Here is a 57,671-nt window from a genome sequence, read left to right as displayed (position 1 = left end):
GGACGTGTTTTCGTCACCGTCACCCATTGTCCGCGCCAATGTATCAACAACAATCAATGTAGGTTTTTCGTCAAGCTCCGAGATCGCGTTGCCAAGCGCCTCAGCATCAAGCTGGCCGTGAAGGTCCATGCCGATTTTCATCAGGGTGAAGCTGCCATTTGCTGCGTGCGCGGCAATATCTGGGCGCTCCAGTTTCATCGCTTCGACCCGGTTATCAACGCCTGTTCCACCCTCACAAGCAATATAGATAACGCGGCATTTGCGATTGATGACACCTTGTCCATCCACCTGGACGCCGTGCCAAGGCAGCCGCGCAGCGATGTGAAACGCTAGATCCAGCGCAAAGAAAGTCTTGCCCGAATTAGGCTCACCATAGACGACAGACGCGCCACCACGATCAAGCCAGCCTTTGACGAGGTAACGGCTTGTTAGGTGCGGCCTGATGTCAGATAGAGATTGCATCGCCTCTCTTAGCTTTGCTGCACGACCCGCTAAGGCAGGCGCGATAATGTTGCTAGGTCGGCCAACTTTCGCCATATGCTCGCGGTCCTGACGATCTAATCCATCAAAACTCGTAGGTGGGTCGCAATATGTTGCTGGGTCATTCTGTGGCATATCTGGTCGTGGGTCGCTGCATGATTGGGTTGCTGCAATACCATTTGAAACAGCAGTCATGCTGCAGCCCTCTCGCGCACAAAGTGCAGGAAAGCTGACTGGCGTTGTGGTGCCATACGGTTGAACGCTGCCAAGCAATAAGCGTCGAGTTCGTCTGCCTCGGCCATATCGGCCCAAAATACAGCCTGATCCATACGGTTGAACAAAGGTGCTTGAGGTATACCCGCGCCAGAGCGGCAGAGAGCCGCCTCCCGCGTGTCTTCTACATGGTCGGGATGAAGCGACTGCAAAGTGGCGTAAGTCATCCGTATGCGCTCTGCATCGTCAAGGCGAAGTAATACGATTGCAGTAAACATACCCCAACCTTCGCTATCGCCAGTGGTAAGGGCGTAGCCAATAGACCGCGCGACTGCTTTGTGGGCGGGTTTGATGAATTCTGAGATTGCAGTCATACTATCGCCTCCCCAAGTCTCGCCCTTAGCGGCTCGACACTGTGACTGGCGTGGTTCCAAAAGTATATTGCGCCAGAGCACTGTTTGGTAGTAGGTCTTACTGAAAGTTTAGTCGCTTCGATTGCTAATTTAGCGCCGTTCCCCATTGCAGTGGGGGCGGCGTTTTCTTTTTTCTGATGGTTCATGATACCACCACTTGGCTAGCTTCCCAAGATACCAGATCAGCCATGCGCCAATAGTTCAGGCGGTTAATTTGGATCGGCTTGGGAAAGTTCAGATCAGCGTCTTTGACCCAGCGCCAGATCGTAACGTGCGATTTCTGGTAGCGGGCTTGGACCTGCGGTCCTGTAACGAATTCAGTTTGGGTGGTCATCAGCCAAGGCTCCTTTCGGGTTATGCTATGGCTGAACTATTATAGGGTCTTCTTTGTAGCGTCGTAGGTATAGAAAAACGAATAACTACCTACGAAAGAGCGCGCTGAGTTCCTCCCTTAACGTCTTGTCCTTCCAGACGTTAAGAATTGTGTCGTATGTTATCATTCTGTAGCCACATTTATGAAATGCAACTGCGAGTATATCTGCAGCACTATTGTGCCCAGAAGTGGGGTTCCGTTGAGGTGTATATTCATACGTATCTATGAGAAATTTCATATATCGGACGAAAATTTCGTTTCGCATCCAATTTTTGTCGTTACCTTTACCCAAAATTCTCCCTTTTGGTTTTGTTGTGTTTCCTGCCACGATTTCAGCACAAAGGTATCGTAACGCAGTGGGCAACCCCAAGTTTTTGTGAAGGTGCCATCTGCAAATTTTTCTCGCAATATCATATGCGCCAGCATATTTCTGTGCATATTCAACTACTATTTTCGCTCTTGCCTCCCAGTGCGAATAGCTACCATCATTAACCAACTCAAAACCGTCTTTAAGTTCAAATAGCGTGTAAAAAAATGCGCGTCAGCGCCTAAGTGTTCCCCAGAATCATCTGTGAATACGATTTCCAATCTTTCCTTCTGCAAAAGCATTTCAGAGAGCAAATGGATCATCGGTTTATGATCCGTCATTGCAGCGCCCCCTGAAAGGTAACAACCTTTTCAGGCTCTATCCCCTGCACAAAGTTACCCCACGCAGCCATCATGTGACGCCGCTTTTCAACCTGATCTGCGCGGTTGTATGCTTGCGTCACTTTGCTTCCGACCTTGTGAAACAATGCAACCTCGGCCAAGTCGCCATCAAAGCTGGTGCGGTCTGCAACCCATGTTCGGAACGCGCTACGCAACCCATGTGGAACTGCCTGCTCGGCTGTCTTTGCATCAACAAAGCCCTTCGCACCGCTTGCAAAGTCCGCCTCATGTATCACGCGCATTATCTTGCCCATCGCCGCATCAGACAAAGCTCCGCCACGTGGTGACCAGAAAACAAGATCGGACCCCTGTAGCCTTGGCAGGTTTTCCAGCAGTGCTACCATGCTATTCGTCAATGGAATGCGCTTTGCGGTGTCGCTGGCAGCTATCTTTGACGATTGCCGACCCGGCTGGATCGTCCAAAGGCGAGTATTGAGATCGATTTCTTCCCACGTAGCAAATCGAATTGCCCCGGATCTTGTCGCTGTCATGGCTTGGAACGCTAACGCCTTGGCCCCCATGCCTTCACGGCCCTGTAGCGCCTGCCACCAACGCGCCATGTCATCCAGTTGCAACGCGGCATAATTCTCGGCACCGGATACCTTACCGGGCGCGGCAAGCACCATGTCGAGATTGCCCTTCCATCGTGCAGGATTGTCACCCGTCCGATAGCCCTGCACCGTTGCGTAGGCCAGCACCTTTTCCAGCCGTTCCCGAACTTTAACGGCAGTCACTGTCTTATCATCCCAGATCGGTGTCAGAACGCGCAGCACGTCCTGCAATCCGATATCCTGCACCGCCATCTTGCCGAGATCTGGCAACGCGTAAATCTCAACAGTGCGCTGCCATTGCTCGCGGTACTTGTCGGTTGAAAATTCCTTGATCTTTTCAGCTGCGAATTTTTCCCACGCCTCGGCAAAGGTCCTACCTCTACGTGCAGCGGCTATAAGCGCGGCGTGTGTGGCCTTCTTCTCTGCTATGGGGTCGATGCCTGCTTCAAGCTTGGCTTTGGCCTCTCTGGCCTTGTCACGCGCTGTACCTAGTAAAACATCAGGATACGCCCCAAGGCCAAGTTCGCGCTTTTTGCGGCCCCGCTGAATCGTACCATTCGAAAGCTTAGTCTCGACCCAATCGCCATATCGTGTCCGCAGCACCCATGACTTAGCTCCGCTCGGCCATATTTGGATGTGAAGGCCAGCTACGCCACCCACGGCGACCCTGACAGGCTTTGTGCCGCCGGGATGCTTTAAGCCCTTGATCTGTGTCGGTGTAAGTTCTTTTGCACGTGGTGGCATATTTAACCGCCCTTAATTCTGCCCTTAAATATGTTCTGCAACGTAAGGGGATGAAAGGCTATGAACAAGTGTAAAGCAAAAATACCTATAAAGTATGGGTAAAATATGCCATTTTGAAATGTAATGAAAGGCTAGTTGGGTTCCCTCCGCCCGCTCCATAAACCCCCGTTTCCTTTGCCACCTGCGACAGAGCGGCGCTTGACCCCGACGTGCCGGCGCGCCAAAAAGCCTAGCACAAATAGATAAAGGAAAGCGCATGGCGGATAGCCCCACGCCCCCACCGTCCACCACCGAAGAACGTGAGCGGTCCCGCCGTATCGGCGCGCTGGGTGCCTTGGTACCTTTCCTTCGGCCTTACCGTTTGTTGATGGCAGGGGCGTTGATCGCACTGATCTCAACGGCGATGATTTCGCTCACCTTGCCCTTGGCTGTGCGCCGCGTGGTGGATAGCTTCAATTCGGGTGAAGCAGCGCTTCTAGACCAGTATTTCATTGCCGCTCTTGCCATTGCAGGGCTGCTCGCCGTCGGATCAGCGCTGCGCTACGCGCTGGTTACCCGTTTGGGAGAGCGTGTGGTGGCCGACATTCGCAAGGCAACCTTCGACCGCGTGATCTCGATGAGTCCTGTCTTTTATGAACGAATCATGACCGGCGAGGTTCTGAGCCGCATCACCACTGACACCACGCTGATCCTCAGCGTTATCGGCTCGTCTATCTCCATCGCTTTGCGCAACTTTCTGACCTTCATTGGTGGGCTTGCACTGATGCTGCTTACCTCGGCCAAGCTGGCGGGGCTGGTATTGCTGATCGTGCCGGCGGTGATCATCCCTATTCTTGTGCTCGGACGCCGTCTGCGGGTCATCAGCCGCGAAAATCAGGACTGGATCGCGGCATCCTCCGGCAATGCCTCAGAAAGTCTCAGTGCAGTGCAAACGGTACAAGCATTTACCCATGAAGCAGCCAGCCGCGCGCAGTTCGCGCAGATGACCGAAAGCTCGTTTGATGCGGCGCGCCGCCGTATCCGCACACGGGCTTTTCTGACGACAATCGTGATTTTTCTGGTGTTTTCCGGCGTGGTCGGCGTGCTTTGGATCGGCGCACGCGATGTGCGTGCCGAAGTCATGACCGTGGGCGCGTTGGTGCAGTTCGTCATCTATGCGGTGATGGTCGCAGGCGCTGTCGCAGCCCTGTCCGAGATATGGTCAGAGCTTCAGCGTGCTGCGGGTGCGACTGAGCGTCTGGTGGATTTGCTAGAGACCGAGGATCCCGTGAACGATCCTGCGTCCGCCCAAACACTGCCTGTGCCCGTACAAGGGCATATCCGCTTTGAGAACGTGAGTTTTCGCTACCCCGTGCGTCCGGAAACAGCGGCGCTTGACAGTGTCACGCTTGAGATCAAGCCGGGTGAGACCGTCGCCTTTGTCGGGCCTTCCGGTGCGGGTAAGACGACGATCATCCAGATGATCCTGCGGTTTTATGATCCGCAGTCCGGGCGTATCACTTTTGACGGCGTTGATCTGCGCGATCTAAACCGCGATGCCTTCCGCCGCGAAATTGCCCTTGTTCCGCAAGACCCGGTGATTTTTGCCGCTTCCGCGCGCGAGAATATCCGCTTTGGCCGCCCCGGTGCGACCGATGCCGAGATTGAAAGCGCAGCCCGCGCCGCTGCAGCGCATGATTTCATTACAGCACTGCCAGAAGGCTATGACAGCTATCTGGGCGAACGCGGTGTGATGTTGTCAGGTGGCCAAAAGCAGCGCATCGCCATCGCTCGGGCCATTTTGCGCGCAGCGCCCGTACTGCTGCTGGATGAAGCCACCAGCGCGCTGGATGCCGAAAGCGAACGCGCGGTGCAGGCCGCGGTGGAAGAGCTGAGCGCGGACCGCACCACACTTATCGTTGCGCACCGTCTAGCCACAGTGAAGAAGGCCGACCGGATTGTCGTGCTTGAGGCAGGGCAGATTGTGGACACTGGTACGCATGATGCGCTGGTGGCCAAGGGCGGCCTGTATGCACGTCTGGCGCGTCTACAGTTCACGGACGGCATCGCGGCCGAGTAATTCCCCTTGCGTATATAGGTCGCAAGGTGAGACAATTTGATGGTAATTAAATCCATTAAGGGAGTATTTAAACGGGTCTATGGAGCTTTGTAAAAGGTGCCGGCAAAAAAGTATTTGGCGGAGAAGATGATGCGGAAGTATCCGGCGCGGCCCTTCAGGACGAGCTGAAATAGCTTGGTCTTGATGCCGAAGGTCTGGATATCACGGTTGAAGGCGACAAAGTCAAAGTGACCGGTAAAGCGGCCAACCAGGAAATGCGCGAAAAAGTCATTCTGGCCGTCGGCAACGTCAAAGGCGTGTCCTCTGTCGAGGACGACGTGCAGGGCGGCGAAGGCGAGCCTACTTTCTACACCGTGGAAAAGGGCGATACCCTTTGGGCGATCTCCGCCAAGACGCTTGGCAATGGCGCGCACTACGAAAAGATTTTCGAGGCAAACAAGCCGATGCTGTCGCATCCCGACAAAATCTACCCCGGTCAGGTACTGCGCATCCCGACACTCTAGAAATTTGTAGCAACCCGATGATGTATTCGGGGTGCTGCCTCTTCCGAATTGCGCGGACCATCCCCATATATCCAAAACAAAAATGACGTTTGGGCAACCAAGCCTATAACGCTACGTCTCGGGGTACCCTTTGCTTGAATTATTTCGGCGGGGACGTCATCGTGCTGTGACAAATGACGCAAGCCGCACAAAGTGGCCGCGCAGGGGAGGACGAAAATGGGATATTCTGGAATCATCGATCGTGATGCCATTGAGGCAGAGAGCGCGTGGGAAGACCGCGACGTACACAAGACGCTCTATAGCCTGCTTGCTGACACAACAGCCAAATTTCCAAATCGCAATGCTATCAGCTATCAATTGTTCTCGGGTCCCAAGGACGCGGCAGAGACGCTGACGTGGCAAGAATTTCATGACAAGACCGTTCAGGCGGCCAACCTGTTCCGTTCACTGGGGGTCGGGCCGGATGATGTGGTGGCCTACGTGCTGCCCAACACGAACGAAACCGCAATCACGTTTCTGGCCGGATCGATTGCAGGGATTGTAAACCCGATCAACCCGCTGCTGGACGCGGAACAGATCGGCGCGATCCTGCGCGAAACCAACGCAAAAGTTGTGGTGACCCTGCGGTCCTTCCCGAAAACGGACGTGGCCGACAAAACCGCAGAGGCTGTGGCGCTGGCGCCCAACGTAAAAACCGTTCTGGAAGTGGACCTGCACCGCTATCTGACTGGTCTGAAGAAGGTCATCGTGCCGCTGATCCGCCCGAAGCGCAGCGTGCACAATCAGGCAACCTACAAGAACCTGAACGATGAAATGGCGAAGCAGCCCAAAACGCTGCAATTCGCGGACCCGCAAGAAGATCGCGTGGCCTGCTATTTCCATACTGGCGGCACCACCGGCATGCCAAAGGTCGCCCAACACAAATATTCCGGCATGATTTATAACGGCTGGATCGGTGAAACGATGTTGCTGGACGAGACGGATAATATCCTTTGCCCACTGCCGCTATTCCACGTTTTTGCTTGCCATGTGATCGTCATGGGCGCTGTAACAGCCGGTGCGCATGTCGTTTTCCCGACCCCTCAAGGTTACCGCGGCGACGGTGTGTTCGACAACATCTGGAAACTGGTGGAGCGTTGGAAAATCAGTTTTATCATCGGTGTCCCGACAGCGATTTCCGCGATGATGCAACGCCCAGTGGATGCGGATATCAGCACGGTGAAAAGCACGTTTAGCGGCTCTGCTCCGTTGCCGATGGAGCTGTTCCGCCGCTTCGAGAAAGCCACTGGCGTTGAGATCCTCGAGGGCTATGGTCTGACCGAAGCAACGGTGATGGTGTCGGGCAACCCGTCTGACGGTATAAAGAAAGTTGGCTCTGTCGGGGTGGAGTTTCCCTATTCCCGTGTGCGCATTATCAAGGGCACGCCGGATGGTCCCATTGATGCGGCAGTGGATGAAGTGGGCGAAATCTGCGTCTCCAACCCTGGCGTGTTCCCGGGCAACACCTACACCGAAGCCGACAAGAACAAAGACCTCTATTATGATGATAAATTTCTGCGTACAGGCGATTTGGGTCGCAAGGACGAGGATGGCTATATCTGGATCACAGGCCGCGCGAAGGATCTGATCATCCGCGGTGGTCACAACATCGACCCCGCCGAAATCGAAGAGGCGCTGTTGGGCCATGAGGCGGTGGCATTTGCCGGTGCGATTGGTCAGCCCGATGCCCACGCTGGCGAAGTCCCATGCGCCTTTGTTGAACTGATTGCAGGGGCGACCGTCACTACCGAAGAACTGTTGGAGTTCTGTACAGCGAAGGTGCACGAGCGTGCAGCGCAGCCCAAACATATCGAAATCATGGCCGAATTGCCGAAAACTGCCGTTGGCAAGATTTTCAAACCTGACCTGCGCCGCATGGCCATCACCCGCGTCTTTGATGCCGCACTCGACAAGGCGGGCGTAGCTGCGCGTGTGGATCATGTGATGGATGACAAAAAGCGGGACCTTGTTGCTGTGATTGCAATGAATGGTGCGGATGCGCAGGCCGTTGGTGGTGTCTTGGGTGACTTCGTCACGCAGTGGGACGCCGCGGCTTGAGCAAGCCAGACTATAGCGCGCTCCTCGATGACGAGGTGCGCGCCTATATTGCGCGCGGGGCGGAGTTCTATCCTCCCGATGCTGTCGATCTGACAATCACCCAGCAACGCGCCGTCTATGACGACATGTGCGCGGCGTTTCATGCGCCCTATCCCGAAGGGGTGCGCACTTGGGACGAAGATTATGGGGGCGTACCTTGCCGCCGGTATGAAGCGGGCACTCATCAAGTCACGTTGATCTACTACCACGGCGGCGGCTTTGTTGTCGGGGGCTTGCACAGCCATGATGATGTCTGCGCCGAGCTTTGCGTACGGGCAGGGGTGCGAGTGATATCGGTCGATTATGGCCTCGCGCCAGAGGTGGTGTTCCCCGGTTGCTACAATGATGCCTTTTCCGCATTAGCGGCGATATCCGAAGAATTTGCAGGGCCATTGCTGATGGCGGGGGACAGTGCAGGTGGCAATCTGGCCGCTGCTGTGACTCATCATGCACGTGCGCACGTGGCGGGGCTGGTACTCATCTATCCTGGCCTTGGCGGAGACCCGACCAAGGGCAGCTATATCGAGCATGCAGACGCGCCAGAGCTTACCACCCGCGATATGCTGTTCTATCAGACGATCCGCACAGGCGGTGCGGTGCCGCCGAAAGACGATCCGCGCTATGCGCCGCTACAAGATACGAATTTTACAGGGCTCCCACCGACGGTGATTGTTACCGCCGAATGTGATCCGCTGGCCAGCGATGGCGAAAGCTACCGCGATGAAATCCTTGCGGCAGGTGGCCGTGCGGTGTGGTTCAATGAGGCAGGGCTGGTACACGGCTGCCTGCGCGCGCGCCATGTGAGCGCGCGGGGGGCTGCGTTCTTTGACCGTGTGGCAGATGCCGTGAGTACCTTGGCCAAGGGTGATTGGCCCTACTGACGGCTACCGCGTCAGGTCAAAAAGCTTTTTGCTTTCATTGTGTCGGGGATGGGCGCGCCGAGGCGGCTCAGAATCGTTGGCGCAAGTTGGAGCTGGTCGATCACCGTGTCTTCGTCTGGCCCTTCGGCGTCCCCGAAATAATAGATGGCGGCCTCTTGCTGCAGTGGATCGCGGCCACCGTGATGGCCACGCGCGTCTTGCCCGTGATCGGCGGTGACCATCACTTCATACCCTGCTGCGCGCCATTTGGGGATGAATGGTGCAAGCATCTCGTCCATGACAAAGCAGGCGTGGTCCATCTCCTCACATTCGTGGAAAAACCGGTGGCCCATACTGTCGAGCGTGCAGGTGTGTAGCATCCCATAATTCAAGCCGAAGCGCAGGCACATGTTGGTCAGCGTGGCGAACAGATCGACGTCCGAAGGTGTCATTTGGTTGGCCGAGCCGTAACCCGTCATTGTGTGGAACCGGCCGTGGTTGATGGTGCTGCTTTCAGGCTCATCATATTCGATGTCGCGTACGTAATCGAAGGGATGGCGGTTAAAGAACTCGGACCAGAAGCTGTGTGCGACAGCACCGGTCACGCCGCCAGCCTTGCGAATCTGCGCAAAGACGTCGGGTTCTTTCAACCGAAACACGTTGCCGTTTCCGGTACAGCCGTGCACGGCAGGCGCCACGCCAGTATGGATGGACGCATAGCAGGAGGCCGAGATCGACGGCAGGACCGAACGGATCTTCCACACCCGTGCATCACCGCTGTCCACCCAGCCTTCAAGATTGCCGAAAAGACGCCGCCAGTTGCGGTAGGGGACCCCGTCAAGGATGATGAGAAGCAGCTTTTTGTCCATGGGATCCTCCTGTGGATGCAAGCTTATCTAATCGCAGCTAAGTTGCGCGCGCAACGCTAAAGGGCCCAGCACGCGCGCACATTTATTGCATGGAGTTAAAGCCGATCAGGTTGCCTTCGGTGTCCATGCACAGGTTGATCCAACCAAAGTCCCCGATGGAGAGCTTGGGGCGGGCGACCTGACCGCCCGCCTGCGCCACGCGCGCCTCGTTCACCGCGCAATCCGAGACCAAAAAGTAGATGGTCGTGCCGCCGACGCCGGGCTGTGCATGCGGTGATTTGGTGATGGCCCCGCCCGCGCCATAGCTGCCCATATCGGTTGGAAAGCTCTTCATCTCGGTCTCACCGGTGGGATCGCCCATGTCTTCCAGTGTGATGTCCAAAACGGACTCGTAGAAAGATACGGCGCGGGGCAGGTCGTTTACGTAGATGTCAAACCATCCAACTGCGTTCATCTGTGTCATCGTTTCGCTCCTTGTGTCGATGTGATGAGACATGCGTACCGCAGGGGAGGGGCTCCGTATTGTAGATTTCAGACATCGAACTTTCGCGCGTATTTTCCCGGCGTGTATCCCGTGGCGCGGCGGAAGGAGTGGATGAAATGCGACTGATCGGCATAGTCCCACGTGTCATTCCCGGTTAGCGATTGTTGCAGGCGTAGTATCTTAAGAAAATCATGCGGGGCAAAGCCGGTTGTGGCTTTGAGTACGCGCTGCAGCTGCCGCGCCGAGAGATCGCAGGCCACGGCCATATCCGCGACAGAGGTGATATCCTCAAGGTTCTGGAATATCCGGTCTGTAACGGGGTTGGGCGCAATGATGCCATCTCTGGCCAGTTGCTCCACCAACGTGGTGAGAACACCTTTTTGCGCGGCAAAGCTCTCCCCTGCAAGGTCTTGATTGATGGTGTGCAGCGGTAGGGCGCCAGAGTAGGGCTGGTCGATGATGCCTTCGGTCAGCGGCATGCGGGCGGTCTGCCATACACCGGGAAGAAAGCGGATGTTGACGAAGTGAAACTGACGGCCAAGATTGAACTCTTGCGCGGTGGCGCGCAGCTTGGACACGCCGGTGATGCGGGGATCGCGCTGGTCAAAGACGACGTAAGCGCAGGCATCGGGCAGGGCGTGAAAGCGGTAGTCTTGTGCCAACGGCGCTTCTGTCCGCAGCTCGATATAGTGGTGTACGAGGCCTCGCAGATGCTTGGGGGGCAGGCTCTCGGTGAATTGCACCGATTGCACCGCCTTGTCTTTGCCGTTGCCTTTGGGGTCGTACATGCCGCGGCTCAGTTCCCTGCGCTCTCCATCTTGCGGTTGGCGATCGTCTCTTCGAGCCAGCCAATTCTCATCTCAGGCACAGAGCTGAGCAGCAGATCGGTGTAGTCGTCAAAGGGCGGCGAGAGGACATGAGATTTGGGGCCATACCGCACGACTTCGCCTTGGAACATTACTGCAATGCTGTCGGCAATGGCTTTTACCGTTGCCAGATCATGCGTGATGAACAGGTAAGCTACATCTTCGATCTTTTGCAGGCGCAAAAGCAGCTTTAGGATGCCGTCCGCCACCAGCGGGTCAAGCGCGCTGGTTACCTCATCACAGATGATAAGCTTTGGCTTGGCTGCCAGTGCGCGGGCGATGCAGACACGCTGCTTTTGTCCGCCCGATAGCTCCGCAGGATAGCGGTCTTGAAAACCTTCACCGAGCTCGATCTCGTCCAGCAGTTGCTGAAGGCGCTCCTGCTTTGCTTTGCCCTTGAGGCCGAAATAGAACTCAAGCGGGCGACCGATAATGGTGCCAACCGTCTGGCGCGGGTTCATGGCTGTGTCAGCCATTTGGTAGATCATTTGCAATTCGCGCAGGTCGTCGCGGGGGCGCGTGGCCAGATCAGGTGTCAAAGTGCGCCCGTCAAAGATGATCTCTCCTTCAGAGGGGGGCAGCAGGCCGGTGATAACACGCGCTAGTGTGGATTTACCCGAACCGCTTTCGCCCACAACGGCCAGCGTTTGACCGGGGTGAATGTCCACGTTGATGTCTTTGAGCACGTCAAAATTCGTGCCCTTGTAGCGCGCTGTGATGCCTTTGACCTGTAGGATCGGTGTGTCTGTCGGCTCTTTCTCAATATGTTTGATCGAACGGACCGAGACGAGCGCTTGCGTGTATTCTTCGCGTGGGTTGTTAATGATCTGGTCGGCTGTGCCGTATTCTACCATCGCGCCCTGTTGCAGCACCATGATGTGATCAGCGACCTGTGCCACCACGGCAAGATCGTGCGTGATATAGAGCGCGGCAACGCCAGTGTCGCGGATCGCGTTTTTGATCGCTACCAGCACGTCGATTTGCGTGGTGACGTCCAGCGCGGTCGTCGGTTCATCAAAGACCACCAGATCTGGCTGGGGGCACAGCGCGAGCGCAGTCATGCACCGTTGCAACTGGCCGCCCGAAACTTGGTGCGGATAGCGTGAGCCGATGTTTTCCGGATCGGGCAGGCCAAGCTTATCAAACAGCGCGACTGCGCGTTCTTCGGCTTCCTTGCGGGAAAACTTGCCTTGGATGATAGCGGCTTCTGTCACCTGCTCCATGATCCGTTTCGCTGGATTGAAAGAGGCGGCTGCGGATTGGGACACGTAAGTAACCTCGGCTCCGCGCAAGCGACGCTTGTCGCCCATCCTGGATTGCAGCACGTCTCGGCCGTTGACCCAGACTTCACCGCCCGTCAGCTCAACACCGCCACGCCCGTAGGCCATAGTGGCCAGACCGATTGTGGATTTACCGGCACCGGATTCACCAATTAGGCCCAGCACCTTGCCGGCTTCCAGTTCAAAATCGACGCCGTGTACAATTTCGATGTCACGGGATTTCTCACCGGGCGGATAGATCGTTGCACCGATTTTAAGGCCGCGAACTTTCAGAAGTGGTTCGGTCATCCCCGGCCCCCTTTCAGCGAGGTGGTGCGGCTGAGGATCCAGTCCGCCACGAGGTTGATTGAGATGCACAGCGCCGCGATGGCGTAGGCGGGATAAAGGGCGGCCTGAATGCCGTAGTTGATACCCTCTTTATTCTCTTTCACGATCCCGCCCCAATCGGCCAGCGGAGGCTGTACGCCGAGCCCGAGGAACGACAGCGTCGAGATGAATAGCACTGCGAAGATAAAGCGCAGGCCCATTTCTGCCACCAGCGGCGAAAGCGCGTTGGGTAGAGTTTCACGAAAGATGATCCAAGCAGTGCCTTCACCGCGCAGACGTGCAGCCTCGACATAGTCCATGACTGTGATGTCCACCGCAACAGCGCGGGCAAGGCGATAGACGCGTGTGCTATCTAGCAGACCCATCAGCACAATCAAAACTGTGACGGTCGTCGGCATTACCGAAAGCACCACTAGCGCGAAGATGAGCGAGGGGATCGACATGATCAGATCGACAAAGCGGCTGATGCTCTGGTCAATCCAGCCTCCCGAAACAGCTGCGAAAAAGCCAAGGACGGAGCCCAGCGTAAAGCTGAGGAGGGTCGCGGCCGTGGCGATGAAGATTGTTGTGCGTCCACCATAGATCAGACGCGTCAGCAGGTCGCGGCCGATGCTGTCCGTGCCCAAGAGGAATTCGGAAGAGGAAGGCTCCCACACATCGCCCGCAACTTCGGCCATGCCGTAGGGAGCGATGTAGGGTGCAAAGATAGCGATCAGGAAGAACATTACAGTAAAGAACAGGCCGATCATTGCGGCGATTGGCATACGGATCATTTGGGATGCCTCAGTCTGGGGTTCGCAAGGATCGATACGATATCAGCCACTAGGTTCAGACCGATATAGACCGCGGCAAAGATCAAGCCACAGGCCTGCACAACTGGCACATCCCGTTTGGCAACATGGTCAACCAGATACTGGCCCATACCGGGATAGGCAAAGACCACTTCGACCACGACCACGCCAACCACAAGGTAGGCAAGGTTCAGCATCACGACGTTTACGATAGGAGCGATGGCATTCGGAAAGGCATGCTTGCGGATGATCTTGAGCATGCCCATGCCCTTAAGCTCGGCTGTCTCGATATAGGCGGACTGCATCACATTCAGGATGGCGGCGCGGGTCATGCGCATCATGTGCGCCAGCACAACAAGGGTCAGCACCATGACGGGAATTGCAATGGCGTTAAGCTTTTGCAGGATCGACATGCTGTCATTGATGATCGCAACAGAAGGGAACCAGCCCCATTGAATGGCAACGAAATAGATCAGGACATAGCCGATCATGAATTCGGGAATGGAGATGGTTGTCAGCGTTACCGCCGAGATTAGCTTGTCCGGCCAACGGTCTTTATAGCGCACAGCCAGCAGACCAAGGAAGATCGCCAGCGGCACCGATATCAGCGCGGCCCAGAAAGCTAGAAAGAGCGTATTTTTCAGACGTCCGCCAAGGCTCTCGGCGATGTCGCGGCCATTGGTGAGCGCGGTGCCCAGATCACCCTGAAGCATACCGCCCAGCCAAGCGAAATAGCGCGCGACGGGTGGTTCGTTCAGGCCCAGTTCCGCACGCAGGTTCGCAAGAGCTTGCGGCGTTGCGGATTGACCAAGGATTTGTTGCGCCACGTCCCCCGGAAGGATCATCGTTCCGGCAAAGATCAGGATGGACGCGGCGAACAAGAGCAGGAGGCCCAGCGTTAAACGCTGGGCCACCAATTTTACGACCGGGTGCATCAGGCGTCCTTCACCCAGCACTTAATTGCGGCTTGGTTGCCCATCATCTCGCCGTATGGATCATCGATCCAGCCACCCAGATTGTTGGACACACCATTCACGAAGTCGTTGAACATCGGCAGGATCAGGCCGCCTTCTTCGCGCAGCATTTGACCCATCTTGGAGTACATCTCCTTGCGCTTGACAGGGTCAAGCTCGGCCTTTGCTTCCTGAAGCATGGCGTCGAATTCAGGACGCTTCCAACGTGTATCGTTCCAGTCAGCAGTGGAGAGATACGCGGTGGAGTACATCTGGTCCTGAACAGGACGACCGCCCCAGTAGGAGGCACAGAAAGGCTGCACGTTCCAGACTTCTGACCAGTAGCCATCGTTTGGCTCACGCTTGATTTCCAGCGGGATGCCTGCGGCTTGCGCGGACTGCTGGAACAGCGCTGCTGCGTCTACAGCACCAGGGAAGGCACCGTCGGCAACGCGCAGGATGATCGGGCTGCCATCATGGCCGGATTTCGCATAGTGCTCTTTGGCTTTTTCGATGGAGTGCTCACGCTGCGGGATGCTTTCGTCGAACAACGGGTAGGATGCGTTGATCGGGAAATCGTTACCGATGGAGCCGTAGCCGCGCAGGATTTTCTCAACCAGTTCTTCGCGGTTGATGGCATATTTCAGAGCAAGCCGCAGATCAAGGTTGTCGAACGGCGCTGTGTCGATGTGTGCGATGAACACATAGTGGCCGGGGCCGGAAGAGCTGCGCACAGCAAGGTTTGGCGCACGGTCCAGCAGGGCCGCGACTTTTGGATCAACGCGGTTGATGGCGTGAACCTGACCCGATTGCAGGGCAGCAGTACGTGCTGTCGCATCGTTTAGCACAAGGATTTCAACTTCATCCGCGAAACCACGGTTCTCAGAGTCCCAGTAATCTTCGCGACGCTTATACAGGTGACGCACGCCGGGCTCGTTGACTTCCAGCGTGTAAGGGCCGGTGCCGATGGCTGCTGTCGGATCGTCCATGCCGCCGTTTGGCTGGATGATCAGGTGATAGTCGGACATCAGGTAGGGCAGGTCAGCGTTTGGAGCATTAAGTGTCATAACAACACTGTTGCCGTCCACTTTCATGTCCGCGATGCCTTTGACAATACCAAGCGCACCGGACTGGCTTTCTTCGTTGGAGTGACGCTGAAGTGTTTTCAGTACGTCATCGGGCGTCATTTCTGCGCCGTTCGAAAATTTTACGCCCTTGCGGATGTTAAAGGTCCAGACAGTTGCGTCTGCGGAAGCTTCAAAGCTTTCGGCAAGGCGTGGCGCCAGTTGGCCCGAAGGATCAACTTCCACCAGCACTTCGCCCCAGCAATAGAGGTTGTTGACCGGTACTTCGGAAGCGGAAAGTGCGGGGTCTTGTGTGTTTGTGGATTCGCCACCGGACGAGCCGATAGTGATTTTGCCTCCGCGCTTTGGCGTCTCTTGCGCTTGGGCAGGGCTTGTCAGCATGGCATTGGCAGCTGCGGCGGTTACGCCCAGTGCGGCAGCGCGGGACACAAATTCGCGGCGTGTCATCAGACCTTTGGTAACCTGTGTGCTAAGCTGTTTGAGTGTATCGTTCATCTTGGTCGTCTCCCATTTGGAATCGCGCGTCTGTTGCGCGCGCTTTTATTGATTGATGAAACAAGGTTGCGCATTTGGGGCCGTGTCGCAAGCGTTAATCCCCCGACATTGCGTCAACCCCATTAAAGGAAATCACGTGGAATGGCGTCACTTTCTTCGCGGGTATAGATCAGCTTGCCATTCTCCCACGCCTCCATTTTCGCGCTTAGGTAGAAGGTGGCTGCGTCCGACCACATTTCGCAGCGTGCGCGGGTGCGCAACTGGATACCGTCACGCTCTAGCTCGTCCTCCCAGTCACATTCCCCGCGTGCAGAGAGCGGATCATCGGGGTGGATGTCCCAACGCTCGCGCGCAATAGAGCCCGAAATCAAGCCGTGGTCTGCATCGCGCAGCTTGCCAAAATCATCTTCGATCACCAGCGAATGCACGCCTGTCACCATATCGACTTCCTGTCGACGGACATGGTTTTCGGGGCGGATTTCGATTGTTTCCCACGGGGCTGCTGCCTCGGGTTGCAGAAAGGCGACCTCATCCCCGCCTTGCGTTGGGCGTTGGGGCAGAGCGATGCTGCCTTGGGTGAGGGTGAGTTGCGTGGCCTCGGGTGAAGGCCAAAGCAGCGGCCAGTAGGCGTTGGAAATTGACACCCGGATGCGGTGGCCTGCGGGCACGCGGTAGGCGATGTGATCTAGATCGAGGGTGATTTCCTCAGGCCTGCCCGGTGTCATGGCCCGCGGGTGCGCGGCAGAGTTGCGGTGGGTAAGATTGAGCACGCCGTAAGTGATCCGGGTGGACGCACCGTCAGGGTGGATATGATTGAGACGCACAGCAATTTGTCCCTGCGGTTTATCACATGCCAGCGTCAAGGTCATGCGCGCGGCGCCCACAATATCCATGTCCGCCGTCAGTGGTGCAGAGGTGAAAGTACCCGAAAAAGCATCGTCGCCGCGCTGGTCGCCCGGCATTTCGGGGCCAAGCCAGATCGCGCAATACTCACCCGATGCCGCCCCGCAATGGGCAGGGGAGGTGATGTCTGTTTCCATTGTTTGGGGGGCATCCGACAGGGTTCCGTCCGTAGACAGGTGCAGCGTTTGTACCGGCAAGTGGGTCGTCGCGCCGGTGTCTTCGGCAATCCACCGACCCGGCCGTTCAGTATACCACGCAGCGGGCCGCACACCGTCCATGAGATACGCACGGTAGTCCGGATCATCCGGCACACCTGTATCAAGCCCCTTCAGCCAGTGATCCCACCAGCGCACGGCCTCTTGCAAAAAGCCGATGCGTGGTTCTGGTGCAGCAAAATGCGGGTATTTGTGGACCCAAGGGCCAACGATGCCTTTGGCTCCGTCCAGCGCCTCAACCAGTTGTGGCACGGCGTTTTTGTATGCATCGCCCCAGCCGCCAACCGCCATTACCTTTGCTTTGATCGCGCTAAAGTCCTCGCAGACAGAACCGTGCTGCCAATATTCATCGCGGCGTTGGTGGCGCAGCCAAGTAGAAGGGAGGAAGGGCTCGTTTTCTAAGCGCTCCAACCACATTTCACGCCAGTTCTCGCGTAGGGCAGGGTCGGGGGCGTGGCTTGTGAAGCTCCACATGGTGGCACCCCAGCCGAAGTTTTCGTTAAGCAGGCAACCGCCCTTATAATGGATGTCGTCGGCAAAACGGTCCACGGTTGAGCATAGGGTGATGATTGCCTTCAATGGCTCGGGCGCCAAGGCGGCAACTTGCAGTGCGTTAAAACCGCCCCAACTGATGCCCATCATGCCCACGTTGCCATTGCACCACGGCTGCGACGCGGCCCAATTGATCACTTCGACCGCATCGGCAAGCTCTTGGGAGCTGTATTCATCTTCCATCAGCCCTTCGCTGTCGCCATTGCCGCGCATGTCGACCCGCGCACAGGCATATCCGCGCTCTGCAAAGTACGGATGCGTGAGCGCGTCGCGCGCGCAGGTACCGTCGCGTTTACGGTAGGGCAGAAATTCAAGGATCAGAGGCACCGGATCGGCGTCCGCGTCCGCGGGTCGCCACAGGCGTGCAGACAGTCTTGTGCCATCTGAAAGAACGATAGCGTGGTCGGGATCTTCGGTGATGGCGCGTAAAGCGTTGATTTTATGTGTCATACGCGCAACGTCTGATTAGCGCGCAGATAAGTCAACGGTATAAGTAATGACATAAGTTAACACATTGAAACGGTTCGTATACTGACGTTTTCTTGCTTTACGTAAGCCCTCTCAGCGGTAGCGTGCGTTTCTGGCAACAGACGTGCTGATACGGGTCTAGGGGGGAATTTTGGCGATAAAAAACTGGATTTCGCCAGAATCTGCGAATACTGTGACGAAATAATGGTGAAATCACGGCGCGCTCGAACGGGCCGGGTAGCAGTAACTTAAAACAAAAAAAATGTAGCGACCTGCATAAAGCAGGCGTTTTTGAGGTAGAGTGGGTATAACGATGAAGGCGATTGATTTCGTCGTTCGCGGTAGTGCGGGCGGTTTGCAGCGTGGAACGGTTTCAGCGGATGCAACAAATCAGGTAATTGTGGCCGGTGCTGGTCAGGAAATTTCCATTAATGCACGTCAATCTGATTTCGCGAGCCAGGTGCGCTCGGGCGATCAACTTTTGATTACGCTGACGGACGGTCGCACAATCACAATTGACAATTTTTTCAATGACAACGGCACGGCGAACCGGCTCTTTGTCTCTTCGGATGGCTATCTCAACGAAGTCAGCTTTGTTGATGCGGGGCAGGGCAACCTTTACGCACAGTATGGCCCAACATCCGAGTGGGGCAAATGGAGCCCGTCGGACGAGCTAATCTTCCTAGGTAACAACGATGTGGCGGGTGTCCCGCTGGCGGATGGCATTGAAGAAGTCTCCATGCTGGGCGGCGCCCTTCTGGGCGGCGGTAGCCTTCTGGGCGGCGGTGCAGCGATTGCAGCGGGCCTTGGTGGCGTGGCTTTGCTTGGCGGTGGCGGCGGCAGTGCTTCTGGACCAGCAGCGCCTTATGTAGATAATAGCGACGCGAACGTTGCCATTGGTGGCGACGGCGAGGAAAAGACGCTGGCCATCACGGGCGGCGGCGAGCCGGGCGATGAAGTAACTGTCATTGTTGGCGACAAGGAAATTGACACCGTGATTGATGAGGACGGCAAATTCGAAGCTGTTTTCGAGGGTGATAACTTCCCGGCTGACGGTGTCTATGACTCTGAAGTCATCGTAAAAAACGGTGACGGTGGGACAACCGATCTGGAAGGGCCTTCCTTCGAGATTGACACAATCGCTCCAGAGATTTCCTTCAACGAAGGTACTGAATCGGCTGGCGATTTCTTTAACGAAGTTTCCTTTGCTGACGGCGTGACGCTGTCCGGCACAGGCGAGGCCGGTGCGTCACTTACGGTGACAATCGCAGAAGTGTCCCGCACTGTTGTTATTTCTGAAGCGGGGACATGGTCCTTGTCATGGGAAAGCGGTGTTCTAGAAGCGGGCGAATACACCACTGCAATCACGGCCGTCGTAAGCGACAGCTTTGGCAACACAGGCAGCTATTCCGAGACACTTGTTGTAGATACGGTTCACAGTGTGACCATCGACGGCAATGTCTCTACAACAGTAGACGGTGTGGCGGTTGTTGGTGACAACGTCATCAACGGCGTAGAGCATCAGTCAGGCGCAGTCTTTAACGGCTCGGCAGCAGCAGGTTCGACTGTAGAAGTCACCATCGGCACCGTGACCATCCCTGTAACCGCTGGCAGCAACGGCACGTGGAGCGCGACATTCTCCTCCGCACAACTGGCAGAGGGCGATTACACCGGGACGGTAACCGTTGTTTCCACAGACAACCACGGCAATGTGCGCAATGCCACCGGTTCCTTCGAGGTCGATACGTTTGTTAGCGATCTGGCAATCACCTCGTCCACAGGTGGCGCAGACGGCGTTATCTTTGAAGGCGAAGTCGGTAGTGCGCTGACCGTGACCGGTACAACCGAAGTCGGTTCTACATCCGTGATGGTTGAACTGGGCGGCGTGTCCGTCCCTGCAATAGTCAACGCTGACGGCAGTTGGTCTGCTACATTCGCCGCGGGCAGCATTGCTTCGGGTGACTACACCGCGACAATGACGGCCACAGCTACAGACGCAGCTGGCAACGTTGACACCGCGACCACATCGATCCGCGTTGACACCGTCGCAGGCACGTTGACCATCGACGGCCCCGTTGAGGGCAACGACATCGTCAACAGCGACGAAGCCAGCGATGGCGTCATCCTGACCGGTACAGCCGATGCAGGCACGATCGTGACTGTGACGCTCGAAGGTGTAAGCCATGATGTAGCCGCAGCGGCTGACGGCACATGGGAAGCCTACTTCTCGGCGAGCGAAGTGGCGCCGGGCGATTACACGGCGGCAATCACTGCTACCATTACAGACCCATACGGCAACACACGCACCGAAACGGACAGTGTCCGCGTCGACACCCGCGTGGATAATCTGAGCGTCGCTACAGACGATATTGCCACAGACAGCATCATCAGCTCACTTGAGCATGACGGTATGGTCACTGTGACAGGGACAACCGAAGTCGGTTCCACGTCCGTCATGGTTACAATGGGCACCTTGACCCAAGCGGCAACAATCGACGCAGCCGGCAACTGGTCGGCTGTGTTTGACGCAAGTGGTCTGGCTGAGGGCACCTACGAAGCTGACGTGAGCATCCTTGCGACAGACGGCAACGGCAACGTACAGAACTTTGACGGTGGCACTGTCCAGATCGACACCGAAGTGAAACCGATCGACATGACCAGAAACTCTGCTGACGCCGATCAGGTTGTGAACGCAGCCGAAGCGGCAGCGGGTATTGATCTGGGTGGTACCGTCGAAGCAGGCTCAACTGTCGAAGTCAAATTTGACGGCACGACCTATCAGGCCGATGTCGACGCTGCAGGCAACTGGACCGTTACCATCCCTGCCGCAGATGTGCGTGTCGGAGCCTATCCGGCTGACATCGTGGTTACAGCAACCGATCACGTGGGCAACGTGGCCGCGATCAACGACACACTGTCGATTGATACAGCTGCACCTGACGGTCCGGTCATCGCTTCCTTCACCCGCGGTGGTGACGGTATCCGCGGCATCTCTATCGAGACTGTCATGGAAGATGGCGCGCCAGCCGCAGATGTACAGAGCGTTGTTCAGGTCGCGGCGGACGGTACCATCAGCGAAGTTGAAGGCGCCCAAGGGTACAATACACTGAGCGGCGAGACAGACTTTTTCTTCAATGACAACGTGCCGAACGGCTCTCAGTTAATTGTGAACGCAACAGATACGGCCGGAAACACATCGGGCACCTTACTGGTACTGGATGACGAATCCGCAACCAACTCGGTTGATCTGACCAACATGGCGCTGGGCGATTACCAGATCGAGAACCTCGATCTTGATTTCGCAGAAGCGGCAAGTGTTGTGATCGATGAAGCAAGCCTGCTGGCATTGTCCACAGCGTCCAATACGCTCACCATCCACGGTTCTTCCGAGGATCAGGTGATTGTTCAGGGCGGTATGGCGCAAGGCAGACAAACCGTCGATGGTCAGACATACAACGTCTACTCCGTCGGAGCCGAAGGCACGCTGCTGGTCGAACAGGAAGTTCCTGTTACAATCTAATCTACTGCTTAAAAGACAACGGGATGCGGCGGGGCCAAACCACCGCCGCACCCGACAAAATAAAAACAATAAGAATAATAAATATAAATATCGGCACGTTAAGGGCAGGATATGGGGCAGTGTGGACGAAGAACCGCAGTGATGTGCGCAAGTGCGATCGTGCTGGCGGGATGTTTATCGGATGTAGGTGGCAACGCGGGCGCCGGCGACATGGTGGCGATGCAAAGCACCAGTGGCACGACGACACCGCCCAAGCTTACCCATTCTGAAAAAATCAACGCGCAAAGCGACATCATTCAAGGGCTAATTGCCCGCCGCTCGGTGCTGCCTGATGGTAGCCCGTACAGCCAGGTCGCAACTGCGGTGCTTGCAGCGAATTCCCGCAGCGCCGAAAGCGAATTGCGCGCGGCCCAGTTGCGCTCACGCGCGGCGTCCAAGAACTGGCTCCCACAGATCGGCCCGAACATCAGCTTGACGTCGCTTGGGTCGGTTGTGGCCAATCTGGTCGTAGAGCAGGTGCTATTCGACAATGGACGCAAAAAGGGCGAACGCGAATTTGCCGTGGCTGACGTAGAGGTAGCTGCTGTGGCACTTGCCGCTGACACCAATAATCGGGTGCGTACGGGGCTTGATCTATACATCGCCGCTGTTGAAGCGCGCGAAAGATTGGTGCTGGCCAGCAAAAGTGAAAAAGACATCAGCCATTTCGAATGGGTGATGCAGCAGCGTGTGCAAGGCGGCGTCTCTGACAGCTCTGATCTGCACGTCCTGCGTCAGAAATTGCTTGAAATCCGCGCCAGCAAATCCGCGGCGGCGGAAACCGCAACGACCGCAATTGCCGAACTGAACGCAATGGCCATTGGCGACATGAGCGATGTCAAAGGCATTGCCCGCATTCCCGTAAGTGCCGCGTTGGCGCAGCCGTTGAGCGTTACACAGGCCGAGGCTGAGAAAATTCGCGCGGTTGCCGCTGCTAAAGTGGACCGTGCACGCCAGCTTCCGGGGCTAAGCGCAAGCGGAACCGTGGGTGAAGGTAGCGACTTTGGCCTTCGGATCAATACTGACAGCTTGCTGGGTCTGGGAACAGGTGACCGTCTCAAGGCGATTGAGGCAACGAATGAGGCCGCAGGACGTCGTGTGGCGCAGGCCAATGAGGATGCAAACCGCAAGTTGCGTAAATTCGAAGGGCAGATCGCCTCGAAAGAGCGTCAGGCCGCAGAAGCAGCAGGGCTTACAGCGCAAGCCAAAAAGAACCTCGACCTGTTTCAAGCACAATATGATGCGGGGCAACGGCAGGTGATGGATGTTGTAGGGGTGTATGAGACCTTTGCCCGTCAGCAAGAGAACGAAGTTTCCCTTAAATATGAGGCGATCCGCTTGCGGGTGGCCATGGCCGAGCTCTTGGGCGTGTTGGCTGATGGATCGGCGATATGAGTAAACCGTTTACCCTTACAATCGTGAACGGCAATGCCGGCCGCTTAAAACCAGTCGAAGTCAAAGAGCCGCCAAAGGCAGATAATACGTCTACTTTCGAAGACCGGATGCGCGCGCGCGGTGGGCTAATTGCAACATACGCCAGCGTATTGGGTTCTGAGGCCTCGCACGCTGATTTGACCGAAGGTCTTTCCCGTAGGCTCAATTCCGATTCAGCCGAACAGGATGAGGCGCAGGTTATTGCGACATTGCTGCGCGGTAACGGCCTTGCGGTAGAGTTGCAGCGAAGCAAATCCCTTGATGATCAGGGCTACCCCGCGCTGGTTTACATGACATCCGGCCAGCTGCTGCTGGTGATGGGCCGCGACCGCGACGACCTGATTGTCTATGACACCACTTGCCCGGACAACCGTGCACTCGTGCCTGCGGCTGATTTTGTCCCCTTCTTCTCTGGTCTGACGCTGCGTGCGCAGTTGCCGATCAAGAAGGTCGAAGAGGTTCACAAGACCGCCGAGAAACCAAAGCATTGGTTCTGGGGAGAATTCGGCCGTTTCAAACGGCAGTTGGGTGAGGTCGCGCTTGGCTCTTTCGTGGCCAACCTGCTGGCCGTGGCTGTGGCGTTGTTTTCCTTGCAGGTCTATGACCGCGTGATCCCGCACCAGTCCGAGGCAACCCTTTGGGTACTGGCCGCCGGTGCAATGCTGGCTTTGTTGATGGAAGCGTTCATCAAGATCGCCCGCGCGCAGTTGATGGATGGCGCCGGTCGCCAGATTGAGCTGTCGGTGCAGAGTGTCCTGATGCGCCGCATTTTGGGCATGCGCAGCGACAAGCGCCCTCAGGCGCCGTCTGATCTGTTTTCCTCGATGCGCGAATTCAGCTCGGTACGCGAATTCTTTACTGCATCTACCATAGGCACAATCGCAGACATCCCGTTTATCTTTGTCTTCCTCGCCCTTGTCGCGTCAATCGCAGGCAATGTGGTTTGGGTTCTGGTGCTAGGCGGCATCCTGATGGTTGTGCCGGGGTTCTTCATGCAAAAACGCATGATCCGTCTGACGCAGGAAACCCAAGGGGCCACCGCGAAATCCTCGCGCCTGTTGCACGAAGCGATTTTCGAGCTTGATACCGTCAAGACGCAGCGCGGCGAAGACCGTGTGCAGCGCCTGTGGGGGGAGCTGACTACGCTGTCCGCCATAAAGTCATCCGAGCAGCGCAAGCTGGCCTCGGTGCTGACGTTCTGGTCCCAAGGGGTACAGCAGGGCACCTATCTGGCAGCTGTAATTACCGGCACCTATCTGGTGTTTGCAGGCGAATTCACAGTGGGTTCGATCATCGCGACCGGTATCCTCACCTCGCGTACATTGGCGCCGCTTACACAGCTTGCAGGCACGATGGCGCGCTGGGGTAACGTCCGCTCCGCGCTGGACGGCCTAGAGCATATCGCAGGCTCTGAACAGGACACAGCCGAAGGGCGCTCCTATATGCGCCGCGATCATCTGGCTGGCAACTTTGAGCTGAAGGGCGTCACGTTCCGCTATATGGAAGAGGGCGCACCAACGCTTGATTTACCAGCTATCAACATCCTGCCCGGTCAACGTATCGCAATCTTGGGCGCCAATGGTTCTGGCAAATCCTCACTGTTGAAAGTGCTCAGCGGTCTTTATGCGCCAACCACCGGCCGTGTGCTGATTGATGGTACAGAGATGAGCCAGATCGAGCCGCGTGATGTTCGCCGCCTGATTGGATATCTGGGCCAAGACGTGCGATTGTTCTCTGGTACGCTGCGCGACAACATGAACCTCACCATGCTTGAGCGTGATGATGAACGCTTGATGACAGCACTCGATTTTGCCGGTCTTGGCGACTTTGTGCGCAACCACCCCAAGGGCCTTGATCTGGAAATCTTGGATGCAGGCGCGGGTCTGTCCATTGGTCAGCGCCAGTCCATCGGCTGGGCGCGGCTGTGGCTGCAAGATCCGAGAATTTGTTTGCTGGACGAGCCGACAGCGGCGCTGGACCAGAAGCTGGAGCAAGCGCTTGTTAAGCGGTTGGAAACATGGATGGCAGGCCGCACAGCGATCATCGCCACCCATCGTGCGCCTATTTTATCGCTTACGACCCGAACGATCATTCTGGCGAACGGCCGGATGAGCATTGACGGACCGCGCGACGAAGTCATGGCGCATCTGTCTGCCATCAAAGGAGGTGCCGCATGACCTTGACCATGGACAACCATATTGAGCGTCAATTGCGCGGCCCCTCGATGGTCGTATGGCTTAGTGCCGCGACCGTGATTGTTTTTCTCACTTGGGCCTTCTTTGCATGGGTGGACGAGATCGTGCGCGCAGAAGGCTCAATGATCAGCAGCTCGCGCCCGCAGATTATCCAGAACCTTGAAGGGGGCATTCTGGCTGAGCTTGCCGTCGGCGAGGGTGATATTGTCGAAGCTGGCGATGTGTTGGCGCGTCTGCATAACACGCAGTTCCAATCATTGGTCGATGATCTTCAAGACCAGATCAGCGCATTCGAGATCCGCCGGTTGCGGCTCGAAGCGGAAATTGACGGAGCCTATACCTTTGACGTGCCCGAGGAGTGGGGGAAACGGACACCGGAAATGCTGTCCTCTGAAGCTGCGTTGTTGCAAGCGCGCCAGTCCGACTATGTGTCGTCCGTTGACGGCGCGAAACAGGTGCTGGTGGAAGCGCAACGCGAGCGTGACCTGATGGACGGCTTGCTAAAAAACAAGATCGTTTCGCTCATTGAGGCTACACGGGCACGCAAGGCTTTTGCAGATGCCAAGATCAAATACGACGAGGTCGTGACCCGAACAGACCTAGACCGCGCGCAGGAATATTCTGACGTTCTGAAAGAGCTGTCGACGTTGCGCCAGAATCTCAAATCCAGCTCTGATCAGCTGGACCGAACGCTGCTACGCAGCCCAATGCGCGGGATTGTGAACAATCTCAGCGTCACCACCATCGGCGGCGTTGTGCGCCCCGGTGAGGAGATTTTGCAGATCATCCCGCTTGATGAGGAACTTTTCGTAGAAGCACGCGTAAAGCCCAAGGATATCGCCGGTGTGCGTCCGGGCCAAGAAGCGACTGTAAAGCTGTCTGCCTATGACTATACGATCTATGGCACCCTCAAAGGGACGGTCAAGCTAATCTCGGCTGACACGTTCAAGGATGAGCGGGCCCGTGATCCGGATGGTAACCCGCATTATAAGGTCACCTTGGCCGTGGACACCGAACATCTGACACCGCGTCAGGCCGAGCTTGAAATCCGTCCAGGTATGCAGGCAAGCGTGGAACTGCACACCGGTTCAAAGACGGTGCTGCAATACCTGCTCAAGCCGTTGTACAAATCCAAAGAAGCCTTCCGCGAGCCGTGACCAGACGGAGCGCTGACGCGCAAGACATGTTTTAAGTTGTGCATGATGCGGGCCTTTGTGGTCCGCATTTTGCGTTTGTGTCAGGCGTCGGTGTCGAGCCAGAGGGTGACGGGGCCGTCATTGGTGAGTGCCACGGACATATCTGCGCCAAATCGCCCTGACTGCACGGGGATTTCCAGATTGCGCAGGGCAGATGCGAAATGCTCGTAGAGCGCATGGGCAAGCTCTGGCTTTGCGGCGTAGGAAAAGCCGGGGCGGGTACCGCGCCGCGTGTCGGCAGCGAGGGTGAACTGGCTCACCACCAGTGCGCTGCCGCCTGTTTGCACAAGGCTGAGGTTCATTTTACCCGCCTCGTCTTTGAACAGACGCAGCTTGGATATTTTGAGGGCCAACGCCTCGGCAGTGGCTGTGTCATCCTCCGGCATGGCGCAAACAAGAATCAGAAGACCTGCGCCGATCTGGCCGATGATCTCGCCTTCGACCGATACACTGGCATCGGTCACCCTTTGCAGCAGGGCCCTCATGTGTCGTGCCACCGGATGATGTCATCGGTTTGCGCACGTTCTGTTCTGAACTTGTTTGCGGGCGCCTTTGTATCCGCATAGCCCAGCGATATGGCGCAGAGAACAAGACGGTCTTCGGCGATGTTCAGGTGTTCCTTGAGCAAAGGCGCATAGGCGGCGATGGCTGCCTGCGGGATTGTCGCGATGCCAAGCGCCGTTGCGGCCAGCGTGAATGCTGTGACAAAGCCGCCTGTGTCCATCGCGCCGTAGGGGCCCAGTTCGACCGGAGAGTGGATGATTGCCACGTGCGGCGCATCAAACAGGGCGTAGTTACGCAGCATCTGCGCGGCACGTCCGGCGCGGTCTGACTTCTCAATCCCGACCGCGTCATACAGTTGGAAGCCACAGGTGCGTCGCCGCTCTGCATACGCACCCGTATACTTGGTCGGCCATGTCAGATCGGGGGCAGGGGGCGTGCCTGCGCTGGCGGTTTGGATCAGCGCTGTGCGCAACCGCTCTGTGCCATCCCCGCGCGTGATCTCAACCTGCCACGGTTGGGCATTGCACCATGAGGGAGCATGGCGTGCCGTCTCAACGATCTGCGCAAGATCCGCATCAGGCACCGGATCGGGCAGGAAGGCGCGACAGGAGTAGCGGTCTGTCATGATTTGGCCGAGCGTTTCAATGGCAGTCATTTGTTATCCGTTCTGGGCATAAAGATAGCCGAGGACACCGGCCAGAATGAGACCTGCAATCACGGCGAATGTGATCTTGATAGTGGAATAGGGTCGCTCCCCCTGCACGCGACCACTGCGACCGTTCACGACAAAGCGGTAAGTCTTGCCGCGGTATTTATACGCAGCCAGCCAGACCGGCAACAGGATGTGTTTGAACGTCATGTCGCTCAGGTCCACATCCATCGAATGGATGCGCTGCCGGTCGCCACCGATGTCGAACTTGATGTCGCGGCGGATCATCGCGTCCATCTTCGCACGCGCCTCGTCAAAGCCTTCGTCCAACGGCACGGTATAGCCCTCAGCGCGGAAACCGGCGAGGTATTCGGGCGCGTAGGGCTCAAGGGCTGCCAGATCCCACGGCTCCAACGCGTCTGTGAACCGCTTGGGCAACGATCGGGAACCAAGCACAAGCACATCATCAAAGAACCGCGCCACACGACCCGAGACGCCGCGCCAGCGAACCTTGGCCACGCGCACCTGCTGGCGCTTGCCATCGCGCATCACCGTGCGGGTCTCATAATAGACGGTCCCGCGTTCGCCGGTGTAGCGGGTGTTAGACTGCGCGTCATAGGTCCAATAGGGGACATAGATGCCATCCATTTGTCGACCCTTGCGGGCATATGCCTTGAGGCCATTGGGCGCGAACCACAGGCTGCCAAGCCAGCCTTTCATCGCATCGTGGGCGGTTTCCTCGGCCAACGCAAAAGGTAGCACTGCGCGCGGTTTGATATGCCGGTGTAGCCCGGTATCCACAACGACGGGCGTGGCGCAGAAGGGGCATTCGGTTGCTTGAGTATTGGCGTCGAATTCGACCTGAGCCGCGCAATTTGGGCACTGGCTGACACGAGTCTCTTCCATCTCGGCGCCATCAAGGGTCTGGGCCAGTCCGCGTTCCAGATCAAGCTCGGCGATGGCGCGGGCCTTGGTCCCGACAGTGCCAATGGGTTCGATGTTGCCGCAATGGTCACACTTCAGATCACCGCTGGCGGGATCATAGCGCAGATCAGACCCGCAGGTATCACAGGGAAAGCGGTGCTCTTGCAGGACGGTTTCGGGCTGGAAGTCGGGCAAGGGCGGGCCTTTGGCGCTGGAATGTTTTCCCCAACATTGGGCTTGGCGCGCGGAGCGTCAAGAGGGGGCTAGAGAATGTGGTGTAACAGTTTTGGCTTAGCTATGCGAAGGGCGATATTATGAAAACTGACAGGTTGCCAAAGCAGAAGGGTCGTCGCGTCAAACAGCCAGAGGGACATGGGCGACGATCCGCAATTCGATCACAGCGCCCGGACGGCGCAGGCCAGCCACTTCCACGGCGGTCCATGCGGGCAAGGGCACACCGAGCAACTCTCGCAGGATGGCATCCACCGCATCAAAGTGATCGTGTATGCCGATGTGATAGCTAGTGACCTCGACCACCGCTTGCGCGTCTGTGTCGGCGGCGGCCAGAATTTCAAGCGCTTTGCCGATGGCATTGCGGGTCTGGGTTTCCGCGTCGGGCGGCATGACGCCGCTGGTATCCGCGCCGGTGGCTCCTGTCAGGAAAAGCAGATCGCCCGCGCGAAGGGCGGGCGAAAATCCACTTGTAGCAACAGCCTGTGCGAGGGTGGGTGGGAATATGACCTCACGCATACACGTAAGCTTAGGCTGCGGGGGGTGGTGGAGGCATAACAGTGAAAAGCTGCGCCAACTCCATCACATCTTCGGCCATTTTCCAACCATCCTGTCCCGCGGTCCAGACATGGGTTTCACGCTTGAAGGTTCCCTCGGTCACCATGCGGCCAAGGGCTGCCTTGGAGAAGGGGCCAGTTGTCTTGCCCCCCTCAGCGATGTGCCAAACATGCTCGACGGGTGGTGCGGCAGGGGGCTGCGCGCTGCGCGCAGCCGGTTGCGCACCCCATGGCCCGCCTGCTGCTGCCTGCGCACCAATCTGCATCCCAAGGCCCGCACCGATGCCGGCCTGAATGGCGGCTGCGCCTGCACCTTCTTGTCCAAGCCCTTCAGCGGCCTGAAACTGGATGTACTGATTAAGATTGCCGATTACACCCATCGACGACCGTTTATCAAGAATCTCTTCAACTGCGGGGGGCAGTGAGATGTTCTCGACGTAAAGCTCAGGCAGGGCGAGGCCGTATTCAGCCAGCTGCGCTTCGATTTCCTTGCCAACCAATTTACCCAGTTCACGGCCATTTGCAGCCATATCGATCACAGGAATATTAGCACGCGCGATTGTGCGAGAGAACTCTTGCACGATTATGTTACGAATCTGGAACGAAATTTCGTCCATGGTGAATTCACCGTCGGTGCCGACGATCTCACGTAGGAACACAGCCGGATCGGACACGCGGACGCTATACGTACCAAAGGCACGCAGGCGGACTGGGCCGAATTCAGGATCGCGCACGATCACTGGGTTTTTCGTGCCCCATTTGAGATCGTTAAAACGTGTTGTGTTGACGAAATAAATCTCGGATTTGAAAGGAGACTTAAAGCCGTGATCCCAATGCTGAAGAATGGTCAGGATCGGCATGTTGTTGGTCTCAAGCATGTAAAGACCGGGGGTAAAGACATCAGCGAGCTGGCCTTCGTGGATAAACACGGCCGCTTGCCCTTCTCGCACGGTGAGCTTGGCACCGTATTTGATCTCGTGGCCCTCACGCTCAAAACGCCAGACCATGGTATCGCGGGTGTCATCGGTCCAGTGAATCACGTCGATGAACTGGCCGGAGAGGAAATCGAAAATGCCCATGGAGTGTCCTTCGGGGTTGTTTGTAGGGAGCCTAAGCGCGCAGTTGCCGCTTATCAAGAAACAGCTGGTTAGAGGCTGTGTCAGCAAAATTTATCAAGGTGACCGATCATACAGGCCCCACTGAAGTCAGCTCCGTAGCGATGGTCTGTACCGTCGGACGGGCCTCATCGGCGCTCATGCCGGGGCGCAAGCGTGGGTCATAGAGCATCTGAAGCAGCAATTCGTCATGACGTGTAAGCAGGGAAAATTCATCATCATCATTGAAGATGGACGGGCGCGCGGAGGGACTGTCATTGGCCAGTCCCATACCTTGGGCTAGTTCCTCATGAATACATGAAAGGCGCAGCAGGCTCGGATTCTCGGCACGGATCACGGCCAAAGCAGCGGTATAGGTATTGTCACCTGCTCCGCCAGCGTATGCCGCTACCACGCAATAAGTGTCCCGGCGCAAATCAATCAACGGCGCCAGACTGGAGGCAGAAATGCCGGGGACACGTGCAGCAGCCTCGGCTAGCGCATCGGCGCGGTCATCTTCACCGGCGATGATGACGATGAAATTGGGCTGGGAGCTCATGCTTACGGGATGGCCGGTGACGCGGCCAAGCCGTGCAGCATAGCTGCGTATTTGTTCGCTATCGCTCTTGCGCTGCGAGGGCGGCACACCTTCGCCAAAGATCACCTCCATCCGAACCGGAGCAGCCCAACGCCGCAGCGGGCTTGGCCCACCGCGCCCTGAAAAGTTGCCGTCATATTCGTTATAGAACGCGATCTTTTCGAAATTCCGGGCCAGCATGGAGTTGGTAAAGGGCGTATCGGCAGCACCGCCGTCACGGCGCAGCAACCCCTGACCAAGCTGGGCATTCTGTACCTGATTGAGATAGCTCCGCAGTTCAGCGCTTTCTTGAGAGGTCGGGCGCGCGACCTTTGGCGGAACTGTCGGTACAGGAAGATTAGGGCGCGCAACAGGCTTCAGCACCGGACTGACCGGCACCGCGGCTTGGCTACAAGCGCTCAACGCCAGAGCAAAAAGCCCTAGCCCTGCAGCAATTCTGGCGCGCGCCCCTACCATACTTAGCTGGTCACGCTGCCAGCAGCGGTGTCGCCCAGACCGGTCTTCTTGGCTTTGGCGGCTGCAAGCGTATCTCGCAGTTTGGCTTCCATCATCTTGAGCTCGACTTCGGCTGCGGCACGTTTGGCCTTGCCGGCATCGGCGATTTGCAGGCTCTCTTCGATGGTGCCGATCAAATCGGCATTGGCTGCTTTGACAGCTTCGATGTCGAACACGCCGCGCTCCATCTCTTCGCGGATGATCTTGTTGCTTGTCCGCAGGTTCTTGGCGTTTGAAGTAAGCAGCTCGTTTGTCAGATCGTTTGCTTCGCGCACGGCTGTCGCCGCTTCGAACGAGCGCTGGATGGTCACGGCCTGTGCCAGCTGCGTTTCCCACAATGGCACTGTGTTCACGAGGGTCGAATTGATCTTGGTCACCAGCGACTTGTCATTCTCCTGCACCAAACGAATGGAGGGCAGCGACTGCATGGTAACCTGACGTGTCAGTTTGAGGTCGTGTACACGACGCTCCAGATCATCGCGTGCGGCACGGATGTCGCGCAGCTGCTGGGCGACCATAACCTGATCTTCCTCGGCGGCGGCTTCGACATCGGCCTCTTTGGCGGGGATAACGGTTGCGTCCAGCTCTGCCAGTTTTGCTTCACCTGCAGCGATGTACAGCGCCAACTCGTCGTAGAACTGAAGCGTCTTCTCATACAGCATGTCGAGCGATTTGATGTCTTTCAGCAGCGTGTGCTCATGCGACAGCAGGTTGTCTGTGATCTTGTCGATCTGGCCCTGAACCTTTTCAAACTTCGCGGTGAATTTCGCGAAGGGAGCGGCACGGCCGATCAGCTTTTCCCACCAGCTACGCTCGCGGCGCACATCCAGCTCTGAAACGGCAAAGCCGCGGATGGTGGTCACGATGCCGCGCAGGCTGTCACCGGCGGGGCCGACGTCCTTGTTGCGCACGTCCTGTAACATCGCCTGAGAGATCTCTTGCAGTTCGGCCTGAGCGGCAGTGCCGAAGCTGATGATGGACTGGGTGTCGTCCATATCCAGCTCATCCATGCGCGCACGGATTTCGGCACTTTGCGGGGCATCTGCCTGCTCTAGTGTAACGACAGCGTTGGCATCTGCAGGTTCGGGCAGGATTACGGCTGTCACTTCTTCAACCAGAGCAAGAGATTGAGCGGCTTTTTCTCGGACGATTTTAGACATTTGTGTTTCCTTGTGGACAGAACGTTCAGGCGCGGATCACTTAAGGCGCACGCCTTCACGCGACAGCCGCTCGCGCAGCACATCAATTTCAATGGTTAGGTCACTGCGATCTTCAAGCAGTGATTTGCGGTTACGGGCGGCAAAGTTTTTCTCAAGATCATCCAGCAGGGCCAGATAGTCGGTGCGGGCCTGCGTATCGCGGGTGCGCGAATAGATATCTGCAAATTTCGCGGTCGCATCCCGCGCACCTTGCAAATAAACGCCCAGATACTTGCGTGCGGCGGTCAGGTCACGCGGGTCTTCTTCAACCGTGCGTATAAGGTCGCGCGCGGTGTCCGAGAATTCCTCAAGCCGGGCGGTGGCCTGACGGTCACCTGCGCGGTTGATCGTCTCACGCATGGTGATGAGGTGCTTTTCCGCCTCATCTACCACCCGTGCAACGCGGTCCTGCTGAAAGGTGTCGATGCCATCCATCCCCTTGTTGCGCATGGGGTCAAATCCGAACGCGGTCAAATGCAGACCGGCGGCAACGATGCCGTAAATCGCGGGCGAAACCAGATCAAACCCGTTCTGGTGTGCAACCACAGCAAGTGCTGTGCCTACGCCGCTAAATGCTGCGGCGATTGTTTTGCGGGGCAGGGCAGGGCGACGGGCGACCTTGCGGGCATGATAAGCGGCTTCGGCACGTAGCCCTCCGCGCAAAAGCCACGCGGAAAGTGTCAGAGAAGCCGCGCCCAGCATCGCCGACAGAAAGCCGAACGCGTTCGGGCTACCAAAACTGGTGGCTACAAGAACGATCGCGGGCACGAACAGAACATTTGCACGCCCGCCTGCTGGATCAACTTCGATCCTGCGTATGCGTTTTGACGTGTCCTGATTTTCACTGCCGGCGGGGCTGTATTTGCCGCCATACCGTTGCGCCATGCTCAAAGGCCCCCGATCCAGCCAGAGCTTACGCCGAAGAGCAAGACGATCAGTGCCACATAGGCGGCTTTGCGAAAGGGTGTTGGTCCCATGTATTCCTCGACGTGCAGCGGCAATTAATCGTCCCTGATGTTAGCATAAGCAGGCTTTGGCGCGGTTTCCAGTGCCGCGAGCGTGCAGGACTGTAAGATAGGGCTGATCTAGGTGTTCTTGTCCGAAGCCGCCAGCGCCAAGGCTTCGAGTAAAGGTAAGTCGCACTGATTCTCGGCAATGAACCGACTTCCAAAGAGGGAATCGAGAGGATCTGCAGGTGAAAAACAGGTCATTGGCAAAATGATGTCCCTTTGGCGGCGCGGTTAACGCATTTGACCCGAAAAGCCGATAAAAGTGCAGGGGAAAATAAGACGCGAAAATCCATGCGGCGGAATGGTCGAAAAGGTTAACAAGTCTTTGAAATGAAGATGTGATCGAGGACTTATCCATGCAGCAGAGGCGTTTGATAGATACCCGCAAGCAGCCCGCGTCGCCCAAAGCGCCAAAATGGCGGCGTAGGCGCATCGCGCGTCTGCGTGCATCGTTTTCGCAGCAAGCGCGCTTATCCGCTCCTGAGGGCAGGCAAAATTCCGCCGAAATTCTGAGAATGGCCTGTCGCCAGACCTTTGCAGTGCTTAGCCGCTTTTGGGGCCTTTTGGCCCGCCGGGGGTGCGCGGTTTAGACGATGACGATGTGAATGTGCGCGGCTTTGCCTTGGAGGAGGTGAAGGTACGTGGCGCTGGGCCAGCAGTCGCTTTGCGCGCAGCATCCCGCACAGCCTTGGTAGGCCGGTAGGTTTTTGCTTGCTTGGCAGGTTTGCCTCGCTTGCCACGGGTTTCTTCCATCTCTTCACGCGGTTTGGGCAGACCTGGCTGGCCCGGGCCGCCGAATTCGCCTTTATGAGGCACGCGTCTTTTAAAGCCTCGTTTGACTTCCGTTGGTGCGGCTGGCGTTTCGCCAAGCAGTTTTTCGGCCTCCGGTCCAAGCTGGTCACGCAGCACTTTGCGGCGCACTTCCTCTACCGCCCCTTGCTTGAGCTCACCCAGTTGAAAAGGGCCGTAGCTGACGCGGATCAGACGGTTCACGCTCAGTCCTATGGCATCCATCGCGCGACGGATCTCGCGGTTTTTGCCTTCGCGCAGCCCAACGGTCAGCCATGCGTTTGCGCCCTTCTGACGGTCCAAAACCACTTCCATAGGCTGGAAAGGCTCGCCTTCAGCGATAATACCCTTGCGCAGCGGCTCCAGCACTTCTTCGGTGGGGCGTCCGTTCACGCGCACGCGGTAGCGGCGCAGCCAGCCCGTCGAGGGCAGCTCCAACAAACGTTTCAAGCCGCCGTCATTCGTGAGCAGCAGCAAACCTTCGGAGTTAAGGTCGAGCCGTCCGATGCTCATCACGCGCGGCATATCTTCGGGTAGCGCATCATAGATCGTCTCGCGACCTTTTTCATCGCTGTTGGTGGTCACCAGCCCTGTCGGTTTGTGATACAGCCAGACGCGCGCAGGCTCGGCCGGGCCGACAGGCTTACCATCCACGGTGATGCTGTCCGCTGCCGTGACGTTGAGCGCGGGCGAGTCGATGAGCGCGCCATTCACGCGCACACGGCCCGCTTCGATCATGCGCTCTGCTTCGCGGCGGCTTGCGATACCGGCACGGGAGAGGACTTTTGCAATGCGGTCACCTTCAGGGGACGCGGCGGCGGAGGAGGCGGGTGTATCATTCATGCGTCGAGCCATAGCGCAACAGCCCCCCTTGCGAAAGAGAGCGTTTTGCCGCCATCAAGGGGAATGGCATTTACGTCTTTTATGCAAATCGCTCTGGAAGAGGCCCGCGCTGCCGCGGCGCGCGGCGAAGTGCCTGTGGGCGCTGTTGTTATTTCGCCTCAGGGCGAGGTGATCGCGCGCGCAGGTAACCGCACCCGTGAAAATCATGACCCTACGGCCCATGCCGAAATGCTGGCCATCCGCGCCGCCTGCACACATCTAGGCGCCGAGCGGTTGGGCGGTTGCGCGCTTTATGTGACGCTTGAGCCTTGCCCGATGTGCGCCGGTGCCATCTCGGCGGCGCGTATCGCGCGGCTTTATTATGGTGCGGGTGATCCGAAATCAGGTGGCGTGGCGCAGGGCGCGCGGGTGTTCTATCACCCGCAGTGTCATCACGCGCCGGAAATCTTCGAGGGAATCGCCGAGACCGAAAGCGCGGCCTTGTTGCGTGATTTTTTTGCGGCCAGACGGGGCTAGAACACGCAGCAGTCCCGTCTGGCATCATTTGCGCGTCACAGATTGATAGGGTGCAGAACCTGCGGCTCGATCACTGATGTGCCGGGCAGTACGCCATTCACCAAGGCTTCGGCGTTTTGCTCAAGCGCAGGGAAAGTGCGGTAATGGCAGGGGATCACCACGTTGAAGGCGAAATAAGTGCGCGCCGCGTAGGCCGCCATGTGCATGTCCATTGTATAGAACCCGCCAGCCGACAGGATGCCGATGTCCGGTTTGAAGTAATCCCCGATCCACGCCATGTCAGACATCAGCCCCGTATCACCGGAAATGTAGATCGTGCGGCCTTCGCCGCGCAGGATAAAGCCGGATTCGTTGCCCATATAGCTGGGCTTGCCGTCCACCTCAGCGGCAGAGGAGTGTGACGCTGGCACCAAGGTGGCTGTCACCGTCGCGCCGATCGGTGCCGTGCCGCCCATGTTAAAGGCCGCCCCTTCTACCGCGCCAAGACCGTGCAGGTGCTGGGCCAGCTCATACATGCCAGAGACAGGCGCGCCTGTGTCCTTTGAAATTTTAACGACATCAGCGATGTGATCGAAATGACCGTGAGTTACCAGAATATGCGTGGCCCCGCTGATGGCCGAGAGGTGCTGGTCTTCGGAAAGCATCGGATTGCCGGTTAGCCAAGGATCAACCAAAACGACCTGATCTTCGATCTCGATGCGAAAGGAACCGTGCCCAAGCCAGATGATGTTCATTGTGTCTCTCCTGTTGATTGTCTGAGGGTAATCTAGCGGATCGTGCGGCGATGGCGAGGGGCACGCGCAAATTTGCAGGGTGGGTGGGCTGATGGCTTGCCTGTGACTTGCTTGCGCGGCGCGGGAGCGGTAGAGGACGAACAAGCAGATGAGGAAATCCTATGTCGATTGATGAAAGCACCGCCGCACGGGTGGCAAAACTGGCCCGTATCAAAGTCGAACCCGAAGCGCTTCCTGCGCTTGCAAAAGAGTTTAACACGATTCTGGGCTTCATCGAGCAATTGGGCGAAGTGGACATTGAGGGCGTTGAGCCGATGACCTCTGTTACCCCGCAGAACCTGCACCGCCGCGCCGATGTGGTAACGGATGGCGACATGCAGGAAGCGATCCTGAAAAACGCGCCTGACGCGCGTGAGGGATTTTTTGCTGTGCCGAAGGTGGTGGAATAATGTCTGATCTGAACAAACTGGGGCTTGCCGAAGCCCGCGACGCACTGCGCAAGGGCGACACCACGTCCAAAGAGCTGACCGAAGCCTGCCTGAAAGCGATCGAGGGCGCAGGTGCGCTCAACGCATTTGTGCACCACACGCCAGAGCTGGCATTGGAGCGCGCGGCAGCAGCTGACGCGCGCCTCAAAGGTAGCGAAGAAACGCCCGCCATGTGCGGCCTGCCCATCGGGATCAAAGACCTTTTCTGCACCAAAGGCGTGCCATCACAGGCCGCTTCACGCATCCTCGAAGGGTTCAAACCGGAATACGAATCTACCGTCAGCCAGAACTTGCAGGACGCAGGCGCAGTCATGTTGGGTAAGCTCAACATGGACGAATTCGCCATGGGTTCCTCCAACGAGACATCTGTTTACGGCAACGCGATCAACCCGTGGCGCCGTGGTAACGAAAAAACCGCGCTCACGCCTGGCGGCTCGTCCGGCGGCTCAGCAGCGGCGGTGGCGGCTGATCTATGTCTGGCGGCCACTGGCACCGACACAGGCGGATCGATCCGTCAGCCTGCCGCGTTTACCGGCACCGTGGGTATCAAACCGACGTACGGGCGCTGCTCGCGTTGGGGCGTGGTGGCATTTGCCTCTTCGCTGGATCAGGCGGGTCCGATGACCAAATCTGTGCGCGATGCCGCGATCATGCTCGAAGCCATGTGCAGCTATGACCCCAAGGACAGCACCAGCGCCAATCTGGCCGTGCCGAACTTTGAGGCGGCGTTGACCGGCGACATGCGCGGCAAAAAGATCGGTATTCCAGAGGAATATCGCATGGAAGGCATGCCGGAAGAGATCGGCACGCTCTGGGCCGAAGGCACAGCCATGTTGAAAGATGCCGGTGCCGAGATTGTCGATATCTCTCTGCCTCATACTAAATACGCGCTGCCTGCGTACTACGTGATCGCACCTGCCGAGGCGTCTTCAAACCTCGCGCGGTATGACGGCGTGCGCTATGGCCACCGTGCCAAGCTGGACGCAGGCGACGGCATCACCGAGATGTATGAAAAGACCCGTGCCGAAGGCTTCGGTCCAGAGGTTCAGCGCCGCGTGATGGTGGGGACCTATGTTCTCTCCGCAGGCTTCTATGATGCCTATTACAACCGCGCCCGCCGTGTTCGCACGCTCATCAAGAAAAACTTTGATGACGTGTTCGCCAGCGGCATCGACTGCATCCTGACCCCCGCCACGCCGTCGGCGGCCTTTGGTCTGGGTGAGATGATTGATGCGGATCCAATCCAGATGTACCTCAACGATGTGTTCACCGTGACCGTGAATCTTGCCGGCTTGCCTGGTATCGCGGTGCCGACGGGGACGAACGCGCAGGGGCTGCCATTGGGTCTGCAATTGATCGGACGCCCTTGGGAAGAGGCCGATCTACTGTCTTCCGCCTATGCGCTTGAGCGCGCTGCAGGGTTTGTAGCCAAACCTGACAAATGGTGGTAGACGCCTTCAATGCGTAATGAAAAGCAGGCTTTTAAGATGATGAGTGTTAGATTTGTGCTGGGTGCATGTGCCTTGGTGGCTCTGGCCGCTTGTCAGCCGTCTGTGCCCGAAGACAGCCGCTTTGGCGTCGGCTTTGATCAGACGTTTGATGCACAGCGCGCGAATCGTGACTTAGCGCTGCAAGGTGGCGTGCCTGCCGCACCAAACGTAAGCGCGCAGCCTTTGCCAGCCGCAGGTTCTGCTGAAGAGACTGCGGCACAAACTGCAGCTATCCTTGCGCAGACAGGTCAGCCGGTGGACGCCGAGCGTTTGGCCGCGGCTGCCAATAACTCTGGTGTGATACCGGTAGAGGCGAGCCCGTCCAATCCGCCGCCTGCGGTTGTGGACAGCAGCACGGGTATTAGCCGCGAAAACAGTTTTGACGCAGTATCAGGCCAGCGCAGCATCGAAAGCGACGCTGCCCGTATTGCCGCCAACCGTGCACAATATCAGGTGATCCAGCCAACAGCCCTGCCAGAGCGGACAAATACCGGACCTAATATCGTGGCCTATGCGCTGTCCACCAACCACCCTGTGGGCACCAAGCTCTACAAGCGGAACGGCTTTAACGCGGCTAAGAAGTACAGCCGCAGCTGTGGCGCTTTTGGCCATCAGGATCATGCACAGATCGCTTTTCTTGATGCCGGGGGTCCCGAAAAAGACCGCAAAGGCATGGACCCCGATGGAGACGGCTACGCCTGCATGTGGGATCCGACAGTCTTCCGCGCTGGTGGTCAGTAACCGGCCTGTCACTGGCATGCGGTTTCAAAGCTCATCCAATTGCGCAGAGCGTCGGGATGGGCTGAAGCCCTCTCTGATCGTCATCCATTATACCGCGATGGAAAGCGCAGAGGCCGCGATAGAGCGCCTGTGCGATCCAGAAGCGGAAGTCTCTGCTCATTATCTGATCGCTGCCAATGGTGACGTGACGCAGATGGTAGAAGAGGCCGCGCGTGCTTGGCATGCTGGTGCCGGAGAATGGTGTGGGCTGGATGATATCAATTCGCGTTCAATCGGGATCGAGCTCGACAATCGCGGCACGCATCCTTTTTCTGCCCCCCAGATGGACGCCCTTGAGAATCTGCTGTGTGGGATCATGAGGCGCTGGGATATCACCCCAGAGGGCGTGATTGGCCATTCTGACATGGCGCCGGGACGCAAATTCGATCCTGGTCCGCATTTTGACTGGGCACGTCTGGCACGACAGGGACTAGCGGCACCCGTAGGGCAGGGTGACGCACCGGAAAAACTCGATTGGCCCAGCTTTCGCACTGCGGCGCAGAGGGCGGGGTTTACCGCAGAGGCACCCGATGAGGTGTTGCTCGAGGCGGTCCGGTTCCGCTTTCGGCCTTATGCCTCAGGTGCACTTAGCCGCGAAGACTATGCACCACTGTGCCAGCGCACACTGCGGGCTTGACCAAACTGTCCTGTGCAGGATAAGCGCATGCTTGCGCGGAAGGCTGGATGACCGCTTCGTTGGGCAACCAACGGGGAGGAAAGTCCGGACTCCGGAAAGAAACGGTGCCGGGTAACGCCCGGGCGGGGTAACCCGACGGAAAGCGCCACAGAAAATAAACCGCCCACGCGGCTGCTTCGGCAAACGCACGGGTAAGGGTGAAACGGTGGGGTAAGAGCCCACCGCGCGGCTGATAACAGCGGCGGCATGGCAAGCCCCACCGGGAGCAACGCCAAATAGGGACCGCGTGCTTCTGTGTCTTCGGGCATGGCAGCGGAGCTTCTTTCGCTCCAGCAGGTCCGGGTTGGCGGCTGTAGCTGTGTCGGTAACGGCATGGTCAGAGGAATGGTCATCCATGAGGGGCAACTCTCGGGACAGAATCCGGCTTATAGGCCTTTCGCGCATTTTCTTTCATACCTGTGGAGACAGGGCGGTACTGGAACCACAGGAAGCCGCAGCTTAGCAATCTGTGCGCGCTCCTCTCGGCATTTGGGATTTCCGGTGTCGCCGTGGCGCACCTTTTCTCTCACCTGATGCATGGGTTAGGTGCTCTGTGAGTCATTGGCCAAAGGGTCTTCTAGGCGGTTAAACCTTCTGCGTGACCATTTCTTGAACCTCGCCCGTCGTAAGCGCCAGTGGGCCTAATGAGCTCATCCAGCAACATTCATCATGGGGGGAATGCGAATTTTTGCTGTCTGTGCACGGAACATGTGCAATACGGGGTTGACTCGGCCCGTGGCGAAGGTAGAAGCCGAGGCTCAGAGATTACGCGCGCGCGCCGCAATGGGCGTGCCGCTGCACAGGAGAAGACAAAATGGCGAAGCCAACCACGATCAAGATCCGTCTGAACTCGTCCGCGGGCACAGGCCATTTCTACGTTACAAAAAAGAACGCACGCACCATGACCGAAAAGATGGTCATGAAAAAGTATGATCCCGTTGCGCGCAAGCATGTTGAATACAAAGAAGGCAAGATCAAGTAAGATCGCCTTTCTTAGACGCTTATAAGGCCGCGCAGTTCTGCGCGGCTTTTTGCGTTTAGGGGATGGGTGGCGCAGTGTCGTCGGTATGTGCCGCGTGCAGGGGCTGTGAGTAGCCCGTAGCGGCATAGCCACTTAGGGGTAGGCCATGTCCGCCCTAACGGTCCTGTGGCGGCGTATCGCGCAGTTTGGCGGTAAAGGACGCAATGTCGGCTGTGGTCCATTTGAGCTTGCGCCGCTTTGTGCCCGCTGAATGATGGCGCAAGCAGGTGCCGTCGCGCAGGGCCCTTTTGGGGCGGATCGGGCGGGGGACAAAGCCGCCACCGCAGTTCGGGCAGACGTTGTGCAGAACCTGCTCTGCACCGTTAGCGCAGAAGGTGCATTCATAGCTACAGATGCGGGCATCCGCGCTTTCGGGCGGCAGGTCCCGGTCACACATTTCGCAATTTGGTCTGAGTTCAAGCATCACATTACCCAAACAAAAAGGCCGCCCCCGAAGGAGCGGCCTGAATAGCGTCGTTGTCGTGCTGTTTACTCTCTGTTACCAAAAATGCTCAGCAACATCATGAACATGTTGATGAAGTTCAGGTAGAGGCTCAGCGCGCCCATGATGGCTGCTTTGCCCATCCACTCCGCGTCGCCGTGGCTCGCGTGTGAGATGTAGTCGGTCTTGATCCGCTGTGTATCATAGGCTGTTAGGCCCGCGAAAATCAGCACACCGATTGCAGACACGGCGAAGGTCAAAGCAGGGCTCTGCAGGAAAATGTTGATGATCGAAACGACGATCAGGCCAATCACGCCCATGATCAGGAAGCTACCCCAACCGGAGATGTCCTTTTTCGTGGTGTAGCCCCAAAGGGACAGGCCCGCGAATGCGATGGAGGTCGCCAGAAAGACCTGAATGATCGACGCGCCGGTATAGATCAGGAAGATCGAGCTGATAGACAGACCCATGACAAAGGCGAAGGCGTAGAACACCAGCTGTGCAGTAGCCGCAGACATGCGGTTGATCATGGCGCTGAGGCCAAAGACAAAGGCGAGCGGGGCGAACATGATCACCCACTTCAGCGGCGAGGCATAGAGCGCATAACCGAGGTTCGTCAGATATTGACCTTCGCGCATCTGTGCAGCAGCGGCGGAGGGGTCGGATGTGACCGCAAGGCCCGAAATGGCCCAAGCGGCGGCGAAAGTAATCAGCATGCCGACGGACATTGTTCCGTAGACTTTGCTCATGTGCGCGCGCAGGCCCTCATCAATCGCGGCTGTGCGGCTTCCGGCACTGGTCCGGATTGTATTCACGTCTGCCATTTAAAACTCCCTAAAAATTGGCCCGCGCTAGAATTTTCTGCGAGGTTATGCGTAATATCGGGTGCTGGCCGCCTCTTTTCAAGGTTTTTTGCTCAGGATTCTGAACTTGGTTAGCAGGTCCATGATGTCGGGGCGTCCCAGATTGGCCGTGCGGCCTCTGTGCGGGCCTCAGGGCGGCTTATCCCTATGTCTTGCAACTGGTTTTCGGAAAGCGAAGCTAGCGCCCTCCGGCTCCGCCAGATTGCCAGAAGATTAAGCAAGGAGGGGCGTGAGGTGGCGCACCGCGCGGAGGAGGGCTGAAGGAATAGAGTAGGAAGGAAAATACGCATGGGGAAACTCCAGTATCTGTGATGTGTTTGCTCGAATTCGTTTCGATACTTGATATATGGGGGATGCTGTTGCATCATTAAAACGAATGTTTTTGATGCGGCCCATTTGAATCTGTGATGTATGCGTAATCTTGATATAGCGACCCTACGGTCCTTGGTGGCCGTTGCCGATGCAGGCGGCGTTACGCGGGCGGCCGGTTTTTTGCATCTGACGCAATCCGCAGTGTCCATGCAGCTTAAACGGCTGGAGGAGCTGCTCGACGTGCAACTGCTGGATCGGAGCGGTCGCACCATCGCTTTCACTGCCAGCGGCGACCAGTTGCTGGGCTATGCGCGCCGCATGGTTGCGATGAACGACGAAGCAGTGCTGCGTCTGACTGCGCAGAAATATGCTGGGACCCTGAGGCTCGGCGTACCACATGACATCGTCTATCCGGCGATTCCGCAGGTCCTTAAACAATTCAACAGCCTCTTTCCCGCGATCCGTATTGTGCTGGAATCCTGTCACACACACACTCTGAAAGAGATGTTTTCTAAGGGGGAATGCGATGTCATCCTCACTACAGAAACGTCTGTCGGCAACGGTGGGATTACTCTGGCGGAAAGGCCCATGCATTGGATCGGCGCTGCGGGTGGGGCGGCATGGCGCCAAAGACCGCTGAACATTGCCTTCGGTCGGCTGTGTACGTTTCGCCCACAGGTCGTGGCGGCGCTTGATGCTGCTGATATTCCTTGGCAGATGCTGGTCGAGACCGACAATGACAGTGCAATCCATGCCACAGTCAGTGCCGATCTGGCGGTGCATACAGCTATTGAGGGGACCGAGGCGCAGCAGCTGGTCCGAATCGACCATGGCGGCGCATTGCCCGAATTGCCTGCCCAGATGATCAACCTCTACAAGTCCGAAGGCGCCTTGTCGGAACCGCTAGAGCAACTGATTTCCCTTCTGATGGCCAGGCTTGCCAGTAAATGAGCGGAGCCCGGGGCATCGCATGCACAGAAGTGCCCCAGCTTTCGCCACCCATTCTTAGTGCGGCCTTGTCTAGAAGGCGCTTGTTTCTAAAGTATTGAAATTATTTGTTTTGATCATTGCCCCTCCAAGGCCGTTTTGCCCGTCAGAGGTGTGCATGAGTGTGCGGGAAACCGGCAGGTATAGTCCTTTTGCGCGCATTACTGCGCGCCACCACACAGGTTCTTTGCAGGGCAGCATTGATTGGGTATGCTATATGACAAGGAATATAGACGTTTGTACCTTTTTCGCTCTGCCAGCCGAAGAAATGACAGACGCTGGTTTTGGCGCAGAGTAAGAAAGCAGGCTATCGACATGGCTCATATCGTAGACACTCACGTAGGCAAAAAAATCCGACAACGGCGCTGGTTGATTGGTATGACGCAGCAGCAATTGGCCGAACTCGTCGGTATCAAGTTCCAGCAAATCCAGAAGTACGAAACGGGCGCAAATCGGGTCAGCGCCTCGCGGCTTTGGGATATTGCAGCCGCGCTGGGAATTCCTGTCTCTGCCTTCTTCGAAGGGGTCCCCGACGTCGAAGCACCTTCTCCAAGTCATCAATGCGCTGTGCCGCATGATCTGTTGGAGGACAAGGAAGCGGTGGAGCTGGTGCGGTCCTACTATGCCATTCCCAAAAACCAACGCCGCCGCCTGTTAGAACTGGCGCGTGTGCTGGGTGATGTGGCTTGAATTCCTCAATTCCGAGTCGAAAGGCCGTTTAAAGTGTCCGCGCCTTGCGTGACACTGACGTGAGTGAGACTTGTCCTATATGAAAATTGATACCGAATTGAGCCAAGAGCTTTGCCGTGTGGCGCACTTGATGGCTGATGCTGCCCGTGCGGTTATCCTGCCCTATTTTCGCAGCAGTGATCTGGGGGCGGATAATAAGCTTCCGGGTGGGTTTGATCCTGTTACGGTTGCCGACCGCGCCGCTGAGGTGGCGATGCGCGATATACTGGTGCAGCACCGTCCTCAGGACGCAATATTGGGCGAAGAGCTTGGCAGTACAGCTGGCACAAGCGGGCTGACATGGGTTCTTGATCCTATCGATGGGACACGGGGATTTATTTCCGGCACACCTACATGGGGTGTGCTGATTGCGGTGGGCGACGATGAAGGCCCGTCCATTGGCATCGTGGATCAACCTTATACGGGAGAGCGGTTTATCGGGACGCCGGAGGGCGCCACGCTGATCCACGGTGAAAACCGTCGCAGCCTACATACCCGTGCACCGCGGCCATTGTCCGAAGCGATTGTCTTTACCACCTTCCCCGAAGTCGGCAGCGCGCAGGAGGGGGCTGCGTTTCGCGCCGTGGCCGATCGGGCTCAATTGACCCGTTACGGGATGGATTGCTACGCTTACGCGCTGGTCGCATCCGGTCAGGTCGATCTGGTGATTGAAGCGGGGCTGAACTCTTACGACATTCAGGGTCCGCTGGCGCTGATTCAGGCCGCAGGTGGGATCGTTACCGATTGGGAGGGCGGACCCGCCCACAACGGCGGCCGTGTGATTGCTGCCGCCAACACCGAGATTCATAGCGAAGCACTGGTGCTTTTGCAGAAATCGCTCGAAACATGAGCGTGACAGTCCTGAGTGGAGCAGGCACGATCCTCACAATGGACGATACGCGTCGCGAATTGGCGGGCGAAGATATTCTGTTGTCCGACGGTGTGATTGCGGCCATCGGTCCTGCACTGGCGGTACCGGACGGGGCCGAGGTCGTGGATGTGTCGGGCTGTCTGGTGACGCCCGGATTGGTCAACACCCATCACCATCTCTACCAAAGCCTCACGCGCGCCGTACCGGGCGGACAGGACGCACTATTATTCGGATGGTTGCGCACGCTCTACCCAATCTGGCAGCGGTTTACGCCGGATCATATGTTTGTCTCTGCGCAGGTCGGGTTGGCCGAGCTTGCGCTGTCAGGCTGCACGCTCAGTTCTGATCACCTGTACCTTTATCCCAACGGATCGCGGCTGGAGGATACCATCCATGCCGCCGCAGAAATCGGTTTGCGGTTTCACCCAACACGCGGCGCGATGAGCATCGGCGAAAGTAGTGGAGGCTTGCCGCCTGATGCGCTTGTGGAGAACGAAGAGGCCATTCTGGCCGATTGCATCCGCGTGATTGACGCCTTCCACGACCCCGATGAAGGCTCGATGTGCCGCGTCGGGATTGCGCCTTGTTCGCCCTTCTCCGTCAGCACGGACCTGATGCGCAACGCCGCGATCCTGGCGCGGGATAAAGGTGTGATGCTGCATACCCATTTGGCCGAGAATGATGAAGATATCGCCTATTCGCTGGAGAAATTCGGCTGCAGGCCCGGACAATATGCCGAAAGCCTCGGTTGGGTCGGGCCGGATGTTTGGCACGCGCATTGCGTGAAGCTCGACCCTTCCGAGATTGCTCTGTTTGCCAGCACAGGAACGGGAGTCGCCCATTGTCCATGCTCCAATTGCCGTTTGGGCAGTGGTATCGCGCCGCTACGTGCCATGCGCGACGCGGGCGTGCCGGTGGGTATCGGCGTTGATGGGTCAGCCAGCAACGATGCAGGCAATTTGGTGGCCGAAGCGCGGCAGGCGATGCTGCTACAGCGCGTCTCGCTCGGAGCTGATGCCATGAGCGCGCGCGAAGCGTTGGAGATCGCCACACGTGGTGGAGCGGATGTGCTGGGGCGGCCTGATTGCGGGCGATTGGCGATTGGCAAGAGGGCAGATATCGCCATTTGGGACATGTCGGGCGTGAAGTCGGCGGGATCATGGGACCTGTCTGCGCTACTTCTTGCCGGTCCGACCACGGTCCGTGATTTATATGTTGAAGGTCGCGCAGTAGTCCGAAATGGACAAATTAAAACCATAAATATGCCTGAACTCGTGAGCAGACAAAGGGAGATGGCAACCGCACTACAGGAGTAAATATGAGACAACGTATTTTAGGTACCTGCCTTGTCGTGTCACTCGCGACATTCGCAATCACAAGCCCTGCACCGCAGGCACAGCAAGCCAAGATTGAAAACGCAAGCGTTTCGACTGGCGCGCGATCTGCCAGCGCGCAGATCAACGCAATCCGCGCGCGGGCCAACCTCCACAAAGTGCGGCGCAGCGCAAAGCTCGATGCAGCTGCTTTGGCCCATGCCCGTGACATGGCTTCGAACCGTTTCATGAGCCACACAAGCAGCGATGGCTCTGATTTGCGCGTCCGTGTTGCGCGTGTGGGATATAAATGGTGCAGTCTTGCTGAAAATGTCAGCCGCGGATACCGCACCGAGGCGCGCGCGATCGAAAACTGGCGTCAGTCTCCGGGGCACTATCGCAACCTGACGAACAAAAAGGTCAAGGAATTCGGTCTGGCCAATGTGAATGGTTTTCGCGTGATGGTCCTTGGGGCCAGCCGCTGCTGACTGTACTAAAAGCTCAATCTTGGCGCTGCGCTTTAGCCTTGGACGGCAGCTCCTGCGATCCACGTGGCCCGCACCGCGCGGTCATCACCCAGCATGATCGTGGCAAAAACATCTTCCCAGACCGAGCCTGAACGGTTGGCGCGCTGATCAATTGCTGCGGTTGATCGTAGGTTCAGCACCACAAGATCGGCGTAGTGCCCAGCGGTCAGGGTGCCGATTTCATTCCCCAGATGCAGGGCATTGGCTGACCCCGCTGTCGCCAGCCACATCAATTGGGCCGCATGCAGCGCATGTCCGTGGTGCTGAGCGGCCTCGTAGGCTGCCGCCATGGTGCGCAGCATCGAAAAAGATGACCCACCACCGGTATCAGTGGCCAGCCCCAGCGGGATGCCGCGTGCGGCCAGTGCAGGCAAATCCAGCGCGCCAGACCCGATAAAAGCGTTCGATGTGGGGCAGTGGATCACACGGCCTTGCACCTCGGCTAGTCGGTCCACCTCTCGCGGGGTCAGGTGGATCGAATGGCCGTAAAGCCCGCGCTCCCCCAAAAGGCCATGCGCCTCATACGTGTCGAGGTAGTCACGCGCGTCTGGGTACAGGCTGCGCACCCATTCAATCTCGTCCGTTTGCTCGCTCAGATGGGTTTGCATCAAACACTCGGGGTGCTCGGCCCAAAGCGCGCCAAGCGCCGAAAGCTGCTCGGGCGTGGAGGTGGGCGAAAAGCGCGGCGTGATGGCGTATTGTGCGCGGCCCTTGCCCTGCCAGCGTTCAATCAGCGCCTTGCTGTCGTCATAGGCCGACTCAGCTGTGTCGCGCAGATCATCGGGCGCGTTCCGGTCCATGCAAGTCTTGCCAGTGACCACAGCCTGCCCGCGCGCTTCGGCAGCGCGAAATAGCGCTTCGGCGCTATGCGGGTGGATGGTGGCGTATGACGCGACAGTGGTGGTGCCATTGGCGGCTGTAAGATCCAGATAGCGTGCTGCAATCGCTTCGGCATAGGCCAGATCGGCAAACCGCGCCTCTTCGGGGAAGGTATAGGTATTGAGCCAGTCAATGAGCCGCTTGCCCCAGCTCGCGATCATGGCGGTCTGCGGGTAATGCACATGCGCATCCACAAAACCCGGACAAATCAGATCACTACCGTATGAGATGACGCGCGCCTGCGGATGCGCGGCCTTCAAGGTACCGGCATCACCAACGGCGGCAATTTTCGCCCCGTCCAGCAGCACTGCTCCTGCGGAGTTGATCTGTACACAATCCTCCCACGGTGCGTGAAAAGGATCACCCTGAAAGGTGAGGATTTGGCCAGTGAGGAGGAGCTTTTCAGTCATGTTTCGCGTTGTACCTGTTTAATCTGCTCAGGCAATGGGCAGGTGTGCTTGCCCAAGTGTAATATGGCGCACGCGCGCCATTGTGGTCTTTGCTACGCCTGCTTATGTTGCCGCACACGCAGGGGGGAATTCGCATGTCGGACCACGAGCAACAGGCAGAAAATCACCCTGAAGAAAATGAACCCGAAGCCTATGTGCTGGGTAAGCGCGATGTCTCCGCGATTCTTTATGCGGTAGAAATTGACGACCGCGAAAAGCTGATCGAACTGATGGAGCCGTTGCACCCGGCTGACATCGCCGACCTTCTTGAGCAAATCAGCTCGTTCGAGCGGGCGCGACTGATCCGGCTTTATGATCTGGAATTCGACGGGGACATCCTGTCGGAACTCGATGAATCGATCCGTGACGAAGTCATTTCCTTACTAACGCCGCAGGTGCTGCAAGAAGCCATGCGTGAGTTGGACAGCGATGATGTTGTTGACATTATCGAGGATCTTGAAGACGCCCAGCAAGCTACGATCATGGACGCGCTTGATGATGTGGACCGCGCCGCCGTCGAGCAGGCGCTGGCCTATCCGGAGTATTCTGCCGGCCGTCTGATGCAGCGTGAAGTTGTGATGGCGCCAGAGCACTGGACCGTGGGAGCTGCAATCGATCATCTGCGCGCCACCCCCGAAGATGAGTTGCCGGACCAGTTCTACCACGTCATCATCGTCGACCCGCGTTTGCACCCCGTAGGCAATGTGACGCTTGGCAAGCTGATGCGCTCCAAGCGCGAGACGCCGCTAAAAGCGCTGATGGAAGAGACTTTCCAGATCATTCCGGCGCTGCGCGCAGAAGGCGATGTGGCTTATGCGTTCAACCAGTACCACCTGATCTCCGCGCCCGTTGTGGATGAAGATGGCCGCTTGATCGGCGTGATTACCATCGATGATGCGATGGCCGTATTGGACGAGGAACATGAAGAAGACATCCTGCGCCTTGCGGGTGTGGGGGACGGCTCTCTGTCTGACCGCGTGATCGAGACGACCAAGCAGCGCCTGCCTTGGCTGGCCGTGAACCTTGTCACGGCTATTGCCGCCTCTATGGTGATTTCACAGTTCGAAGTGGCGCTGGCGCAGATTGTGGCCTTGGCGGTATTAATGCCGATTGTGGCCTCCATGGGTGGAAACGCAGGCACGCAAAGCCTGACGGTGGCCGTGCGCGCGCTGGCGACAAAAGACCTCACCGGCTCAAACGTCTGGCGGGTTATCCGGCGTGAATGTCTGGTGGGTTTAATCAACGGCTCGATATTTGCGGTCGTGATGGGTGTTGTTGGCGTGATCTGGTTTGGCTCACCGGCGCTGGGCTATGTGATTGCCACTGCGATGGTAATTAACATGGTGGTCGCGGGGCTGGCAGGCACTGGCATCCCGATCCTGCTGGAACGGGCTGGGGTCGACCCTGCGCTGGCTTCGGGTGCGTTTGTGACGACTGTGACGGACGTTGTCGGCTTCTTCGCCTTTCTTGGACTTGCAGCAGCGGTGCTGCTGTGACTATGGCTGCGACAAAAGACGCAGCACGCCAAACAGCGTTTGCGCGACGCAAACCGCTTTTTGATCAGGCAAACGCGGCACAGGCCGGCTATCTGAGCGAGTTTCTTGCAGGATATCGCGGCGTTGCCGTATCGGGCTTCATGCCCATCCGGACCGAAATTGACCCCCGCGCCGCTATGGCGGAAGCCGCAGCCTATGGCGATGTTGGCGTGCCGGTTATCCAACGGGCGGCCCAACCGCTTAAATTCGCGCGCTGGACCCCTGATGCAGAAATGGTTGCAGGGCCATTAGGCGCCTATATCCCTGCCATCATTGAATATTTTGAGCCCGAAATCCTTATCGTTCCGTTGCTGGCCTTTAACCGACAGGGAGGGCGCTTGGGCTATGGTGGCGGATTTTATGACCGCACCTTAGAGATGCTGCGTGCGCGGCGGGCAACACTTGTCATCGGTTTTGCCTTTGCTGGACAGGAGAGTGACGATATTCCGCTGGAGCCGACAGACCAGCCGCTTGATATGGTCGTCACCGAGGCCGGCGTGATCGAGATAGCCTGACGCATCCAAAAGTTCGGGAAAAATACGGTCGCGTAACAACAACACTGTGTCGCGTCGTTATCCTTGCCTCTTGCAGAGCACGGCGCAGAGCCGTAACGCTGAACTTATGAAAATACTCTTTCTTGGTGATGTGATGGGCCGCGCTGGGCGCAGCGCCATCACCGATAATCTGGCCCGTTTGCGCAGCGAATGGAAACTCGATTTCATTGTGGTGAATGGTGAGAACGCCACATCCGGTATGGGGCTTTCGGGGGCTCACGCCAAAGATCTGCTTGACGCAGGCGCCGATTGTCTGACGTTGGGAGATCATTCCTTTGACCAAAAGGACATGCTGGCCTTCATCGAGCAGGAACCGCGTATCATCCGGCCGCTCAACTTCTCGAAAAACGCACCGGGCAAGGGCGCGCGTCTATTCAAGACCCGCACGGGCAAGCAGGTGTTGGTCACGCAGGCCTTGGGTCAGGTGTTTATGAAACGCCCGTATGACGATCCTTTCTCGGCGTTGGATACAGTGTTTAAAACCCACCCTCTGGGCGGAATGGCCAATGCCATTATCGTGGACATTCATTGCGAGGCGACGTCTGAGAAGATGGCCACGGGTCATTGGTGTGATGGCCGCGCTTCACTGGTGGTGGGTACCCATACCCACGTACCGACCTCTGATGCGATGATCCTGCCGGGTGGCACGGCCTATCTGTCTGATGCGGGAATGTGTGGCGACTACCATTCTGTTATCGGTATGGAAAAAACCGAGCCTTTGCGACGCTTTATCACAGGCATGCCGAAAGAGCGGTTTTCCCCCGCCAATGGCGAGGCAACCCTATCAGGGGTCTACATTGAGACCGACGACAAGACCGGCCGCGCCACGCGGGTGGTACCAGTGCGGCAGGGCGGGAAATTGCAACAGAGCGCCCCGTGAAGGACACGCCGGACCATGGCGGGCTTAGCCGCCGCGACGAGCTGTGGTTCAGCGTTTTTCTGGTTTTGATGGGCGCGGGGTGGGGGGCTACGCAGCCCCTGACGAAGATCGCGGTAAGCACGGAATACGGCTATTTTGGGCTCGTGTTCTGGCAACAGGTGTTAGGCGCGGCGTTGATGATGGTCATCTGCGTGCTGCGCCGCACCAAGTTGCCGCTCCATGCAACCGCGCTGCGGGCCTATGTGGTCATCGCCATGATCGGAACAGTGCTGCCAAACACGATTTCCTATCAGGCGGCGGTATTTTTGCCTGCGGGCATCATGTCTTTGCTGCTCAGCATCATTCCGATGTTTGCATTTGTCATCGCGCTGCTGTTGCGCACCGAGCGCTTTGCAATGCGGCGGTTGGGCGGGCTGGCCTTTGGGCTTGTCGGCGTGTTGATTATTCTTCTCCCTTCGGTCGATATGGGGGAGCCTGTGCCGGTGGGTTGGGCCGGTATCTATCTGCTGGTCGCACTGTTTTATGCGTTTGAGGGTAACTACGTCGCGCGGTGGGGTGTCGCAGGGCTAGACCCGTTTCAGTTGATGCTGGGCGCGGCGCTTGTGGGGCTTTTTGTTATTACGCCGCTGATGCTGGTGTCCGGCCAGACCATAGTACCGCTTTGGCCGATGCCTGCGGCACAGACGGCACTGGTGGCGTCTTCGGTGATTCATGTGATGGTTTATGCCAGCTACGTCTGGCTTGTCGGACGGGCAGGCGCTGTCTTTGCGGTTCAAGTGAGCTACATGGTCACAGGTTTTGGCCTCTTCTGGGCATGGCTCATTCTGAACGAAGCGTTTTCCCTTCTCATATTTGTTTCTCTGGCGACTATGTTCGCGGGGATGTATTTGGTGCAACCACGACCAAAGGCCGTGCTTGCCGCGCACGGCACGATCGACGACAAATGATAGAAACCCAGAAGTAGTCCAATGCACATGTTTGAACTTTCTCAATTCTCTCAGGCGATCATCTCAATCTCTGTTGTTGTGGTGATGTTCATACTTTTTCTACGTGAAACGTTGCCGACCGAAGTTGTCGCGTTAGCGGGGGCGGCCGCGCTGCTTGCGCTGGGGCTTTTACCTTATGACGACGCGCAAGCGGTGCTGTCCAACTCTGCCCCCTGGACGATTGCGGCGATGTTTATCGTGATGGGGGCGCTGGTGCGCACTGGCTCGCTAGAAGTGTTGACTCGATTGGCCGAGCGCTACGCGCGCACACATCCGAAAACTGCCGTTGTGGGCGTGATCCTGTCTGTCATGGGCGCATCAGCCATTATGAATAACACGCCTGTTGTGGTGGTGATGATCCCGGTCGTGGTGCAGCTGAGTAAGACGCTGGGCACCAAAGCCTCAAAGCTGCTGATCCCGCTGAGCTACGCCGCGATCATGGGCGGCTCGCTTACCCTCATCGGTACCTCAACCAACCTGCTGGTTGACGGCGTGGCACGTGCACAAGGGATGGAGCCGTTCGGCATCTTTGAAATCCTGCCCATCGGTCTCGTGGTTTGCGCGTGGGGCCTGATCTATATGGGGACCATCGGGCGCCGCCTGTTGCCAGAGCGGGACAGCCTCGCTGGCATGCTCAGTGATCGCTCCAAGATGAAGTTCTTCTCCGAGGCGGTCATCCCGCCGGAAAGCAACCTTATTGGCCGCGAGGTGCTGGACGTGAAGCTATTCAAGCGTGACGGCGTGCGTCTGATTGACGTGGTGCGCGGCGATGCTTCGCTGCGGCGCAACCTCAAGGATGTCTTGCTGCAAACTGGTGACCGTGTGGTTTTGCGCACACAGATGTCGGAACTGCTGAGCCTTCAGGCCACGCCTGAGCTCAAGCGCGTTGATCAGGTTTCCGCCGTTGAGACGACCACGGTTGAGGTGCTCATCACGCCCGGTTGCAAGATGATCGGCCGCTCGCTAGGCGCGCTGCGTTTGCGGCGGCGCTACGGGGTTTATCCGCTGGCGGTGCACCGACGGAACCAGAACATCGGTCGACAGCTTGATGATCTGGTTGTGCGCGTGGGCGATACGCTGCTGCTGGAAGGGGCAGGCGAAGATATCCAGAGACTGGCCGCTGATATGGATATGGTTGACGTCAGCACGCCATCGCAACGTGCCTACCGCCGAGGCCACGCGCCAATCGCGGTTGGCGCATTGGCCGCTATTGTTATTCTGGCCGCGCTGAACGTTGCTCCGATCCTGATGCTGGCAGTGATTGCCGTCGCGGTGGTGCTGGTCACCGGCTGTATCGACGCGGATGAGGCTTTTTCATTTATCGACGGTCGCTTGCTGGCCCTGATCTTTTCGATGCTTTGTGTGGGGGCCGCCCTGCAACATACAGGCGCTGTGGAGCTTATTGTGGATGCCGTTTCCCCCGCGTTGGGGAACCTGCCTCCGGCTGTGGTGATCTTCTGCGTGTTCCTGATGACCACCATCTTGACCGAGATCGTGTCGAACAACGCGGTGGCAGTTATCATGACGCCGATTGCCATCTCTCTTGGTGATGCGCTGGGCATGGACGCCCGCGCGCTGGTGGTTGCAGTGATGATTGCGGCGTCATGTGCATTTGCCACGCCCATTGGCTATCAGACCAACACATTGGTCTACGGACCGGGCGGTTACAAGTTCACGGACTTTATGCGCGTGGGTATTCCGCTGAACCTGTCGATGTCGTTGATCGCAAGTGCTGTGATCCCCTTGATCTGGTGAGCCAAGCTACGACTAGCGCCGCCGGTTCTGAACCGGCGGCGGCATCGCCTAAAGGGGCCAGAAGACCTGAATGGCAGGGATAGACACGGCGATCACGATCACTTCCAGTGGCAGGCCAATACGCCAGTAGTCGCCAAAGCTATAGCCACCGGGGCCAAGGATCAGCGTGTTGTTCTTATGACCAATCGGGGTGAGGAACGCCGACGACGCGGCAATCGCGACAGCCATCAAAAAAGGATCCGGATTAACGCCGAGGGTCTGCGCCATCTGGATGCCCACTGGTGCTGCGACAATCGTCGTGGCGGTGTTGTTGAGCACGTCCGACAAGGTCATCGTCACCACCATCAGAACCGTCAGAACGGCCCATGCAGGCATTCCTTCCGTAAGGCTGACCAGCGACCCCGCAATCAGTTGGGTGCCGCCGGATTTCTCCAGCGCGGCACCCAACGGGATCATGGAGCCCAACAGCACAATAACCGGCCACTCGATGTGGGTATAAAGCTCGGACAGGGGCACAATTTTGGCGAGAACATAGGCAATCACAACCATCCCAAGCGCTATCGGCAGATAGATCAGCCCGAGGGAGGCCGCAGTGACCGCGCCCGCAAACAAGCCGATAGCGAGCCAGACCTTGCTGTTTTCAGTCACTGCAAGACCGCGGTTAGCCAAGGGCAGAACGCCCAGCCATTCGGTCACATCACTTACCGTATCGCGCGGGACCAAAAGCAACAAGATATCGCCGGTCTCAAGCTGTGTATCGCGCAGATGCGAGGTGATCTTGCGGCCGCGACGGGAGATGCCCAACAGCACGGTGCGCTGCCGCCAAGCCAGACCAACTGCCTTTGCGGTGCGACCTGATACGCGGCTCTCCGCGGTGACAACAACCTCGATGATCTCGACACCCTCGCCGTCGGCGCGCAGACGCTCTTCGCGCGCGCTGTCCGCCACCGCCAGATCAAGGGTCGAGCGGAATTCGTCCAAGGCATCAGGTGTGGCCTCTAGCACCAGTGCATCGCCGGCCTGCAGTTCCGCGCTTTGGGCCCGTCCATATCGGCGTTTGCCGCCGCGCATCAGGCCGATGATGGTTACGTCGGTCTTGGCCGCAGTTTCTTCAAGCTCTGACAGTCGCTTGCCGATGTGTTTGTTGCCTTCCGGCACGACAAGCTCGGCGATATAGGCGGAAAGGTCTTCGGCGCTGATGCTGCTGTCTTCGCGCGCGGGGATCAGGCGCCAGCCCACAAGCGCGACAAAAGTCAGACCCGCAATGGCGGCAATCCCGCCCACAGGGGCGAAGTCGAACATCTTGAACGGCGCGCCAAGGCTTTCTTCGCGGATGGCGGCGATGATGATATTGGGCGGTGTGCCGATCAATGTGACCATTCCGCCCAGAATTGTCGCAAAGCTGAGTGGCATCAGCGACAGACCCGGCGCACGGCCGGCTTTGCGTGCGGTCTGGATATCTACGGGCATCAGCAGCGCTAGCGCGGCCACGTTATTCATGAACGCTGACAGTATCCCGCCCACAGCCCCCATCAGCGTAATGTGCGCCCCAAGCGAGCGTGAGGCATCCACCAACGTCCGCGTGATCAAAAGCACCGCTCCCGAGCGGACCAGTCCGGCAGACACCACCAGCACCAACGCGACCACCAGTGTCGCCGGATGGCCAAAGCCGTCAAAGGCGTCTTTGCTATCGACCACCCCCAGCACCACTCCTGCCATCAGCGCCGAGAAGGCAACGATATCGTAACGGAAACGGCCCCAAAGCAGGAGGCCAAAGACTGCTCCGAAGAGCGCGAAGAGGATGATTTGATCTTGTGTCATTGCGGCACAATGTTGCACGTCGCAGACAAGGACAAGAGTAATAAGAGCTTGAAGCCAACGACGTAGGAGCAACGAGATAGAACTGGTGCGCAGGGGGGCTGTTGCACGCTGACGGCCTTTGGCGGCATGTGGGCACAGCAACCCGAAGTGCAGGGCGCTCACTGCAAATGATCTGCCGAGCCGAAAAGGCCCGCAAATCCCGCGGATGGGAGCCTTGCCCCGCCTAGGGGTGCTGCCGTATAAGCGCGCCAAATAGAATTCCTCAGACGGAGATAATCCATGGCAGGCCATTCCAAATGGGCAAACATCCAGCACCGCAAGGGGCGTCAGGACAAGTTGCGCTCGAAAATGTTCTCGAAATTCTCCAAGGAGATCACGGTGGCCGCCAAGATGGGCGACCCCGATCCTGACAAGAACCCGCGCCTGCGCCTTGCGGTGAAAGAAGCAAAGCAGGCCTCGATGCCGAAAGACAACATCGACCGCGCGATCAAGAAAGCCGTCGGTGGCGACGCGGAAGAATATGAAGAAATCCGCTATGAGGGTTATGGCCCGAACGGTGTTGCCGTGATCGTGGAGACGATGACCGACAACCGCAACCGCACCGCTTCTACCGTGCGATCTACGTTCACCAAGAACGGCGGCAACCTAGGGGAAACCGGCAGCGTTGGCTTCATGTTCGACCGCAAAGGCGAAGTGACCTATCCGCTGGAAGTTGGCGACGCGGACACTGTGATGATGGCAGCGATCGAAGCGGGGGCGGAAGACGTCGACTCGTCCGAGGACGGGCATGTGATCTATTGCGCGGACACTGATCTGAACGAGGTGTCCACCGCGCTGGAAGCGGAGTTGGGCGAATCCGATTCGACCAAGTTGATCTGGCGACCGACCACCACCACCGAGATGGATCTTGAGGGTATGCAAAAGCTGATGAAGCTGATTGATGCGCTGGAAGACGATGACGATGTACAGCGCGTCACTGCGAATTTCGAAGCCTCTGACGAGGTGATGGAAGCACTGGAATAAGCGGTCTTCCCTCGTTTGCGATAGAAAAACCGTCACGCCAAGCGTGACGCATTCCCACTTGTAGGACATTAACAACAAAGGTTAACGAATTTATTTTCGGCAACCTTTTGTTTTTGAACTATAATAATGGCCTGTTTTCGTGCGATTCGGACAAGCTCTCTGGGTGGTGAAAGCCGCGCATGAGCCTTTTTTAGATTTCTTGCGGATTGGGCCTTCGTAAATGCGTCAACAAGCCAATATGGTTTCTGCGTCGTGAGCGCTCTTGTCAAAACTTCGGAAAGGAAGCTGTTGGGCAAGAGTATTCAAAATACTGTTCTCTGATTGCGGCCTTGTCAAGCGGGGTTGCGATATGTCCGTCCGGGGTCATGGTTCTCTCCGAGGTCTGAAGTGGTCCTGCTTTTTAGGACAGTTTTGCGGCTTGGCTAAGATGCATCT

Annotated in this window: 51 protein-coding genes, 1 other RNA gene and 1 pseudogene (1 of these 53 running past the window's edge); 26 read left to right on the top strand and 27 right to left on the bottom strand. The window is 57.5% G+C overall.

The window, feature by feature from the left end:
• From V7730_RS10255 to V7730_RS10240, 4 genes are all read right to left on the bottom strand, one after another.
• A protein-coding gene (locus tag V7730_RS10255) for an AAA family ATPase (protein ID WP_335747503.1) crosses the window boundary here: on the bottom strand, positions 1–537 show its start. 594 nt of this gene lie to the left of the window's left edge; the window shows 537 of its 1,131 coding nt (coding positions 1–537); the start codon lies at positions 535–537; its stop codon lies beyond the left edge, outside the window.
• Positions 538–671: 134 nt separating this feature from the next.
• The gene (locus V7730_RS10250) at positions 672–1,067 is read right to left on the bottom strand and encodes a hypothetical protein (RefSeq protein ID WP_335747502.1); all 396 of its coding nucleotides are present in this window, start codon (positions 1,065–1,067) and stop codon (positions 672–674) included.
• Positions 1,068–1,248: 181 nt separating this feature from the next.
• The gene (locus V7730_RS10245; RefSeq protein ID WP_335747501.1) at positions 1,249–1,440 is read right to left on the bottom strand and encodes a helix-turn-helix transcriptional regulator; all 192 of its coding nucleotides are present in this window, start codon (positions 1,438–1,440) and stop codon (positions 1,249–1,251) included.
• A 683-nt stretch (positions 1,441–2,123) separates the two neighbouring features.
• Entirely contained in the window at positions 2,124–3,482 is a 1,359-nt protein-coding gene (locus tag V7730_RS10240) for a tyrosine-type recombinase/integrase (protein ID WP_335747500.1), read from the bottom strand.
• Positions 3,483–3,738: 256 nt separating this feature from the next.
• Here V7730_RS10240 and V7730_RS10235 point away from each other — a divergent pair, with 256 nt between their 5' ends.
• The 4 genes and pseudogenes from V7730_RS10235 to V7730_RS10220 all read left to right on the top strand — a co-directional run bounded on the left by V7730_RS10235 (position 3,739) and on the right by V7730_RS10220 (position 9,061).
• The gene (locus V7730_RS10235; RefSeq protein ID WP_335747499.1) at positions 3,739–5,541 is read left to right on the top strand and encodes an ABC transporter transmembrane domain-containing protein; all 1,803 of its coding nucleotides are present in this window, start codon (positions 3,739–3,741) and stop codon (positions 5,539–5,541) included.
• 74 nt (positions 5,542–5,615) lie between these two features.
• Positions 5,616–6,044 (top strand): annotated as a pseudogene (gene lysM / locus V7730_RS10230) (peptidoglycan-binding protein LysM); the annotation flags it as partial.
• A 216-nt stretch (positions 6,045–6,260) separates the two neighbouring features.
• Positions 6,261–8,141: an acyl-CoA synthetase gene (locus tag V7730_RS10225; RefSeq protein WP_335747498.1), complete on the top strand. Its 1,881-nt coding sequence runs from the start codon at positions 6,261–6,263 to the stop codon at positions 8,139–8,141.
• Complete coding sequence (locus V7730_RS10220) at positions 8,138–9,061, top strand: alpha/beta hydrolase (protein WP_335747497.1); 924 nt, start codon at positions 8,138–8,140, stop codon at positions 9,059–9,061. The genes V7730_RS10225 and V7730_RS10220 overlap by 4 nt, the downstream gene beginning before the upstream one ends.
• Positions 9,062–9,072: 11 nt before the next feature.
• Here the strand turns inward: V7730_RS10220 and V7730_RS10215 are convergent, their stop codons facing one another.
• The 8 genes from V7730_RS10215 to V7730_RS10180 all read right to left on the bottom strand — a co-directional run bounded on the left by V7730_RS10215 (position 9,073) and on the right by V7730_RS10180 (position 18,310).
• Positions 9,073–9,909: an alkaline phosphatase family protein gene (locus V7730_RS10215; RefSeq protein ID WP_335747496.1), complete on the bottom strand. Its 837-nt coding sequence runs from the start codon at positions 9,907–9,909 to the stop codon at positions 9,073–9,075.
• A gap of 82 nt (positions 9,910–9,991) precedes the next feature.
• Positions 9,992–10,372 (bottom strand): VOC family protein, encoded by a 381-nt coding sequence (locus tag V7730_RS10210; RefSeq protein WP_335747495.1) that lies wholly within the window; start codon positions 10,370–10,372, stop codon positions 9,992–9,994.
• Positions 10,373–10,440: 68 nt separating this feature from the next.
• Complete coding sequence (locus V7730_RS10205) at positions 10,441–11,181, bottom strand: helix-turn-helix domain-containing protein (protein WP_335747494.1); 741 nt, start codon at positions 11,179–11,181, stop codon at positions 10,441–10,443.
• Between the two features lie 8 nt (positions 11,182–11,189).
• The gene (locus V7730_RS10200; RefSeq protein ID WP_335747493.1) at positions 11,190–12,827 is read right to left on the bottom strand and encodes an ABC transporter ATP-binding protein; all 1,638 of its coding nucleotides are present in this window, start codon (positions 12,825–12,827) and stop codon (positions 11,190–11,192) included.
• The gene (locus V7730_RS10195) at positions 12,824–13,639 is read right to left on the bottom strand and encodes an ABC transporter permease (RefSeq protein WP_335747492.1); all 816 of its coding nucleotides are present in this window, start codon (positions 13,637–13,639) and stop codon (positions 12,824–12,826) included. Before V7730_RS10195 ends, V7730_RS10200 begins: the two co-directional genes overlap by 4 nt.
• Complete coding sequence (locus tag V7730_RS10190; protein ID WP_335747491.1) at positions 13,636–14,592, bottom strand: ABC transporter permease; 957 nt, start codon at positions 14,590–14,592, stop codon at positions 13,636–13,638. Before V7730_RS10190 ends, V7730_RS10195 begins: the two co-directional genes overlap by 4 nt.
• The gene (locus V7730_RS10185; protein WP_335747490.1) at positions 14,592–16,190 is read right to left on the bottom strand and encodes an ABC transporter substrate-binding protein; all 1,599 of its coding nucleotides are present in this window, start codon (positions 16,188–16,190) and stop codon (positions 14,592–14,594) included. Before V7730_RS10185 ends, V7730_RS10190 begins: the two co-directional genes overlap by 1 nt.
• A gap of 122 nt (positions 16,191–16,312) precedes the next feature.
• On the bottom strand, positions 16,313–18,310 hold the full coding sequence (locus V7730_RS10180; protein ID WP_335747489.1) for a CocE/NonD family hydrolase: 1,998 nt from the start codon (positions 18,308–18,310) through the stop codon (positions 16,313–16,315).
• Between the two features lie 319 nt (positions 18,311–18,629).
• Between V7730_RS10180 and V7730_RS10175 the strand changes: the two genes are divergently transcribed.
• From V7730_RS10175 to V7730_RS10160, 4 genes are all read left to right on the top strand, one after another.
• Positions 18,630–21,848, top strand: a complete 3,219-nt coding sequence (locus V7730_RS10175; protein ID WP_335747488.1) for an Ig-like domain-containing protein — start codon at positions 18,630–18,632, stop codon at positions 21,846–21,848.
• A gap of 141 nt (positions 21,849–21,989) precedes the next feature.
• Complete coding sequence (locus V7730_RS10170) at positions 21,990–23,282, top strand: TolC family protein (protein ID WP_335747487.1); 1,293 nt, start codon at positions 21,990–21,992, stop codon at positions 23,280–23,282.
• On the top strand, positions 23,279–25,498 hold the full coding sequence (locus V7730_RS10165) for an ATP-binding cassette domain-containing protein (RefSeq protein WP_335747486.1): 2,220 nt from the start codon (positions 23,279–23,281) through the stop codon (positions 25,496–25,498). Before V7730_RS10170 ends, V7730_RS10165 begins: the two co-directional genes overlap by 4 nt.
• Positions 25,495–26,673 (top strand): HlyD family type I secretion periplasmic adaptor subunit, encoded by a 1,179-nt coding sequence (locus tag V7730_RS10160; protein WP_335747485.1) that lies wholly within the window; start codon positions 25,495–25,497, stop codon positions 26,671–26,673. Before V7730_RS10165 ends, V7730_RS10160 begins: the two co-directional genes overlap by 4 nt.
• A gap of 80 nt (positions 26,674–26,753) precedes the next feature.
• Here V7730_RS10160 and dtd read toward each other — a convergent pair whose 3' ends face one another.
• The 9 genes from dtd to V7730_RS10115 form a co-directional block, all read right to left on the bottom strand.
• Entirely contained in the window at positions 26,754–27,197 is a 444-nt protein-coding gene (gene dtd, locus V7730_RS10155) for a D-aminoacyl-tRNA deacylase (RefSeq protein WP_335747484.1), read from the bottom strand.
• Positions 27,194–27,871 (bottom strand): nitroreductase, encoded by a 678-nt coding sequence (locus V7730_RS10150; protein ID WP_335747483.1) that lies wholly within the window; start codon positions 27,869–27,871, stop codon positions 27,194–27,196. The genes dtd and V7730_RS10150 overlap by 4 nt, the downstream gene beginning before the upstream one ends.
• 3 nt (positions 27,872–27,874) lie before the next feature.
• A complete protein-coding gene (locus V7730_RS10145; protein ID WP_335747482.1) occupies positions 27,875–28,984 on the bottom strand; it encodes a TFIIB-type zinc finger domain-containing protein in 1,110 nt (369 codons plus the stop codon).
• Positions 28,985–29,143: 159 nt separating this feature from the next.
• Positions 29,144–29,539 carry a Rid family hydrolase gene (locus tag V7730_RS10140; protein WP_335747481.1) on the bottom strand — a complete coding sequence of 132 codons (396 nt, stop codon included), beginning with the start codon at positions 29,537–29,539 and terminating at the stop codon, positions 29,144–29,146.
• A 10-nt stretch (positions 29,540–29,549) separates the two neighbouring features.
• Entirely contained in the window at positions 29,550–30,656 is a 1,107-nt protein-coding gene (locus V7730_RS10135; protein WP_335747480.1) for an SPFH domain-containing protein, read from the bottom strand.
• Positions 30,657–30,762: 106 nt separating this feature from the next.
• Positions 30,763–31,725 (bottom strand): DUF2927 domain-containing protein, encoded by a 963-nt coding sequence (locus tag V7730_RS10130; protein ID WP_335747479.1) that lies wholly within the window; start codon positions 31,723–31,725, stop codon positions 30,763–30,765.
• A gap of 2 nt (positions 31,726–31,727) precedes the next feature.
• Positions 31,728–32,924 carry a toxic anion resistance protein gene (locus V7730_RS10125; RefSeq protein ID WP_335747478.1) on the bottom strand — a complete coding sequence of 399 codons (1,197 nt, stop codon included), beginning with the start codon at positions 32,922–32,924 and terminating at the stop codon, positions 31,728–31,730.
• A gap of 36 nt (positions 32,925–32,960) precedes the next feature.
• Positions 32,961–33,848 (bottom strand): 5-bromo-4-chloroindolyl phosphate hydrolysis family protein, encoded by an 888-nt coding sequence (locus V7730_RS10120; protein ID WP_335747477.1) that lies wholly within the window; start codon positions 33,846–33,848, stop codon positions 32,961–32,963.
• Positions 33,849–34,516: 668 nt separating this feature from the next.
• Positions 34,517–35,605 (bottom strand): pseudouridine synthase, encoded by a 1,089-nt coding sequence (locus V7730_RS10115; protein ID WP_335747476.1) that lies wholly within the window; start codon positions 35,603–35,605, stop codon positions 34,517–34,519.
• 63 nt (positions 35,606–35,668) lie between these two features.
• Between V7730_RS10115 and V7730_RS10110 the strand changes: the two genes are divergently transcribed.
• Positions 35,669–36,121: a nucleoside deaminase gene (locus V7730_RS10110; protein WP_335747475.1), complete on the top strand. Its 453-nt coding sequence runs from the start codon at positions 35,669–35,671 to the stop codon at positions 36,119–36,121.
• A gap of 35 nt (positions 36,122–36,156) precedes the next feature.
• Here V7730_RS10110 and V7730_RS10105 read toward each other — a convergent pair whose 3' ends face one another.
• Positions 36,157–36,855, bottom strand: coding sequence for a metal-dependent hydrolase (locus V7730_RS10105; protein ID WP_335747474.1), 699 nt, complete (start codon positions 36,853–36,855; stop codon positions 36,157–36,159).
• Positions 36,856–37,016: 161 nt separating this feature from the next.
• On the opposite strand from V7730_RS10105, the gene gatC reads away from it, so the two are divergent.
• From gatC to rpmG, 6 genes are all read left to right on the top strand, one after another.
• Positions 37,017–37,304 (top strand): Asp-tRNA(Asn)/Glu-tRNA(Gln) amidotransferase subunit GatC, encoded by a 288-nt coding sequence (gatC, locus tag V7730_RS10100; RefSeq protein ID WP_335747473.1) that lies wholly within the window; start codon positions 37,017–37,019, stop codon positions 37,302–37,304.
• Entirely contained in the window at positions 37,304–38,794 is a 1,491-nt protein-coding gene (gene gatA / locus V7730_RS10095; protein WP_335747472.1) for an Asp-tRNA(Asn)/Glu-tRNA(Gln) amidotransferase subunit GatA, read from the top strand. The genes gatC and gatA overlap by 1 nt, the downstream gene beginning before the upstream one ends.
• 36 nt (positions 38,795–38,830) lie before the next feature.
• On the top strand, positions 38,831–39,574 hold the full coding sequence (locus tag V7730_RS10090) for a hypothetical protein (protein WP_335747471.1): 744 nt from the start codon (positions 38,831–38,833) through the stop codon (positions 39,572–39,574).
• A gap of 16 nt (positions 39,575–39,590) precedes the next feature.
• Positions 39,591–40,250: an N-acetylmuramoyl-L-alanine amidase gene (locus tag V7730_RS10085; protein ID WP_335747470.1), complete on the top strand. Its 660-nt coding sequence runs from the start codon at positions 39,591–39,593 to the stop codon at positions 40,248–40,250.
• 35 nt (positions 40,251–40,285) lie between these two features.
• Positions 40,286–40,694: RNase P RNA component class A (gene rnpB / locus V7730_RS10080), an RNA gene on the top strand.
• A 409-nt stretch (positions 40,695–41,103) separates the two neighbouring features.
• Positions 41,104–41,271 (top strand): 50S ribosomal protein L33, encoded by a 168-nt coding sequence (rpmG, locus tag V7730_RS10075; protein ID WP_025061397.1) that lies wholly within the window; start codon positions 41,104–41,106, stop codon positions 41,269–41,271.
• Between the two features lie 154 nt (positions 41,272–41,425).
• Here the strand turns inward: rpmG and V7730_RS10070 are convergent, their stop codons facing one another.
• From V7730_RS10070 to V7730_RS10060, 3 genes are all read right to left on the bottom strand, one after another.
• Positions 41,426–41,734 (bottom strand): DUF1272 domain-containing protein, encoded by a 309-nt coding sequence (locus tag V7730_RS10070; protein WP_335747469.1) that lies wholly within the window; start codon positions 41,732–41,734, stop codon positions 41,426–41,428.
• 65 nt (positions 41,735–41,799) lie between these two features.
• Positions 41,800–42,576 (bottom strand): Bax inhibitor-1/YccA family protein, encoded by a 777-nt coding sequence (locus V7730_RS10065; protein WP_335747468.1) that lies wholly within the window; start codon positions 42,574–42,576, stop codon positions 41,800–41,802.
• 110 nt (positions 42,577–42,686) lie between these two features.
• The gene (locus V7730_RS10060; RefSeq protein WP_335747467.1) at positions 42,687–42,905 is read right to left on the bottom strand and encodes a DUF1127 domain-containing protein; all 219 of its coding nucleotides are present in this window, start codon (positions 42,903–42,905) and stop codon (positions 42,687–42,689) included.
• Positions 42,906–43,026: 121 nt separating this feature from the next.
• On the opposite strand from V7730_RS10060, the gene V7730_RS10055 reads away from it, so the two are divergent.
• From V7730_RS10055 to V7730_RS10035, 5 genes are all read left to right on the top strand, one after another.
• On the top strand, positions 43,027–43,878 hold the full coding sequence (locus V7730_RS10055; protein ID WP_335747466.1) for a LysR family transcriptional regulator: 852 nt from the start codon (positions 43,027–43,029) through the stop codon (positions 43,876–43,878).
• A gap of 351 nt (positions 43,879–44,229) precedes the next feature.
• Positions 44,230–44,604, top strand: a complete 375-nt coding sequence (locus V7730_RS10050; protein WP_335747465.1) for a helix-turn-helix domain-containing protein — start codon at positions 44,230–44,232, stop codon at positions 44,602–44,604.
• A 79-nt stretch (positions 44,605–44,683) separates the two neighbouring features.
• Complete coding sequence (hisN, locus tag V7730_RS10045) at positions 44,684–45,493, top strand: histidinol-phosphatase (protein ID WP_335747507.1); 810 nt, start codon at positions 44,684–44,686, stop codon at positions 45,491–45,493.
• The gene (locus V7730_RS10040; protein ID WP_335747464.1) at positions 45,490–46,830 is read left to right on the top strand and encodes an 8-oxoguanine deaminase; all 1,341 of its coding nucleotides are present in this window, start codon (positions 45,490–45,492) and stop codon (positions 46,828–46,830) included. Before hisN ends, V7730_RS10040 begins: the two co-directional genes overlap by 4 nt.
• 2 nt (positions 46,831–46,832) lie before the next feature.
• Positions 46,833–47,315, top strand: a complete 483-nt coding sequence (locus tag V7730_RS10035) for a CAP domain-containing protein (RefSeq protein WP_335747463.1) — start codon at positions 46,833–46,835, stop codon at positions 47,313–47,315.
• 32 nt (positions 47,316–47,347) lie between these two features.
• On the opposite strand, the gene guaD is transcribed toward V7730_RS10035, so the two are convergent.
• Positions 47,348–48,643 (bottom strand): guanine deaminase, encoded by a 1,296-nt coding sequence (gene guaD / locus V7730_RS10030; protein WP_335747462.1) that lies wholly within the window; start codon positions 48,641–48,643, stop codon positions 47,348–47,350.
• A gap of 134 nt (positions 48,644–48,777) precedes the next feature.
• Here guaD and mgtE point away from each other — a divergent pair, with 134 nt between their 5' ends.
• The 5 genes from mgtE to V7730_RS10005 all read left to right on the top strand — a co-directional run bounded on the left by mgtE (position 48,778) and on the right by V7730_RS10005 (position 54,392).
• Positions 48,778–50,178, top strand: coding sequence for a magnesium transporter (mgtE, locus tag V7730_RS10025; protein ID WP_335747461.1), 1,401 nt, complete (start codon positions 48,778–48,780; stop codon positions 50,176–50,178).
• A 2-nt stretch (positions 50,179–50,180) separates the two neighbouring features.
• Positions 50,181–50,732 carry a 5-formyltetrahydrofolate cyclo-ligase gene (locus tag V7730_RS10020; protein ID WP_335747460.1) on the top strand — a complete coding sequence of 184 codons (552 nt, stop codon included), beginning with the start codon at positions 50,181–50,183 and terminating at the stop codon, positions 50,730–50,732.
• A gap of 106 nt (positions 50,733–50,838) precedes the next feature.
• Complete coding sequence (locus V7730_RS10015) at positions 50,839–51,651, top strand: TIGR00282 family metallophosphoesterase (RefSeq protein WP_335747459.1); 813 nt, start codon at positions 50,839–50,841, stop codon at positions 51,649–51,651.
• Entirely contained in the window at positions 51,648–52,598 is a 951-nt protein-coding gene (locus V7730_RS10010; protein WP_335747458.1) for a DMT family transporter, read from the top strand. The genes V7730_RS10015 and V7730_RS10010 overlap by 4 nt, the downstream gene beginning before the upstream one ends.
• A 21-nt stretch (positions 52,599–52,619) precedes the next feature.
• Complete coding sequence (locus V7730_RS10005; RefSeq protein ID WP_335747457.1) at positions 52,620–54,392, top strand: SLC13 family permease; 1,773 nt, start codon at positions 52,620–52,622, stop codon at positions 54,390–54,392.
• Positions 54,393–54,440: 48 nt separating this feature from the next.
• Here the strand turns inward: V7730_RS10005 and V7730_RS10000 are convergent, their stop codons facing one another.
• Complete coding sequence (locus tag V7730_RS10000) at positions 54,441–56,213, bottom strand: SLC13 family permease (RefSeq protein WP_335747456.1); 1,773 nt, start codon at positions 56,211–56,213, stop codon at positions 54,441–54,443.
• A 279-nt stretch (positions 56,214–56,492) separates the two neighbouring features.
• Between V7730_RS10000 and V7730_RS09995 the strand changes: the two genes are divergently transcribed.
• A complete protein-coding gene (locus V7730_RS09995; RefSeq protein WP_335747455.1) occupies positions 56,493–57,236 on the top strand; it encodes a YebC/PmpR family DNA-binding transcriptional regulator in 744 nt (247 codons plus the stop codon).
• Positions 57,237–57,671: the final 435 nt, after the last annotated feature.

This window comes from Sulfitobacter sp. (genome assembly GCF_036961165.1).
GTDB lineage: Bacteria > Pseudomonadota > Alphaproteobacteria > Rhodobacterales > Rhodobacteraceae > Sulfitobacter.
The sequence above is the reverse complement of the archived record's forward strand: the minus strand, read 5'-3'. Positions and strand labels throughout refer to the sequence as shown.

Bases quoted from the DNA above. Each gene is read 5' to 3' on its own strand.
- V7730_RS10050 (WP_335747465.1), top strand. From the start codon at position 44,230: ATGGCTCATATCGTAGACACTCACGTAGGCAAAAAAATCCGACAACGG.
- V7730_RS10035 (WP_335747463.1), top strand. From the start codon at position 46,833: ATGAGACAACGTATTTTAGGTACCTGCCTTGTCGTGTCACTCGCGACA.
- V7730_RS10165 (WP_335747486.1), top strand. From the start codon at position 23,279: ATGAGTAAACCGTTTACCCTTACAATCGTGAACGGCAATGCCGGCCGC.
- V7730_RS10085 (WP_335747470.1), top strand. From the start codon at position 39,591: ATGCGGTTTCAAAGCTCATCCAATTGCGCAGAGCGTCGGGATGGGCTG.
- V7730_RS10000 (WP_335747456.1), bottom strand. From the start codon at position 56,213: ATGACACAAGATCAAATCATCCTCTTCGCGCTCTTCGGAGCAGTCTTT.
- V7730_RS10130 (WP_335747479.1), bottom strand. From the start codon at position 31,725: ATGGTAGGGGCGCGCGCCAGAATTGCTGCAGGGCTAGGGCTTTTTGCT.
- V7730_RS10205 (WP_335747494.1), bottom strand. From the start codon at position 11,181: ATGTACGACCCCAAAGGCAACGGCAAAGACAAGGCGGTGCAATCGGTG.
- V7730_RS10140 (WP_335747481.1), bottom strand. From the start codon at position 29,539: ATGCGTGAGGTCATATTCCCACCCACCCTCGCACAGGCTGTTGCTACA.
- V7730_RS10005 (WP_335747457.1), top strand. From the start codon at position 52,620: ATGCACATGTTTGAACTTTCTCAATTCTCTCAGGCGATCATCTCAATC.
- V7730_RS10185 (WP_335747490.1), bottom strand. From the start codon at position 16,190: ATGAACGATACACTCAAACAGCTTAGCACACAGGTTACCAAAGGTCTG.
- mgtE (WP_335747461.1), top strand. From the start codon at position 48,778: ATGTCGGACCACGAGCAACAGGCAGAAAATCACCCTGAAGAAAATGAA.
- V7730_RS10235 (WP_335747499.1), top strand. From the start codon at position 3,739: ATGGCGGATAGCCCCACGCCCCCACCGTCCACCACCGAAGAACGTGAG.
- V7730_RS10110 (WP_335747475.1), top strand. From the start codon at position 35,669: ATGGCATTTACGTCTTTTATGCAAATCGCTCTGGAAGAGGCCCGCGCT.
- V7730_RS10060 (WP_335747467.1), bottom strand. From the start codon at position 42,905: ATGCGTATTTTCCTTCCTACTCTATTCCTTCAGCCCTCCTCCGCGCGG.
- V7730_RS10215 (WP_335747496.1), bottom strand. From the start codon at position 9,909: ATGGACAAAAAGCTGCTTCTCATCATCCTTGACGGGGTCCCCTACCGC.
- V7730_RS10250 (WP_335747502.1), bottom strand. From the start codon at position 1,067: ATGACTGCAATCTCAGAATTCATCAAACCCGCCCACAAAGCAGTCGCG.
- V7730_RS10070 (WP_335747469.1), bottom strand. From the start codon at position 41,734: ATGCTTGAACTCAGACCAAATTGCGAAATGTGTGACCGGGACCTGCCG.
- V7730_RS10135 (WP_335747480.1), bottom strand. From the start codon at position 30,656: ATGGGCATTTTCGATTTCCTCTCCGGCCAGTTCATCGACGTGATTCAC.
- V7730_RS10055 (WP_335747466.1), top strand. From the start codon at position 43,027: ATGCGTAATCTTGATATAGCGACCCTACGGTCCTTGGTGGCCGTTGCC.
- V7730_RS10245 (WP_335747501.1), bottom strand. From the start codon at position 1,440: ATGACCACCCAAACTGAATTCGTTACAGGACCGCAGGTCCAAGCCCGC.
- V7730_RS10105 (WP_335747474.1), bottom strand. From the start codon at position 36,855: ATGAACATCATCTGGCTTGGGCACGGTTCCTTTCGCATCGAGATCGAA.
- guaD (WP_335747462.1), bottom strand. From the start codon at position 48,643: ATGACTGAAAAGCTCCTCCTCACTGGCCAAATCCTCACCTTTCAGGGT.
- V7730_RS10195 (WP_335747492.1), bottom strand. From the start codon at position 13,639: ATGATCCGTATGCCAATCGCCGCAATGATCGGCCTGTTCTTTACTGTA.
- V7730_RS10210 (WP_335747495.1), bottom strand. From the start codon at position 10,372: ATGACACAGATGAACGCAGTTGGATGGTTTGACATCTACGTAAACGAC.
- V7730_RS10020 (WP_335747460.1), top strand. From the start codon at position 50,181: ATGGCTGCGACAAAAGACGCAGCACGCCAAACAGCGTTTGCGCGACGC.
- V7730_RS10120 (WP_335747477.1), bottom strand. From the start codon at position 33,848: ATGGCGCAACGGTATGGCGGCAAATACAGCCCCGCCGGCAGTGAAAAT.
- hisN (WP_335747507.1), top strand. From the start codon at position 44,684: ATGAAAATTGATACCGAATTGAGCCAAGAGCTTTGCCGTGTGGCGCAC.
- V7730_RS10115 (WP_335747476.1), bottom strand. From the start codon at position 35,605: ATGAATGATACACCCGCCTCCTCCGCCGCCGCGTCCCCTGAAGGTGAC.
- dtd (WP_335747484.1), bottom strand. From the start codon at position 27,197: ATGAGGGCCCTGCTGCAAAGGGTGACCGATGCCAGTGTATCGGTCGAA.
- V7730_RS10090 (WP_335747471.1), top strand. From the start codon at position 38,831: ATGATGAGTGTTAGATTTGTGCTGGGTGCATGTGCCTTGGTGGCTCTG.
- rpmG (WP_025061397.1), top strand. From the start codon at position 41,104: ATGGCGAAGCCAACCACGATCAAGATCCGTCTGAACTCGTCCGCGGGC.
- gatA (WP_335747472.1), top strand. From the start codon at position 37,304: ATGTCTGATCTGAACAAACTGGGGCTTGCCGAAGCCCGCGACGCACTG.
- gatC (WP_335747473.1), top strand. From the start codon at position 37,017: ATGTCGATTGATGAAAGCACCGCCGCACGGGTGGCAAAACTGGCCCGT.
- V7730_RS10015 (WP_335747459.1), top strand. From the start codon at position 50,839: ATGAAAATACTCTTTCTTGGTGATGTGATGGGCCGCGCTGGGCGCAGC.
- V7730_RS10225 (WP_335747498.1), top strand. From the start codon at position 6,261: ATGGGATATTCTGGAATCATCGATCGTGATGCCATTGAGGCAGAGAGC.
- V7730_RS10190 (WP_335747491.1), bottom strand. From the start codon at position 14,592: ATGCACCCGGTCGTAAAATTGGTGGCCCAGCGTTTAACGCTGGGCCTC.
- V7730_RS10240 (WP_335747500.1), bottom strand. From the start codon at position 3,482: ATGCCACCACGTGCAAAAGAACTTACACCGACACAGATCAAGGGCTTA.
- V7730_RS10040 (WP_335747464.1), top strand. From the start codon at position 45,490: ATGAGCGTGACAGTCCTGAGTGGAGCAGGCACGATCCTCACAATGGAC.
- V7730_RS10180 (WP_335747489.1), bottom strand. From the start codon at position 18,310: ATGACACATAAAATCAACGCTTTACGCGCCATCACCGAAGATCCCGAC.
- V7730_RS10065 (WP_335747468.1), bottom strand. From the start codon at position 42,576: ATGGCAGACGTGAATACAATCCGGACCAGTGCCGGAAGCCGCACAGCC.
- V7730_RS10150 (WP_335747483.1), bottom strand. From the start codon at position 27,871: ATGACTGCCATTGAAACGCTCGGCCAAATCATGACAGACCGCTACTCC.
- V7730_RS09995 (WP_335747455.1), top strand. From the start codon at position 56,493: ATGGCAGGCCATTCCAAATGGGCAAACATCCAGCACCGCAAGGGGCGT.
- V7730_RS10200 (WP_335747493.1), bottom strand. From the start codon at position 12,827: ATGACCGAACCACTTCTGAAAGTTCGCGGCCTTAAAATCGGTGCAACG.
- V7730_RS10125 (WP_335747478.1), bottom strand. From the start codon at position 32,924: ATGTCTAAAATCGTCCGAGAAAAAGCCGCTCAATCTCTTGCTCTGGTT.
- V7730_RS10170 (WP_335747487.1), top strand. From the start codon at position 21,990: ATGTGCGCAAGTGCGATCGTGCTGGCGGGATGTTTATCGGATGTAGGT.
- V7730_RS10160 (WP_335747485.1), top strand. From the start codon at position 25,495: ATGACCTTGACCATGGACAACCATATTGAGCGTCAATTGCGCGGCCCC.